We start from the raw sequence: 47,337 nt of genomic DNA on the forward strand, positions 1-47,337 counted from the left end.
TCGACAGCCGCATCGACGTGATGTCGCAGACACTGGCCTCTGGTCAGGAGCGGATAGAGAGTGATCTTGGTCACCGCATGAATGCGCTGGGCGACATCGTATCCAGTGCCGGCGAGCGCATCAGCGACGCCTTTGACGATCGCACCATGGCCTTGAGCGCGACGATCGCGATGAGCGAAGACCGCCTGACCAGCGTCATGGACGAAAAGGCCACCGCGCTGATGTCAGCGGTCACCGATGCCGATCAGCGCCTGGAACAGAGCTTTGCCGAACGCGCAGATGCCATCCGCGCCACCTATTCCGACAACCAGCAGCGTCTCGATCAGGCATTGGAAAGCCGCCATGCGGAACTGGCACGCACCCTCACCTCTGGCCACGACGCGATCGACCGCACCGTGGGTACGGCCGCAAGCCTCATCGAAACAAGCCTCGGCGAGAATGCCGCACGGTTCGAATCCAGCCTGAATTCCGGCCTCGGCCGCGTAGAGAACAGCATAACCTCTGGCGAGGAGCGCCTCTCCGGTCTCATCGCCTCGGCAAACAAACAGATCGACGAGGTGCTGACCGGCGGGCACGAGATCCTGCGCGCCACGCTCGATGAGCGCCGCGCCATGATCGACGGGACGCTGAAGGATGCCGAAATCCAGCTCGGCGATCTGCTGTTTGACCAGGCAACCAGCATCGGCACGACGATTGCAACCTCCACCGGCATGCTGGAAATGTCGCTGGAAGCGCAGCAGGATGCGCTTCGTAGCGTCATAGATGGCGCCGGCACGGATCTTGAAGCCCGCCTGCGCGATACGGCTGGCGGCATTGCAAGCCGTCTCAGCGACGCCGCAAGAGATGTCACCGCTTCAGCCGAAAACTTCTCCAGCCGCGTCGAACAGACCGTCGGCGCCGTGTCCCACACGCTCGATGAAACCGGTCGCCGCATCGACACGACCTTCGGCGGACTGGAAGACCGCATCCGCAACCAGATCGACACGGTCACCGGCCTGGTGGACGGCGCCGGTCGCGATCTGTCGGAACGCCTCAGCAAACGCACCGGCGAGTTGGAGCGAGTCAGTGCAACAAGCCTCGAACGTCTTGCCGGCACTGTGAACCAGGGCACGGCTCAGTTCGAACGCATCAGCACCGAAGCCTCCGAGCGCATTGCCGGATCGCTGGATGCCGGCACGGCCCGCGTCGATGAACGTCTCGGCACCATGGACCGCGCCATCACCATCGGTCTCGACAATGTCAGCCGCACCATCGAGGGCAAGGCAGCAACGCTTGCCACCGCACTGCGTGATGCCGTCGGCACGGCGGCCCGCGAATTCGACACGGAGGCCCTGCGCTCGGCAGAAACTCTGGCCAAGGCCGGCACGCAGTTTTCCGAGGACATGAGCGCGCGCAATGCAGACTTCGCCCGTGCGCTGGAAGAGCGTTCGACCGATATCGCCGGGCGCATCGGTGAAACGCAGAACCGCTTGGCAGGCCAGGCGGCAGCTGTTGCCCAGGCTTTCTCGGAGGCAGGCAATTCCATCATGCATAAGGTTTCGGAAGCCGAGACTTTGGTGCAGAGGCAGGTCGGCTCCATCGCCGCATCGCTGGACGAGGCCGGTCGCGCACTCGACCAGCGCGGCAATGCCATCCGCGCCGCGCTGACCGATACCGCCGGCTCGATCTCCTCGACGCTGCAATCCGTCGATGAAACCCTGGCCGAGCGTGGCAATGCGCTGCGCTCCTCGCTGTCGCAGACTGCCGGTTCGATCAATGAAACGCTGCAGGCAGTCGATGCCACGCTCACGGAGCGCGGTCAGGAACTGCGCGGCTCGCTCAGCCAGACGGCAGACGACATCAATGCCGCCATGTCGGCGGTCGACAAGGCGCTCGAAGCCCGCGGCGATGCCATCCGCGCCAGCCTCGACACACGCTCGCGTGACCTCAACTCGATGCTCGCCACACGCTCGGCAGAGCTGTCGCGCCTCATCGACGAGAAGGCCAAGCCGCTGGTCGAACAGTATGCCGAAACCGGCCGGTCCGCTGCCGAACGGCTGGCCACGGCCGCCGATGAAAGCGCCGAACGTCTGGTTACCGCTGCCCATCTCAATGCCCAGCGTCTGCGCCAGGAAAATGGCGCGCTGGTCGAAGCCATCACGGCGCGCACAAATGACACGCTCTCGGCCATCAACGAGCGCACCCAGCAGGCCGCAGGCACGTTGCGCAATGTCGAACATAGCCTTGCCGCCAATGTCAACGACCTCATTACGCGGCTGGAAAACAGCAATACCGGCATTGCCTCGCTGGTCGAACATGCCGCCCGCGAAATCGGCGTCACCATCGACCAGGCCTCGGAAAAGCTGGCCGCTGCCGACCAGAAGCTCGACCTGACCGCCGCACGCTTCACGGAGCGCACGGTACAGGCCGCAGACATGGTCTCCAGCTCCAGCCGCCTGCTCGAAAACAATGTCGATCGCCTGAGCCATATTTCCGGCCAGACGCTGACGCATGTCGGCTCCATCGTCGGTCGTTTCGACGAATATACCAAGGTGCTCGATCAGGCCTCGGAACTTCTGGGCGCTGCCCAGTCGAACCTTGCCAGCACGCTCAGCGAACGCCAGGATGCGCTGCGCAGCCTGTCGGTCGGCCTGGTCAAGCGCTCGGAAGAGATCGAAGCCAATATGCGCAACCTCTCCACCGTGGTGGAAGGCGCCTTCCAGCGCGTTGAGGAACGTTCGGCTGAAGTGGGCCAGAGCCTGCGCCAGAACCTGCAGGGTTCGTTCACGGATGTCAGCCGCGCCTTGAACGATGCGCAAAAGCGCGCCGAGGAGACGGCGGACGGCATGCGCAGCGCCCTGATGGGTGCCAGCAACGAGGCGAACCAGGCCATTGAGGCAACGCTTTCGGAGGCCGAAAAGCGCTCGCGGGCCATGGCCGAGCGCATGCGTGGCGGCATTGCCGGCTCGCTCTCGGATGTCGAACGGCTTCTGTCGGAAGCCGCCGGAAAGTCGGATATTGCAGCCGAACAATTGCGCGATACGCTGCGCCGCTCGGTCGAGGAGGCCATCGGCCGCTTCGCCGGTGCAACGGACGAAATCCGCCAGTCGGCCAGTGAAATTCGCCGCGAACTGGATGATACCCGCGCCGAGTTGAAGCGCGGTGCCTTCGACCTGCCGGAAGAAGCCAAGGAAAGTGCCTCTGCCATGCGCCGTGCCGTGGCAGAGCAGATCAAGGCCTTGCAGGACATTTCGGCGCTGGTCGGCCGTTCGGCCCAGACGCTGGAAATCTCCCAGCCTGCACCGCAGCGCGCCGCACCCGCACCTGCCCCGCAGCCTGTTGCTCCCGTGCAGATGCAGGCACCCGCTCGCCCCGCCCCCGTACAGGCACCGAGCGGCCTTTCATCACAGCCGCGTCCGCCGGTTGCCGCACCGCAGCCTGCCCCGCGCGGCGATGTCAGTTCCGGCCTGCGCGGCAGCCTTCCCATGGAGCGGACGGTCGCCGCGGCGCCACGTCAGCCGGAACCAGCCCGCAGCGAAACCGGCGGCTGGATCAGCGATCTCCTGCGCGGCGCCTCGCGTGACGAGATGGGCGAAGCACCCGTTGCACGCCAGCCGGCGCAAGCGCCGCGCGCCGCAGAGCCGCAGGCCCGCAGCGGTGACACCCGCAATCCGCGCCATATGGTGGAATCCCTGAATTCCCTCTCGGTCGATATCGCCCGCGCCATCGATCATGATGCCTCGGTTGATCTCTGGCGCCGCTACCAGCGCGGCGAGCGCGATGTCTTTACCCGTCGCCTCTACACGCTGAAGGGCCAGCAGACCTTCGATGACATCCAGCGCAAATATGACCGCGAGCCGGAATTCCGCACCGCCGTCGATCGCTACATCGCCGATTTCGAAAAGCTGCTCTCGGATGTGGCGCGCACCGACCATGACCGCAGCGTGACGCAGAGCTACCTGACCTCAGATACCGGCAAGGTCTATACGATGCTGGCCCACGCCGCCGGCCGCTTCGGCTGATCGGTCAGCAGCAGAGTTTCAATCACCTCACGGCCGCCCCTCAACCGGGCGGCCGTTTTCGTTCGCAGGGACATTCCCACGCATCGCGCACATCACGCATCCAGCCATATGCCAGCCACAAAAAAGCCGGCTCCCGCGAGGAAGCCGGCAATGATCTGCCTGACAGTCTGCGCTTGCGTCAGAGCGAGCGGATAGTCCAGTCGACGATCTCGCCACCTACCTTGGCAAAGGCGCGGTTGATCGCCGTGACAAACTGGGCATTGTCCTCACCGGAAACCGGCACCCGCGCGCTGAACACACGCTGCCCCCTCACAGAGCCATTGCGATCATTGAGGATCTTCACGGAAATCTCGACATTCGCCGCCTTTGCGCCGGATGTATCGATCTCGAAGGCACGGATATCCGCCACGACCTGATAGTCGATCGCCAGACCCTGTCCAGGCTGGCCGACACCACCCAGCTTGCCGGTATTCTCGAAGGCCTCCACCAGCTTGGACTGTACCATGCGCGGCAAGCGGTCGCTCCATTGCGAATCCGACAGATACTGGATCTCCGATGGCGAAACGCGCACTAGCACCTGTTCACTGTTGAGCGATTTCAGCGCGGTGGGTTCCGGCACCAGGATCTGGCGATTGCGCGCCGATGACGGGGCATCTGCAATCGGCGTCAGCGCCAGGTCATAGGTGTCGTTATTGGCCTTAGTGCTGCATCCGGCCAGCAGCAGGACTGCCAGCGGCAATGCGATAAAGGCCTTGGAAACGGCGTGTGGTGCAAGCATGGGCGCCTCGATTTCTTGTCTGTCTGATCCGCACCGCATCAGCGCCGCGTCCTGCCGTCATATTCTTTTACCGTTTCGCCGCCGAAGATCAGCCGCTGCGGGTTCTGGTCGAAATTGGTAATCGTCTCATTGAGATTGTCCACCGTCCGGCGCGTATCGGTCACCAGAGACTGGACCTCGCGAAGACCGGTTCCGGAAAAGCGCGCCAGATTGTCGGCAATCGGCCCGATGCGGGCATTGAGATTGTCGGCGGTGGCACGGATGGATTGGAGCGTCTTCTGCGCCTCGGCAAACAGGCCTTCCGAATCGCTACCGCTAACCATTGTATCGACCTTGGCCAGAATACCATCGACACGGGTGGAGGCCTGGTTCAGCTTCTGAGCAAGCTGGGTAAAGTCCTGGATGGCCGCATTGATCTCATCGCGGCGGTCAGCCACACCATCGACCACCTTTCTGGCCGACGAAATGGCGGCACGCGCATCCGACGACGCCGAGCTGATATCATCGACGGCGGAATTGACCTTGCCGGGATCGACGGCCGCCAGCAGCGTATCGGCGCGCTTCAGCACCGATTGCGCCTCGGCACCCGCCGAATTGAAGCCGGCAGCCGCTTCGCGCACTTCCGTCATAATCGTGTCGATCTGCCCCGTGGACTGGGCGATATCGCCCGTCACCTTCTCGGCATTGCTGATGATATTGTCGATCTTTTGCGGGTTCACGGCACGCACCAGCCCATCCACCGCTTCCAGCGTCGAATCAAGCCGCACGGACACCGTGTTGAACGTGCCCGACAAGGCCGAGAGGCTGCGCAGGAATTCGTCGATCGCGTCGGAATTGGCGCTCAGCGATGCGGTGAAGGTTTCAGCATGCTGGATGGTCCGGGTCAGCGGGCCGCGTGCATCGGTGACAAAGCCCTGGATCTGGCCGATCGCATCATCGGCACGCTGGAGGATCTTATCGGCGGTTGCCAGAAGATTGGTGACGCTGGACTGATCGGCAATCAGCACCGCCGGGCGGCCGGTCTCTTCAGCCTTGCGCAGCAGGTTTTCCTCACCCGTATTGCCACCGGACAATTCGATATAGGCCGCACCCGTCAGGCCCTGCACTTCCAGCACCGCCTTGGTCGAGGCAAAGACCGGTGCCGTCGTCTGCACTTCGGTAAAAGCCAGCGAGTAGCGCGGATCATCCGGATCGATGGTCAGGCGGCGCACCGAACCGACCGGTATGCCGTTGAAGCGCACGGCTGAACCGACCGACAGGCCATTGGCGGAGCCCGGAATACGGATGGCAAGCTCGGCGACCGGGCCGCTGCGACCATATTGCGACATCCAGTAGACGAAGCCGAAGGCTGCTGCCACGACAAGGACCGTGAAGAAGCCCACGATTGCGTAATTGGCTTTGGTTTCCATGGCAGCTTACTTTCCTGGCACTGGGCTGGCGGCGCTATCGTCCGTTACGATCGAACGCGCCCGTTTTCCGTGGAAGTAGGATTGCACCCACGCATCATCGCAGGCGAGCATATCGTTGAGCGTCCCTTCCACCAAGACGCGCTTCTCCCCCAATACCGCGATCCGGTCGCAGACCGAAAACAGGCTATCGAGGTCATGTGTCACCATGTAGACGGTCAGGCCAAGCGCGTCCCTCAGCCGGGCAATCAACATGTCGAATTCGGCAGCACCGATCGGATCAAGGCCGGATGTCGGCTCGTCGAGAAAGACGAGATCCGGATCGAGCGCCAGCGCACGCGCCAATGCGGCGCGCTTGACCATGCCGCCGGAGAGTTCCGAAGGGTATTTGTCGGCCGCATCGGCGGCAAGTCCGACCATCTCGATCTTGAGATAGGCAAGCTCATCCATCAGCGACTGCGGCAGGTCGAGATATTCGCGCATCGGCAACTGAATATTTTCCTTCACCGTCAGCGAGGAAAACAGAGCGCCGTGCTGGAACAGCACGCCCATGCGCATATCCAGAGACGTGCGCTGCTTGGCATCGGCCTTCTCATAATCGACGCCGAGAATGCGGATCTCTCCCGAACGATGCGGCAAAAGCCTGAGCACCGTGCGCATCAGAACCGATTTGCCCGTTCCCGAAGCGCCGACGAAGCCGAGGATCTCACCCCGGTAGATATCGAGATTCAATCGGTCGAGCACGACCTTGGAGCCGAAGGCCACCGTCAGGTCGCGCACGGACAGGATCACGCGGTCGTCTGCCGCCGCCTCCCGATACGCGGTGTCTGTCTCCTCAGCGGTCATACTCATCCTAAAAATCGATTGCAGAATAGAAAATGGCAAACAGGGCATCCATGAGGATGACCACGAAAATGGCTTTCACCACAGAAGACGTCACGTGCTGACCAAGCGATTCGGCGCTGCCGCCCACTTTCATGCCCTCGACTGCCGCCACGATGCCGATGGCCAGCGCCATGAACGGCGCCTTGATCATGCCCGAGGCGACAGAAGAGTAATCCACCGCCTCGTTGAGGCGCGCCAGGAAGGTTTCAAAGGTAATGCCCGAATAGAGCCAGGTCACGATGGCCGCACCATAGAGTGCGGAAAAATTGGCGATAATGGTCAAAAGCGGCAGGGCGATAGTGAGCGCGATCAGGCGCGGAAAGATCAGCACGCCGATCGGACTGAGACCGATAACCGTCAGCGCGTCGATCTCCTCGCGCATCTTCATCGATCCGATTTCGGCGGTGATCGCGCTGCCTGAGCGACCGGCAATCATGATGGCGGTCAATAACACGCCGATCTCGCGCAATTGCAGAATGCCAACCAGATCGACCACGAAAAGTTCGGCGCCGAAATAGCGCAACTGGAAGGCCCCCTGCTGCGCAATGATCGCTCCGATCAGGAAAGACATCAGCACGATGATCGGCACGGCGCGCACGCCCATCCGGTCGATATGGGTGACGACGGATGCCGCAGAAATCCCGCCACCCCGGCCAAACTTCAGCTGCGCGCCGGCCACGGCAGACCCCAGGATATACATCCCGGCCACCGCATCATTGGCCACGTCCATCACCGCCCGGCCGACCGGTTCAAAAATACGCTGGAACAGCGACAGTTTGTCCTTGTCCTTCGGCGGACCGACGGGGACTTGCGATGGCAAAACATCGATGAGGTCCGATAGAGTGCTTTCAGCGCCCACCAGCTCCACATCGCGACCGGCCGCCTGAAGACGTATGATCAACCGGCGAATCAGCCAGGCACCGGCAGTGTCCACCGAGCCTATGCCGGACACGTCGATCGAGATACGACCGGTGCCCTTGCCGTTTTCGATCGCGGCCAGATCGGGCAGCACGGCAGTGATGCCGCGGTTTCGCCAATCTCCCGACAGGATATGGCTTTGCGCCCCGTCTGCCGACCCTGTCGTCTCGATCGTCGCTGGCCGTTCATCGGCCGACTTGGGCTGTGCATGCATTATATTGGTGCTCAAAGCCGTGGTTGATCCCACTCATAGAGACGGCAATATAGCCGCCGAACTGCGAATTGCCATGTGCGAATGAAGGAAAACAATGGCCCGTCACCTCAAAGCCACAACCGATGTCTTCCCGCTCTCCGGCGCCTTCACCATTTCAAGGGGAACGAAGACGCAAGCCCATGTGGTCACCTGCACCATCAGCGACGGCGACAACGTCGGCCGCGGCGAATGCGTTCCCTATACACGCTATGGCGAAACTATCGAGGGCGTTCTTGCCGATGTGCTCCGCATGGCAACTGCAATCGAACACGGCCTGGACCGGATGGCCCTGCAGGATGCCATGCCGCCGGGGGCTGCCCGCAATGCCGTCGATTGCGCGCTCTGGGATCTGGCAGCCAAGCAAAGCGGCATAAGCGTCGCAACACGGATCGGCGCGCAGGCAGATCTTGCGCTCGTCACCGCCTATACGATTTCGCTGGGCACGCCCGAGACAATGGAACGCCAGGCAAGCGAAAATGCCTGGCGCCCGCTTCTCAAGGTCAAAGTCGGCACAGCCGAAGACGCGGCGCGCATCCGCGCCGTGCGTGCCGGCGCCCCGGATACCCGCATCATTCTGGACGCCAATGAAGGCTGGAACAACGACACGATCGAAGGATACCTTTCGGTTGCAGCAGAGGCAGGTATTGTGCTGATCGAGCAGCCGCTGCCCGCCGGCCGCGACGCCATTCTCGCCCGCATTCCCCGCATCGTGCCGATCTGCGCCGATGAAAGCGTGCATTCGACACATGATCTCGAAATCCTTCTCGACCGCTATGATGGCGTCAACATCAAGCTCGACAAGACCGGCGGTCTTACACAGGCGCTTGTGATGAAAGCGGAGGCCGAGAGGCTGGGATTTTCGATCATGGTCGGCTGCATGGTCGGCACCTCGCTTGCCATGGCGCCGGCTCTTATTCTGGCGCAGGGCTGCGCCTATGCCGATCTCGACGGCCCGCTCATTCTCGCCCAGGATCGCCAGCCGGCCCTTCGCTATGAAGGATCGCTCGTCTATCCGCCGGCGCCGGATCTCTGGGGCTGATTTTTGACGGCAAAGACACACAGAACGAGACCAAGGGCCGCCACCAACGCCATCAGATAATAGCCGTCCTGACCAAGCGCCCGGTAGATGATGCCGGAGAGGAAAGTCGAGGCGGCAAGAAAACTGCCCGCATAGAAGAAGAAGGCGCCTTGCACCGCCGATTCGCGGCTTTCATGCACCAGCTCGACGATCTTCTGCTGCATGCCGAAATGCAGAAAGGCGAAGGTGGCCGCATGGCTGCACTGCAGGACAAGCGAGGCGAAAAAGCCGAGCGGCTGGGCAAACAGCACCCAGCGCAAGATGGCAACCAGAGAACCGAGGATAATCAGCCTGCTCGGCGAAACATGGCGCGCAATGATGCCGGAGCCGAAGAAGAACAGAATTTCGGCCACGACACCCGCGGCCCACAGCACGCCGATCTGTCCGCCGGAAAACCCCATCTCCTGCCAGTGAATGCCGGAAAAGGCGTAGAACATGCCATGGGTGGACTGCACAAGGCTCGTGCCGATCAACAGCAGCGTCAGACTGGGGCGGCGCGGCGTGCTTCCATCGCCACCGCTCACGACTGCGGGCTTCGGCGCTGAACGCCCCAGCCGTGGCACGACCATGGCCGCCGCCAGCAGCGTAGAAAAGGCAAGGGCCGCCGCCAGCGGCACGATGCCGCTGCCGAAATGCGAAATCGCCTGGCCAGCGACAAGCGTTGCCACCACAAAGCCGATCGAGCCCCAGACACGGATCGACCCGTAGCGCAGGCCCCAGCGCCGTACCCCCATGACGGTGATCGATTCCAGCACCGGCGTGAAGGGCGCAAAGGCCGCACCCTGCAGGCTGAAGATCAACAGCACCATCCAGAACCCGTCGGCCATCATCAGCGCCAGCGCCGTGGCAATCGACAACCCGGCGGAGAAGAACAAAACATGAGTGCGCTCGGCCAGCCGATCGGCCAGAACACCGGCAATCGGCCCGGAAATCACCCGCAGCACGATGGGGACCGACAGGATAAGGCCGATCTGGACGTCATCGAGCGCCAGCGATTTCAGCCAAACAGGCAGAAAGGGCAAAAGTATGCCGTTAACACTGAGAGCGGCGGCATAGGCCATGGCGCAACGCAGGGCAAACAGCGCTGGCGCTGGCGGAATATGGGGGGCTTGGGCCACGGAGGCTCCCGAATGGCAGGATGCGGATGTTTTGAGAGAAAAGCCTCATACATCAAAGGCCGCCGCCTGCCTATTGGCCGAACCAGCCAATGTCTTTAGAAAATCAGGCGGCCTGCATGCCGGCCACCGCTTGCGGTCCCTTAGGCAGCGTTGTCACCGTGGCGCTCTCGCTCGTCTTCTGCCAGGAAATAAGCTCGAAATGGCCGTCCATATGCTCAACGACCGCCGTGCAGCTTTCCACCCAGTCACCGGTATTGATATAGGCGATTCCCTCGATGTCCTCCATCACCGCATGATGGATATGGCCGCAGATCACGCCATCCACATGGTTGCGGCGGGCCTCTTCGGCAACGACCTTCTGGAACTCGCCGATGAAGTTCACCGCCTGCTTGACCTGCAGCTTGGCCCAGGCAGAAAACGACCAGTAGGGAAGGTTCAGCCGGCGACGCACGGCGGCCAGCACGACATTGATGGCGATCGCCGCGTCATAGGCCCAGTCGCCGAGATAGGCGAGCAGCCGGATATTGCGCACCACCACATCGAATTCATCGCCATGCAGTACGAGGTAGCGGCGCCCGTCGGCAGCCTCGTGGATGATGCGTTCCGCCACTTCGATGCCACCGAAATGCACGCCCGGAAAGGAACGCAGGAATTCGTCATGATTGCCGGGAATGTAGATGATGCGCGTGCCCTTGCGCGCCTTGCGCAAAAGCTTCTGAACCACATCATTGCAGCCCTGCGGCCAGTACCAGTTGCGCTTAAGGCGCCAGCCATCGACAATATCGCCGACCAGAACGATGGTCTCGGCCTCATGATGACGCAGAAAATCGAGAAGAAAATCCGTCTTGGCCGCCTTGGAGCCCAGATGGATATCGGAAATGAACAAAGTCCTGAATTGCTTCGGTTCCATCGTCATCGTCACGAAGATCGCCCTTTCGTCTCACCGCCCTTGATGACAGTGAAAACCAGACTCGTATATCAGGATGATGACAGCTCGGTTTGCTAAGTCATCCGGCGGCGCTTACAACCGATTCGCAAGGGCCTCACCACGCATTGAAAATGGTGGTGCACCCCCTACAATTCGCTACTGTTCCATGAGCCGGATTGTTGTATGAGACGCCAGACAAAAAGACGTTGCGAAGGAGACACTGATGGACAAGCAGGGCACGCCCATTCCCGAGAAGGAAAATGCCAAGGCAGATCTCGACGAGCAGGCACTGTTCTTCCACCGCTATCCGCGCCCCGGCAAGCTGGAAATCGTCGCCACCAAGCCGCTCGGCAACCAGCGCGATCTGGCGCTCGCCTATTCGCCGGGCGTTGCAGCCCCCTGCCTTGCCATCCGTGACAATCCGGAACTCGCCGCCGACTATACGGCGCGCGCCAATCTGGTCGCCGTGATCTCGAACGGCACAGCGGTTCTGGGCCTTGGCAATATCGGCCCGCTCGCCTCCAAGCCGGTGATGGAAGGCAAGGCCGTCCTCTTCAAGAAATTCGCCGCCATCGACGTCTTCGATATCGAAATCGATGCGGAAAGCGTCGATGCGATGGTTTCGACCATCTCGGCACTGGAGCCCACATTCGGCGGCATCAACCTTGAAGACATCAAGGCGCCGGAATGTTTCGAAGTCGAGCGCCAGCTGCGCGCCAAGATGAACATCCCGGTTTTCCACGATGATCAGCACGGCACGGCCATCATTGTTGCCGCCGCCATCCTCAACGGGCTGGAACTGGCCGGCAAAAAGATCGAGGACGTCAAGATCGTCACCTCAGGCGCCGGTGCTGCTGCCCTTGCCTGCCTCAACCTTCTGGTTCTGCTCGGCGCAAAGCTTGAAAACATCTGGGTGCATGACATCGAGGGCCTCGTCTATGAGGGCCGCAATGTTCTGATGGACCCGTGGAAGGAAGTCTATGCCCAGAAGAGCGACAAGCGGGTGCTCGCCGAATCGATTGGCGGCGCCGATGTCTTCCTCGGCCTGTCTGCCGCCGGCGTGCTGAAGCCGGAACTGCTCGAACAGATGGCGGAAAAGCCGCTGATCATGGCGCTTGCCAATCCGACGCCAGAAATCATGCCGGAGCTTGCCCGTGCGGCCCGCCCGGATGCGATGATCTGCACCGGCCGTTCGGATTTCCCCAATCAGGTCAACAACGTCCTCTGCTTCCCCTATATCTTCCGCGGCGCGCTCGATTGCGGCGCAACCACGATCAACGAAGAGATGAAAATGGCGGCGGTCAAGGCGATTGCCGGCCTGGCGCGCGAGGAAATCTCCGACGTTGCCGCCCGCGCCTATGCCGACGAAACGCCGGTCTTCGGACCGAACTATCTGATCCCCTCGCCGTTTGATCCGCGCCTCATTCTGCGCATTGCGCCGGCTGTTGCCAGAGCTGCCGCCGAAACCGGCGTTGCCGCCCGTCCGATTGCAGATTTCGATCAATATCTCGACCAGCTGAACCGCTTCGTCTGGCGTTCCGGCTTCGTCATGAAGCCGATCTTCACCAGCGCCAAAGTCTCGGAAAAGAACCGGGTGATCTTTGCCGAAGGCGAAGACGAGCGCGTGTTGCGCGCCGCCCAGGTCCTGCTTGAGGAAAAGACTGGCGTGCCGATCCTCATCGGTCGTCCCTCGGTCATCGAAGCGCGCCTGAAGCGCTTCGGCATCCGGCTGCGCCCGAACCTCGATTTCGCCGTGGTCAATCCGGAAGACGATCCGCGCTACCGCGATTATGTCGATGACTATTTCGCCATTGTCGGGCGCGCCGGCATCAACCCGGAAGCTGCGCGCACCATCGTGCGCACCAACAATACCGTGATTGGCGCGCTGGCCGTCAAGCGCGGCGATGCGGATGCGCTGATCTGCGGCGTCGAAGGCCGGTTTGACCGTCACCTGAAGGATGTGGGGCAGATCATCGGCAAGCAGAAGGGCGTCTGTGCCTTTTCGAGCCTTAGCCTGCTGATCACCCAGAAGGGACCGGTCTTCTTCACCGATACATTCGTCAACTACAATCCGACGCATGAGGAAATCGCCGAGATCACCGTGCTGGCGGCCCAGGAAATCCGCCGCTTCGGCATAACGCCGAAGGCGGCCCTCATCTGCCATTCCAATTTCGGCTCGCGCAATTCCGAAAGTGCCGCCAAGATGCGCGCGGCCCTGAAGCTGATCCGCGAGCGGGCGCCGGAACTGGAAGTCGATGGCGAAATGCAGGCCGGTTCGGCGCTGTCGGAAACGCTGCGCAAGCGCGCCATGCCGCATAGCGATCTGTCGGGCGAAGCCAATCTCCTGGTCTTCCCCAATCTCGATGCGGCCAATATCTCGCTCGGGCTCGTGCGCTCTATGATGGACGCGCTGCATGTCGGGCCAATCCTGCTCGGGGCTGCCCAGCCGGCGCATATTCTCTCGACCTCGGTCACCTCGCGCGGCGTGGTCAACATGGCAGCCTTGGCCGTCGTCGAAGCCTCGCATGCGGACTTTGCCGCCACAGCCGGCTGATCGGGGGAACCGCTCCCGCCTTATGACATTGTCAACCGAAGGCAGGCATATTAGCCTCCTTCGTGACAAGACGAGACGGGAGCCCTGATGTCGGTCCGGCCATTGTTGAGCGCCATCCTGATTTTTCTGCCCGCAGCCGCCAGTGCTGCGGACAATACTGCGCGCTGCATGGCACTTGGCCGGGAGATAGCCTCGACGACCAAGCTGATCGGCACGACGCAGGAGGCCCGCAGTTTTGCGAGCGCGCTGACCCAACAGAGTGTCGAGATCCGCAAGATGCGCATCGAGATGCACCGCATGGGCTGCGGACGTAGCGGCAGTATCGTAACCTATGGCACGGACCGGCCAGACCCCTGCGCCGATTTTGCCGATGCACTTGCCAGCATGGAAAACAACCGCCAGGCCATTATGGCCCAGCGGCAGGAAGCGACCAAGGTCATCCGCTCACTTGGCCGCGATGAAGCGGCGCTACGCGAGGAAATGCGCGTCCTGCAATGCGGTGAACTGGATTTCGCCACGCTGCCGATCTCCGGCAATGCGAGCCCCGATCTGACCTCGACGCTTGATCCCAAAGCGAAGAACGGCTCGATTGTCGAGTTCAAGACGACCAAGGACACGATCCTGCGCGATACCACGCCGGTGCCGCCGGAACGGCCTTTCGATCCGTCAAAGCCGGTGCGCGTCGTTGGCCCGCAATTCTTTCCCGATGATCGTGATATCGATCTGGCAAACCCGGCCATCGCCGGCAGCCAACCGCGCCAATAGCAACACGAACAGCAAGCGTCAGCCTGCCGGGTCCTGCCAGCGCTCCTCGCAGATCAGATCATCCAGCGGCAGACGCTGACGCCAGCCCTTCAGCGCCAGTTCCGGTTGGGCATAGAGTTCCTCGACATAGCCGAGACACAGCCAGGCGACGATCTCCACCCGCTCCGGTATGCCGAGAAGCGCGCGCACGTCGCTGTCGTGAAAAATACTGACCCAGCCAACGCCGACACCTTCGGCGCGCGCCGCAAGCCAGAGATTCTGCACGGCGCAGACGGTCGAATAGACATCCATGCGTGGATTGTGCGTGCGCCCCAGAACAACAGGCCCTGCCCGGTCGGGATCGCAGGTCACGATGATCGACAGCGGCGCCTTGCGGATGCCTTCGAGCTTCAGGCTGCGATAGAGCGCTTGGCGTTCATCGACAAACAGACCCGCCGCCTCGTCATTGGCGCGGGAAAATGCCTCATAGGCCCGCTCGCGCGTTTCTGGCGATCGCACCAGGATGAAGCTCCACGGCTGCATGAAGCCGACGGAGGGCGCCGCATGGGCCGCTTCCAGTAACCGGCGCACCAGATCCTCGGGCAAGCACCGATCGAGGAACTGATCGCGCACGTCGCGCCGCGTATGGATGGCCGCATAGACGGCGGCGCGTGCCTCCCTATCGAATGGCCCGGTCGGGCAAAGGCCCGCCTCTGCCCCTGATCCATGTGGCGCATCCATCATCCGCGATCCCGGAAGCGGTTGGTGATCGGATAGCGGCGGTCGCGGCCGAAATTCTTGCGGGTAATCTTCACGCCAGGTGCTGACTGGCGGCGCTTGTATTCGGCAAGATAGAGCAGATGCTCGATGCGGTGGACGGTTGCCACGTCATGGCCGCGCGCGATGATCTGCTCGGTGCTCAGCTCGTTTTCCACAAGGCATTCGAGAATGTCATCAAGCACCGGATAGGGCGGCAGCGAATCCTGGTCCGTCTGGTTGGGGCGAAGCTCGGCCGATGGCGCCTTGGAAATGATGTTCTGCGGGATCACCTCGCCGCCCGGACCAAGCGCGCCCAGCGGTACACTACGGTTGCGCCATTCGGCAATCGCATAGACCTGCATCTTGTAGAGGTCCTTGATCGGGTTAAAGCCGCCATTCATATCGCCATACAGTGTCGCGTAACCCACCGACATTTCCGACTTATTGCCCGTCGTCACCACCATGGCGCCAAACTTGTTGGAAATCGCCATCAGGATGGTGCCGCGCGTGCGGCTCTGCAGGTTTTCCTCGGTAATGCCCTCCTCGGTCCCCTCGAACATATCCGACAGCGCCGATAGAAAGCCTTCCACCGGCTCAGAGATCGGCACGATGTCATAGCGGCAGCCAAGCGCCTTGGCGCAGTCTTCGGCATCCTTGAAACTGTCCTCGGACGTATAGCGATAGGGCAGCATCACCGTGCGCACCCGCTCCGCCCCCAAAGCATCGACGGCAAGTGCGGCGCAGACCGCCGAATCGATGCCGCCGGAAAGCCCCAGCACGACGCTCTTGAAGCCGTTTTTGTTGACATAATCGCGAAAGCCCAGCAGGCAGGCACGGTAATCGGCCTCCTCCTGCTCGGGGATCGGCGCAAACGGCCCCCTGTCGCAGACCCAGATTTCGCCCTTTCGCTGCCAGTCGGTCATGGCAAGTGCGGTCTCAAATTGCGGCATCTGGAATGCCAGCGTCCGGTCGGCATTGAAGCCGAAGCTTGCGCCGTCAAACACCAGCTCGTCCTGGCCACCCAGCTGGTTGACGAAAATCAGCGGCAGACCGCTTTCGATCACCTGGCGCAGCACGACCTGATGGCGCACATCCACCTTGCCGCGGAAATAGGGCGAACCATTCGGCACGACGAGCAGTTCGGCACCGCTTTCGGCCAGCGTTTCGCAGACACCGAGATCGTTCCAGATTTCCTCGCAGATCGGCACGCCAAGCCGCACGCCGCGAAAATTCACCGGCCCCGGCATTTCGCCTTCGTCAAACACGCGCTTTTCATCGAACTCGCCATAGTTCGGCAGGTCGATCTTGTCGCGCAGCGCCAGCACAGTACCCTTGTCTATGGTGGCAACTGAATTGTGCCGCCCCTTCGGTCCCTGACGCGGCAGGCCGATGATGACACCCGGTCCACCGTCCTTCGTATCCTCGACAATCGTCTCCAGCGCCTTCCAGCAGGCTTTCAGAAAGGCCGGCTTCAGCACCAGATCTTCCGGCGGATAGCCGGAAAGAAACAGCTCGCTGAACACGATCAGGTCGGCGCCCTGGCGGGCCGCCTCGCGGCGCGCCTCACGGGCAAGCGACAGGTTGCCGGCGACATCGCCAACAACGGGGTTGAACTGAGCGAGCGCTATGCGCAATGTCTGGGCAATGTCCTGGGTCATGCTGTTGATTTACCGTGCAGCACCGCAAGGGGCAACGGAAAAGCCGTGAAATTTTATGCGACTGGTCTTGTCTCAGCCGGCACCCGGATAGAGCGCATATTGCGGCCGGCCATCGGTGATTTCGTAAAAGTCAGCCTTGTCCTGGCAATAGATATGGTGATCAATCGTCAAACCGCTGGGCTGGTCAAAGGCGCCGGCCACCACCGAAATCACAGCCCGGCCATCCGCCTGCCAGAACAGAGGCGCGCCGCAAGCGCTGCAAAAGCCGCGCTGTGCCTTGTCGCTGGCGCGGTACCAGCGCAACGTTCCGCCATCCCTGATCTCGATATCGCTGCGCGCCACATCGCCGGAGGTGAAATAGAGGCCCGTCTGCCGGCGGCATTGCGAGCAGTGGCAGGCAATCACCGGCCCCATCTCGCCGTTCACTTCAAATCGCACCGTGCCGCACAGGCAGCCACCCAGACGTGTCATGACACACTCTCCCGCTGTTTCTGCGATAAGGTCCCTCCAATGCACAGCCGTTGTCAAATGCGAAACTTTGAGGCTTATCGTCACCTCAGCAAACAAATACCCTGATTTTTGGGGGGAAAAACACCAGTAAATTGCATCGTATTTTTATATCGCCTCTTTACCATTTGTTAACATCAACCTGTGATTATATTCGCATTCGGTAATAAAAAACGAAGAAGGAAAACAGAACTCCACCTGTGATCCTTTAAACTCTCTGCCCGTCATTTTCAGCACTCCTACGACGGGTCAAACAGGAAAAGGCCGGTATCCCCCCTACCGGCCTTTTTCTTGTTGTCTTTGAAAGAGTTGATAGATCAGCCGTTGACGACCATCCGCTTTTCATCGCGACCAGTCTTCATGCGCTCCGCCAGCAGGAAGGCCAGTTCCAGTGCCTGGTCGGCATTGAGGCGCGGGTCGCAATGGGTATGGTAACGATCCTGCAGATCGCCGGCGGTGACGGCGCGTGCACCACCGGTGCATTCGGTCACGTCCTTGCCGGTCATTTCCACATGGATACCGCCCGGATGAGAGCCTTCTGCGCGGTGGATCTGGAAGAAGCTCTCGACTTCCGACAGGACCCGGTCAAACGGCCGTGTCTTGTAGTTGTTGAGCGTGATCGTATTGCCATGCATCGGATCGCAGGACCACACGACCTTGCGGCCCTCCCGCTCCACGGCGCGGATCAGGCGCGGCAGGTGATCGGCAACCTTGTCGTAACCGAAGCGGCAGATCAGAGTCAGACGGCCGGCCTCATTGGCAGGGTTGAGGATGTCGATCAGGCGCAAAAGGTCGTCTGCCTGCAGCGAGGGACCGCATTTCAGGCCGATCGGGTTCTTGATACCGCGGCAGAATTCCACATGCGCATGGTCGGCCTGGCGGGTGCGGTCGCCGATCCAGATCATGTGGCCGGACGTGGCATACCAGTCGCCGGAGGTGGAATCGACGCGCGTCAGCGCCTCCTCATAGCCCAGAAGCAGCGCCTCGTGGCTGGTGAAGAAATCGGTTTCGCGCAGCGCCGGATTGTTTTCCGAGGTAATACCCACGGCCTTCATGAAGTCCATGGTTTCGGAAATCCGGTCGGCAAGCTTGCGGTAACGCTCGCCCTGCGGGCTGTCCTTGACGAAGCCGAGCATCCACTGATGCACGTTTTCAAGATTGGCATATCCACCCATGGCAAAGGCGCGCAGAAGGTTCAGCGTCGCCGCCGACTGGCGGTAGGCCATCAGCTGGCGTTCAGGGTTCGGAATTCGGGCTTCCGGGTTGAACTCGATGCCGTTGATAATGTCGCCGCGATAGGACGGCAGCTCCACCTCACCCTGCTTTTCGATATTGGACGAGCGTGGCTTGGCGAACTGGCCGGCAATGCGGCCCACCTTCACGACGGGCTGCTGGGCGCCAAAGGTCAGCACCACGGCCATCTGCAGGAAGGCACGGAAGAAGTCGCGGATCGTGTCGGCACCATGTTCCTGAAAGCTTTCGGCGCAATCGCCGCCCTGCAACAGGAAGCCATTGCCTTCAGCCACCTGGGCGAGGCTTTTCTTCAGGCGGCGGGCCTCACCGGCAAACACCAGCGGCGGAAAAGTCGCCAGCTGCGCTTCGGTTGCCTTCAGCGCATCCATGTCCGGGTAATCCGGAACCTGCTGGATCGGCTTTTGGCGCCAGGTATTCGGGGTCCAGTTCTGTACCATGTCCGTCATTCCGTCGTTCGATGTCCGGCTTGGCCGGCGTGTCTTGAATGGCGCGGCTTATAACCCTTAACGGCTGTTTTGCCTAGCGCAGCATCACCGGAGAATCTGCACCCCATTGCGCAACACATTGTTCAGCACGTTTGTTTGTCGGATCATGACATTTTTAGGCGATAAACCGACCAATCCCGGTCAATGAATGCCGGTTTCGCTGCATGATGCAGCATGGCAATTTTAATTTTTCTTTGAACGGTGCTTGCCATGCTCCTTGACGATATCCTGCGCGACCGATCCGGCAATTTCGGAATTATGACCGCTCTCCTGATGGTGCCGCTGATCGGCACGGCAGGCCTTGCCATCGATGTCGGCTTTGCCATGGAACAGCGTCAGATGCTGATGAATGCCGCCGATGCCGCCGCCGTCGGCGCATTGGCGGAAAAATCACAAGGCGTCGCATCGGCGCTATCCATGTCCTCCGATGGCGAGGTCGCACTTGCCGATGCCGATGCCGAACGCCTGTTTGCAGCCCAGTTGCCGGATGACCTTGCCGTTCGTGTCGGCCAGGTCGATATCGACATCCAGCGCAAGGGAAAGGACCTTGTCTCGCAGCTCAGTTTTTCCGCCACGGTCCCCACCTCCTTCCTGCGCGTGCTGGGCAAGGAAGCCTTCACCGTCAGCGGCACAGCCACGGCCACCTACCAGACGAATGCCTTCATCGATTTCTTCATGCTGCTCGACAACACGCCCTCCATGGGGCTTGCGGCAACCGAAGCCGGCATTGCTCTGATGGAGAAACACACTTCTGACAAATGCGCATTCGCCTGCCATGCGACGGAAAACGCTGACCAGAACACCTATCTGATCGCCAAGCAGTTCGGCGTGAAGATGCGTATCGATGTTGTGCGCGAGGCAACCCAGGCATTGACCCATGATGCGACGGAATATACCCGCGTCGCCAACCAGTACCGCATGGCCGTCTACACCTTCGGTGCGACCGCCGAAAAAGCAGGACTGACCGAAGTTGCGACCATGAACGCAAATATGGCACAGGTGCGCACGGCGACAGATGCGGTTGATCTGATGACCACGAAAAAGAACAACTACAAAAACAACGAATTGACGGATTTCAACGGCGCCCTGACAAGCATCAAGGACAAGATCGGTTCCGGCGGTTCGGGTGTCAGCTCGGCAGATCGCCAGAAGGTGCTGTTTTTCGTCGCCGATGGCGTTGCCGACTATAACAATGGCGACTGCACTGAAAAACCCAACGGCACCCGCTGCCAGGAGCCACTGAATACGGCCTATTGCACCGCGATCAAGGAGAAGGGCGTCAAGATCGCCGTTCTCTATACGACCTATCTTGACCTGCCGGACAATGACTGGTGGCGAAACTGGATCAAGCCATTCAACAGCAAGATCCCGACCAATATGGAAGCCTGCGCCTCGCCCGGCTACTTTTTCGAGGTGGCGCCCAATCAGGGTATTACAGAGGCCATGCAGACCCTGTTCCGCAAGGTCATCAGCGCGCCGCGCCTGACCAGCTGACACTCGTGGTTCGATGGTTCAAACCAAGCGGGCCGGTCAGTGAACTGACCGGCCCGCTTTCCATTCAAGTCCAGGCCGATCAGCCCTCGACGCGCTCGCCGTTGCGCAGCCGGTAATTCGGCTTGTACATGGTGACCAGTTCTTCAGATGCCGTCGGATGCACCGCCATGGTGCGGTCAAAATCATCCTTCGTCACGCCGGCCTTCAGCGAAATGCCGAGCAACTGCGCCATCTCGCCGGCCTCATGGCCCAGGATATGCGCGCCCACAACCTTGCGGTCGGCTGCATTGACGATCAGTTTCATGATCATCTTTTCCGCGCGGCCCGAAAGCGTCGCCTTCATCGGCCGGAACTCGGCGCGATAGATCTCGATCTCGTCAAACTTCTTGGCAGCTTCCTCTTCCGACAGACCAACCGTGCCGATTTCCGGCTGCGAGAACACCGCCGTGGCGATCAGGTCATGATCGGGGGCCGTCGGATTGTTCTTGTACTCGGTCTCGATGAAGCACATGGCCTCGTGGATGGCGACCGGCGTCAGCTGTACCCGGTCCGTCACATCACCCAGCGCAAAGATATGCGCGACATTGGTGCGCGAATAGGCATCGACAATAATGGCGCCGCGCTCGTTCATCGCAACGCCTGCCGCTTCCAGCCCGAGCCCTGCCGTGTTCGGATCGCGACCGAGCGCCAGCATGATCTGGTCGGCAACAATGGTGGCTCCGGCCTTCGTGCGAGCACTTACCCCCCCTGCCGGCGATTGTGTTACCTCCTCGATGATATCGGTGAGGATGATGCGGATACCCTTGTCTTCCATTGCCTTGTGCAGGCCCTGGCGCATGTCGTGGTCGAAGCGTGACAGGATCTCGCGGCCGCGATAGATCAGCGTGGTATCGACGCCGAGCCCGTGGAAGATATTGGCAAATTCCACCGCGATATAGCCACCGCCGGCAATCAGGATGGATTTCGGCAGCGCGTCGAGGTGAAACGCCTCGTTCGAGGTGATGCAGAACTCAGAGCCCGGCAGCGCCTCATGCGGATTGGCAACGCTACCGGTGGCAATAATGATGCGCTCAGCCGTCACCTGCTTTGCCGTCTTCACCAGCCGGATGGTATGGGCATCGATGAGTTCGGCGCGGCTGTCGATCAGTTCGGCACCGGCATTTTCCAGCCCGCGACGATAGAGCCCTTCCAGCCGGGCAATTTCCTTGTCCTTGGCGGCCACCAGCGTTTTCCAGTCGAAACGGCTTTCGCCAACCGTCCAGCCATAGCCGGCGGCATCCTCGAAATGCTCGTGAAATTGCGAGGCATAGACGAACAGCTTCTTCGGTACGCAGCCACGGATGACGCAGGTGCCGCCAAACCGGTATTCCTCGGCGATTGCCACCTTCTTGCCCATGGAGGCCGCAAGTCGCGCCGAGCGCACGCCGCCAGACCCGCCACCAATGACAAACAGGTCGTAATCATAAGCGGTCATGACAAAACTCCTCAGGCGTCGGTGACAAAATTGGGATCAAAGGCATGCCGGGCGGCGCGCCTTCATTGCAGCGCATATAGAACCGGAGCATGTCAAAAGAAAAGCCCGGACGAGCCGGGCTTGACAGATCAGCAACAAAGACAGCGGATCAGGGCTTGGCGGGAACCGGCGCCACGCCAACATCAGCAACCGGCGGCTGAATCGGCGTCGCATCCATCAGGCCACGCAGCTTGGCGGTCGAAGCGGACGTGAGATCACGTGAAATACCGCTCGCCCAGATTTCGGCGGCCCGCACGGACTCGCGCTGCACCAGCGGCAGGGCGGTCAGATATTTCTTGCCGACATCCGAACCGTAGAAGGCAGCGATCTGCTTCAACTCTTCGGCGGTGAAGGAGCGTGCGAAAATCGCCGCCACTTCGTTTTCCAGATCGGCACGGCGCGGAGCCAGCGCCAGCGCCTGTTCGTCGACGGTCTTGGTGATCTGTTCCTGATAGTTCGGCGAGGCGAGCGTGTACTCGTTCTTCAGCCGCTCGGCGAGATTGGGCAGGATCGCGTCATAACGACCGGTGGCATTCAAAACGCCGATCACGTCCTTGGCAGCTTTCAGATGCGCGGGCGCCAGGTCCTGCGCATGGGCAGACGCACCGAACATTGCCGTCGAGAAAAGGATTGCGAGAGCGGCGGACCGGCCAAAATTCGCATGTCTGATCATTATTCGTTGCTCCTGTCTTTAATTCGCCTTGAGCGTCCGCGCACCGGCCGGGCCGGCGATGATCGCGAAGGACGCAATGTTGATGAACAGCCCGTGTTCGACGACGCCGGGTATGGAATTCAATTGAACCGCCAACGCCTCTGCATCAGGAATACGGCCAAAAAATGCGTCGAGAATATAGTGTCCGCCATCGGTGGTGAACACGTCCTCGCTGGAACGGCGCAGCTTCAGTTCGCCCGAAAGGCCAAGCCTTTCGGCAAGCCGGTCAATGGCGATGCGGGTGCTCGAAAGGCCGAAGGGGTTGACTTCGATCGGCAGCGGAAAGCGACCCAGCGTCTCGACAACCTTCGTCTCATCGGCAATCACGATCATCTGCGTCGATGCCGACGCGACGATCTTCTCGCGCAAAAGCGCACCACCGCCGCCCTTGATCAGCGTCAGTGCCGCATCCAGCTCGTCGGCGCCGTCGATCGTCAGATCAAGCTGCGGCAATTCGTCGAGGGATTTCAACGGCACACCGAGTTCCAGGCACAGGCGTGCCGTACGCTCGGAGGTTGGAACCCCCTCCACCTTCAGCCCGTCAGCCACCTTTTCCGCCAGCAGACGAACGAATTCCTCCGCCGTCGAACCGGTGCCGATGCCCAGCCGCATTCCGTCTTCGACATATTGAAGAGCCGCTTGCGCTGCCTTCACCTTCATTTCGCGGGCGTCCATGCGCCACAAGCTCCCGTCTGATTTCGCCGAGTGCTGTTTACACGCCCCGCCCGCCAAACAAAAGTCCCCACAAACACTATCCTGATCTGCGAGGTTTTCGGCGTGCCGTGGCGCTGCATTTGCATTTGTGCCGGCAAGACCTTAATCGGGGTCATCCTTCAGTCCACGCAAAGGGCCTTACCGTGACAAAAGCTCTCGTTGTCTTCGATCTCGACGGAACGATGATCGATACAGCCCCGGATCTTATCGAAAGCCTGAACCACACGATCGCGGCCCGCGATCTGGCACCGGTCACCTTCAACGACCTCACGCATCTGGTCGGCCAGGGCGCCCGCGTCATGATCCGTCGCGCCTTTGCGCTGCGTGAGGCGCAGCTGGACGAGGCCGAAGTCGAACCGTTGCTTGCCCGCTTCCTCGATCACTACAAGGCCCATATGCCGGGCCATGCCCGCGTCTATGAAGGGCTGCTGGACAGTTTCGACCAGCTGGAAGCCGCCGGCATGCAGCTCGCCGTCTGCACCAACAAGCTGGAACAGCTGGCCTATCCGCTTCTTGACAAAATGGGCCTCACCCATCGCTTTGCCGCCATGACGGCCGGCGATACGTTTTCCGTGCGAAAGCCCGATGCGCGCCACCTGCTCGGCACCATCGAAATGGCCGGTGGCGACCCGGCCCGCACGGTAATGATCGGCGACAGCGTCAACGACATCCTGGCCGCCCAGAATGCCAAGGTCGCCTCCATCGCCGTCACCTTCGGCTATTCGGACGTGCCGGTGGAAACGCTGAAACCCTCGCGTGTGATCTCCCATTTCGACGAGTTGACGCCGGAACTGGTGCTGGAAGCAATTGAAATTGCGACAGTTTCAATGGCCGCTCAATAAAATTTCAGTCATGATTTTTCCAGCGAGTGGGGCAAGTATGACGCCTGGATGCCCCACTGCGATATGAAGCCCGTCCAAAGCCGCAACCGGACCAATGTAGGGCATGCCACTTTTGAGCATAGGCCTGCGCCCCACGTTCGCCGAACGAAGCTTGAGCGGGCCAAGTTTCGGGAAATACATCTCGATTGACGTCTTGAGGCGCTCGCCAAAAACATCTGGTACATTTTCCGGCCTGTCATCGATATAGCCCTTGGCTGCCAGAACCGTGCCATCAGCGATCTGGCGAACTTCGATGTTTGGGCAGCAAACGATGCGGCCAATGGCTTGCCTCTCGGCTGCGAAATTGAACAGAATTGTGGGAGACGTGGATAGCCCGAGATCCGGCACGAATGCATGGACCAATTCCGCCGTGCCCTGCCCGCCAGCAATCACAACCGCATCTGCGGCATAACTCGCCGTCGCAGTACGAACACCCGTCACACGACCGTTGGCTGTCACCAGATCTATGACGGTTTGATCAAAGAGAAGGGATGCGCCCTGGCTGGCCGCGGCTTTCGCCAACGCGCTGGTGAAGGCAATAGGGTTGAGTGCGATATCATCGGGAACATAGGCTGCCACATCCGGCAGCCTCGCCAAATGCGGTTCAAGTTGCCCCAATTTCTTCCTGTCAATCAGCTCAACGGCAGTACCTGCCTGTTGCTGCTGCAGAACAACCGCTTCTGTTTCATCCGCACTGTTGCGCCATATCAGTGATCCGAGCCGAATGTCGCCAAACAGTACCGGTTGATCGCGCAGCAGAGCGTGATGATAAGTAAAGGCCTTGCGCCTCAGCTCGTAGGAAACGCTATCGGTGGGGTCCGAATAGAACAAGTTGACCCAACCGAAAGCAAGCGCTGTCACGCCGCTGGCAGGTTTGGGACCAGCCTCCATGAGGATGACGTCAACACCAGGATGCTGCGCCAAATGATACGCAACAGATGCGCCCAGTATTCCCGCACCGACAACAATGATTTTCATGCAAACCGTGATCACCAACTGGATGAGGTCGAACCCGTACAGCGTTTCGGTGACACATAGATGTAGCTTGCACAGGCTATTGGCGGCAGAGCAGACATCACAATTGAAAACGCCCGCAGGCAGGGCGGAACTAACCCCGGAAAGTTGGAGACAACTTTTCAGGGTTTTTCATGTCCAGGCACAGCACATCCTTCAAGCAGTCCGTCTCTGCCGCTTATGGTGAGGGCGCTCGCATGGTCCCGTCAGAGCGGCTTGCGAGCGAGGAAAAGTCCCCGCTCGTGGCTGCTCTCGATTACCCCGCCACCTTGGGCGAACGCCACTTCAATTGCCTGCCGAAACGCCTTGAGCGCATCCTCTCCTGCGTCTTCGCAGGGCGGATAGGAAGTCATCGCCATAAAGACATCCTCCGGCTCTGTCACACGTAGCCGCGACGGGTGCTTATGGATCGAAACCTCGCCGAAGACCTGGCGCATGGTGTCTTCCGCCTCGGCAAAACCAAAGACTGCTGCGGACGGATCCATCGGGGCCGCGCCCAGAACGGCTGTCAGCTCGTAAAGCTCGCGCATGTTTCCGCGGCCATTCGTCGTCACCGCCAGAAAGCCACCGGGCTTCAGCACGCGTGCCATTTCCCGGATTGCCTCCAGAGGCTTCTCGACATGGTAGAGCATGTGCATGGCGATGACGCCATCGAAGGAGGCATCGGCAAACGAAAGCCGGGCGGCATCCGTCACTTCGCCGCCGACATGCCTGAAACTCCTGGCGGCGCAACGCTCCACAGCCTCGCTCACCATGGTCGCCGACCGATCGACCAATGTCAGGTCGAGATTGCCGGGCAAAGGTCCGCAGGAGGTCCAGAACCAGCCGGGACCACAGCCGACGTCCAGAAGAGATGTCGTGTCAACAAGTGGCAACTGTTGCCTGACCCAGGGAAACCAGCCGGTTTCGGCGATGGTGTAGAGCGTGTGCAATCGTGCCCGCGCTGCAATCTTGCTCACATTTCCATACTGTCTGGCATTGTCGGCTTGCGAAAAACTCACGGGCCACATCTCCTGCATGTCGGAAAATCTGACAGACGCCACAACCGTCTGCAACCCTCAGAGCGACAACAAGCGGTGGACAGTTCCAAGGCGGAGCAGCAGCAGTCCCGGCACAATCAAAAACGCCCGCAGGCTGGCTGCGGGCGTTTTCAATCCATCATGTGCCAAACGATCAGGCGCCGCGCGCCCTCGTCGTTTCGACAAAGGCCTTCATCACAGCATCGTCGCGGCTATAGACGTCATCGAAAAACTCGACCTTGCCATCCTTGTTCGGCCAGGCGGTGAAATAGGCAACATAGACCGGAATATTGGCTGTCACCGGAAGGGCGGCATTCTTGCCCTGGGCAATGCGGGCACCGACATCGGCTTCGCTGATCCCAAGCACGGCGGCGGCCATCTTGCGCGGTTCGGCAAGCCGGACGCAACCATGGCTGAGCGCGCGCATATCCTTCTGGAAGAAGCTCTTCGACGGCGTGTCATGCATATAGATGGCATGGCTATTGGGGAAGAGGATCTTCAATTCGCCGAGCGCATTGTCGCTGGATGGCGGCTGGCGAACAGAAATCGACTGGGTCGAGCCGAACCAGTTGACCGAATTGGAGGGCACGGCCTTGCCGCCCACTTCCACCTGATAGCCGAGGCGATCGAGATAGTTCGGGTCCTGGCGCAGCTTCGGCAGCATCTCGTTGATGATGATCGACTGCGGCACACCCCAATAGGGGTTCACTTCCACGGTCTTGATCTCGTCCTGGAAGAAATAGGTCTGGTTGGACTTCGAGCCCACCACGACGCGCATAGAAAACTGTTCCTGGCCGCTCTCGTGATAATAGACGCGGAAGGCCGGCTGATTGATGAAGACGTAACGGGTCCCCAGATCATTCGGCAGCCATTTTGTCTGCTCCATGGCGACAATGACCTTCTCGATCTTATCGGCGGCGGAGTGGCCGGCCATGGCGCGCACGGTTGCAGGCCCGATCACGCCATCCGCCTTCAGGCCGATCTCCTTCTGGAAACCCTTGACCAATTCGACAAGCTCCGGCGCATAATCCGGTGTGTCCTGATAGGCGGCAAGCGTTGCGGCATGCGTGGCCTTCAAGGCCTCGGAGCCGCGCTTTTCGATGGCGGCAATCACATTGGCAAGCTCGGCATTCTGGTTGCCGGGCTTCAGCACCAGATCCTGCGGCAGGCGCACCACCGGTTCGGAAGCGCCCGCTTCGGCGCGCAGATGCGCAAGCTCGGCCTTCAGCGCGGCAAATTGCGGGCTTGCAGGCTGAAGGCTTGCCAGATAGGCGCCGGCATCGACCGCCTGCGCTGCTGAGGGCAGAACTGTGGCAAGGTTCACATCACGCCGCTTCAGGTCATGATAGCCGGAAATGCGATTGGGATCGATCCGGCCACGCTGCATATCCTGCGCAAACAGCACGACCTTGGCGGACAGAGCCAGTTCAAACTGCATCAGATCCTTCTGATACTGGTCGGCGGGCGACACAGGCGCAGCCGGTAAGTCGGGCGCCGTGGACGGGCTACCATCGGTCGCGGCGATGGTGGTGGCGACCGGCTGTGCATCCGTGACGCTTGCCGTCGTCAGCGAGGGCACCTTCAGCTGGTAATCGGCCGGGTCCAGACCGAATTCCTCGGCCTTCTCAAAGCCTGCCAGCACCATGCGCGCCCGCTCACTGACATCATCCTTGTCCACCCAAAGAAGGGCGCCACCCTTGGCATAATAGGCCTCGACGGCTGCCGCCACATCTGCCGGTGCTGAAACCTTCGCTTCTGCCATGAAGCGCGTCGATGTCGTGGATGTGGCCGGCGCCAGACCGGCGGCCTTGACCAGGCGCATGCTCTCGGCCTTGTAGGTATAGTATTTCGGCCCTGTGACCTTCGGCAGCGGCTCCGGATCGCTGCGGTCGATGGCGCGCTGTTCGGCGCCGGAAATCGCAGGCATGCCGACCTGGCCTTCAACCTGTTCTTGAACGCTTTGGCGCTTGCCGCGCAGCATGTCCATCAGCGTCAGCGCCTCAGCGCGGCTGGTGCCCAGAGCGGAAAACGAAATGCCAGACAGCAGCGCAAGTGCGAGGGAAGTCTTCTGATGGAAATTGGACAATGTCGGCCTCGTCACCTTGTGCGCCTTGAATCACGGCTATTTGCTTTTTTATGCTGCGCCTGTCTAGCGGAACGGACGCGGCGTGAAAAGTAAACGAATGGCAGCGTCAGCCGGTGCAAACACCGGCGCGGCAGCTTCCATCGTTTCCAGAACCTTAAGAAACCATTCGTTAAATTTTTACTGACGAGGCATTAGTCCTACCGATCACGGTCTGGTGACGTGTGACGGCCGGGACGCGAAACTTGGGCAGAGTGTCTTTCAGGGCACGCCCCTTAAGCCCCTTGCATATCGGCGGCCACCGCCATTCCATGTTGACAGGCCGCGTTTGCCCCTCGCAACGCTTGCAGTCACATGCCAATCGTATAGTAATTCGCGCGCCCGACCTTGCATGCCCCGCGCCCCTTGGCTAGTTGGGGCCCATGCAGCTTTTGGATCCAATGCACCCTTTTGGACAATGTCACATAGAGGCTTGACGATGACCACGCGCACCGAAACCGATACATTTGGCCCGATCGAGGTCGCCAGCGACCGTTATTGGGGCGCCCAGGCAGAGCGATCGCTCGGCAATTTCAAGATCGGCTGGGAAAAACAGCCCCTCTCCGTCGTGCGTGCACTCGGCATCGTCAAGCAGGCCGCGGCCCGCGCCAACATGGCGCTCGGCGGTCTCGACGCCAAGATTGGCGATGCGATCATCGCAGCCGCCCAGGAAGTGATCGACGGCAAGCTCAACGACCACTTCCCGCTCGTCGTCTGGCAGACCGGTTCTGGCACCCAGTCCAATATGAATGCCAATGAAGTGATCTCAAACCGCGCCATCGAAATGCTGGGCGGCGTGATGGGCTCGAAGAAGCCGGTCCACCCCAACGATCACGTCAACATGAGCCAATCGTCGAATGACACCTATCCGACGGCCATGCACATCGCCTGCGCCGAACAGATCGTGCGCATTCTGATCCCCGGCCTCAAGCACCTGCATGCGGCACTGGATGCGAAATCCAAGGCCTTTGCCCATATCATCAAGATCGGCCGCACCCACACGCAGGATGCCACGCCGCTGACGCTCGGCCAGGAATTCGGCGGCTATGCCGCGCAGGTCGCCTCTGCCATAAAGCGACTGGAAATCTCGCTGCCGGGTCTCTACGAGCTTGCCCAGGGCGGCACGGCTGTCGGTACGGGGCTGAATGCACCGGTTGGCTTTGCCGAAAAAGTCGCCGAAGAGATCGCCGCGATCACCGGCCTGCCCTTCATCACGGCACCCAACAAGTTCGAGGCGCTCGCCTCGCATGATGCTATGGTATTTGCCCATGGCGCCATCAATGCCGCAGCCGCTGCCCTCTTCAAGATCGCCAACGACATCCGCTTCCTCGGCTCCGGCCCGCGTGCCGGCCTTGGCGAATTGTCGCTGCCGGAAAACGAGCCGGGCTCGTCCATCATGCCGGGCAAGGTCAATCCCACCCAGTCGGAAGCCCTCACCCAGGTTTGCGCCCACATCTTTGGCAACAATGCCGCCATCACCTTTGCCGGCAGCCAGGGCCATTTCGAATTGAATGTCTACAATCCGATGATGGCCTACAACTTCCTGCAGTCGGTCCAGCTGCTGGCCGATGCCGCCGTGTCCTTCACCGACAATTGCGTCGTCGGCATCGAGGCCCGCGAGGACAATATCCGCAAGGGCGTTGAAAATTCGCTGATGCTGGTCACCGCCCTCAACGGCAAGCTTGGCTATGATCTCTGCGCCAAGATTGCCAAGACCGCCCACAAGAACGGCACGACCCTGCGCGACGAAGCCGTCGGCGGTGGCTATCTGTCCAATGAAGAATTCGACCAGTATGTCCGTCCGGAAAACATGATCGGCCCGAAGTAAAATCTGATCATTGCAGGGCGCGGAAAGGATCTCCGCGCCCTGCCCTGCGCCGCAAGGGTCATTCCTTCACGCAATCAATGCAACCATTGACTTTTTTTGAATACCGTCACAACCACATTAATTCCGTAAAGCCCTCTGAATCTCTTATTTATTTAGCGATACCTTATCGATATTTGCGCTCTGAGCCGCATGATCGAATGTGACGGATTTTAATTGTTTCCAAATATTTTCCGCATAATCATGTACTTAAGGATGACGCAGCCAGCATCGGAGTAGAGCAATGAGCACGGCCGTTGCGCCACGAGCGCCAGCCTTGGACGTCGCAGGCCAGATCATGCATGCCATGCGGACCATGGGCGTGTCGCCTATTCCGCGCAATTACCAGATTTTCTACGAGGCCTTCATCGGCAGCAACCCGGCCCTGAGCCGCGAGCTTGCACTTTTAGGCAGCAAGGCGCGCCAGGAAGAACTGGACCATCTGGCCATGACCCATCTCGGGCTCGGCCAGGCCTCTGTCGTGGACAAGGCGCATACGCGCATCCTGTCGGAACTCGATGACCTGCTGGCGCTGTTGCGCAAGGAGCAAACTTCGCTCGAGACCTATAACCGGCTGCTCGACGAAACATCATTGCGCATCAATGCAAAGACCACGACCTCGACGGACATTCTGCGCAATGCCATCTCCATTCTCAGCGATGCCACCGGCAAGACGCTGGAGAGTGGCGAGCGCACGGTGGAAGGCGTCGTCCAGCGCTCGCAGGAAATGGACCAGGTCCGCAAGGAGCTCGACGAATACAAGCGCATTGCCAATACGGATTCCCTGACACGTCTCTCCAATCGCCGCGCCTTCGACGAACAGCTGACCGCCATCTACAATGATCCGATGCGCCTGCCGGTGACGGCGCTGGTTCTGGCAGACATCGATCATTTCAAGAAGGTCAACGATACCTATGGGCATCCTGTGGGTGACAAGATCCTTGCCTCGGTGGCCGCCGTTCTGCGCTCCAATGTGCGCAAGGATATCTTCACGGCGCGCACCGGGGGCGAGGAATTTGCACTGATCGTCGAGGGCAATACGCCCGACGAGGTCACCGGCATGTGCGAACGCATTCGCCGCGCACTGGAAATCCGCCCTTTTCGCAATTCGCGTACCGGTGTGGACTATGGTCCGATCACCATTTCGCTTGGCTTTGCCATGGCCTCCCAGGCAAATGATCCCGGCGATCTTTATATCAAGGCCGATACGGCACTCTACAGCGCCAAGAATGGCGGCCGCAACCGCACGGTCCTCTTCGCCGATGGCATGCGCAAGGACTATGCCGGCAAGGGCTGGTTGATCTACAAGAAATAGGGCTCAGCGGAAAAGAGACCGGTTACCACATGCTGGCTGTGGCACGTGTGGGCCATTCGCGGTCATAGCTCTCCTTGTCGAAATCATCCTTGGCTGCCTTCAACATGTCGCCCGGTGTCGGCAGTGTGCCGGGCTCACGGAAGCGCTCCGGGTTCCACAAATCGGCGCGCATCACGGCCCGCGCACATTGGAAATAGACCTCGCCGATGGTCACGACCACGACAGTGCGCGGGTGTTTTCCATCCATCTCGAAACTCTCGAGCAGGCCCGGCGCAACAGAAACAACAGCCCGGCCATTGATACGCAGCACGCTATTGGAACCGGGGATCAGGAACATCAGGGCGACGCGCGGATCTCGCACGATGTTTTCCAGACTGTCGACGCGGTTATTGCCACGCCAGTCCGGCAAAAGCACGGTCGTTGCATCATCCACCCGCACCACGCCACCCAGATCGCCGCGCGGCGAACAGTCAAGCCCTTCCGGGCCAACCGTTGCCAGCGCCATGAAGGGCGAGGCTTCGATCATAAGCCGGTATTCAGGCGTCAGCGCAGGCGTCACCTTGATGCGTGATGCTTCGGAAGATGCACCATAGATCTGCCGCAGCTGATCGATGGTTTCGATATGGTCCATGGCCGCGCCTCCCCGTTTCCGCTTGGCGACGCTATTGCGTAAAGCCTTCATGATCAAGCCGATATCGACCTATCGGGCCACCGCCGGGTTGTCGCGGTTCATGCCCTTCTCGGCAAGCTCGGCTTCATAACCGGCAAACAGCGAGGCGCCATCCTGGCCCAGCTCGCGCAGATAACGCCAGGTAAAGATGCCGCTGTCATGCCCGTCATCAAAGGCAATGCGCACCGCATAATTGCCGGCAGCAACGACATTGCGAATGCCGACCAGCCGCTTGCCGGGCACGGTGACCTTCTGGCCCGGCCCATGGCCCTGAACTTCCGCCGAGGGCGACAGGACGCGCATCATCTCCGCCGGCAACGAAAAGGACGCGCCGTCGTCAAAACTCACGGTCAGGGTCCGGCGATCTTCGGAAACGCGCAATTCGGTCGGCCAGGCCTGGTCGAAGGCTTCAGTCATGATGGCTCTTCCATTTGCAGGGAAACATGGAGCAATCGGCCCTTCCTGCAAGTGGCCGCGCAGGAACAACCCTATCCGACTTGACGCCCGTGACTTCAAGACCCATTTTAGAAGAACCGGAGGACATGAATTGAACAGTCTGGTCGACCCGCTTCACCCGCACGCACCGCTGAACGTACAAAAACAGCCGATGATCGACCCGTTTGGCCGGGCCGTGACCTATCTGCGCGTCTCGGTGACCGACCGCTGTGATTTCCGCTGCACCTATTGCATGGCGGAAAACATGACCTTCCTGCCCAAGAAGGACCTGCTAACGCTGGAGGAGCTCGACCGGCTCTGTTCCGCCTTCATCGAAAAGGGCGTGCGCAAGCTTCGGCTTACCGGCGGCGAACCGCTGGTGCGCAAGAATATCATGTATCTGGTGCGCGCCATCGGCCGGCATATCGAGGCTGGCCATCTCGATGAGCTGACGCTGACGACCAATGGCTCGCAGCTTGCCCGCTATGCCGATGAACTCTTTGACTCTGGCGTGCGGCGCATCAATGTCTCGGTCGATACGCTCGATCCCGACAAGTTCAAGGCGATCACCCGCTGGGGCGAGTTGCCGAAGGTGATGGAAGGCATCGATGCCGCCCAGAAGGCCGGGCTGAAGATCAAGCTGAATGCCGTGGCGCTGAAGGGCTTCAACGATCAGGAAATCCCAGACATGCTGCGCTTTGCCCATGGCCGCGGCATGGATCTGACCGTCATCGAGACCATGCCGATGGGCGAAATCGACGAGGACCGCACGGACCAATATCTGCCGCTGTCTGCGCTGCGCCAGAGCCTCGAACAGCAGTTCACGCTGGAGGACATCCCCTACAAGACCGGTGGCCCGGCCCGCTATGTCACCGTGAAGGAAACCGGCGGGCGCCTCGGCTTCATCACGCCGATGACGCATAATTTCTGCGAAGGCTGCAACCGCGTGCGCCTCACCTGCACCGGCACGCTCTATATGTGCCTGGGCCAGAACGATGCGGCGGACCTGCGCACGGCATTGCGCGCCTCTCCCGATGATGCCTTCCTGTCAGCCGCCATCGACGAGGCGATCAGCCGCAAGCCCAAGGGGCATGATTTCATCATCGATCGCAACAACCGCCCAGCCGTTGCCCGCCATATGAGCGTCACCGGCGGCTGACGGTCAACTTAGACCGGTGTCGACAGGTGCAAGCAGCCGATCTTTCAGCTATAGAGCGGTCGATGACCCGTGCCACGAATTTTCCCGCAGACGCGATTGAAGAACCGGCTGCCCGCCGCTGCGGCACCTGCACGCTCTGTTGCCGCCTGCCGGATATCGATGCGCTGGACAAGCCCGCCAATGCCTGGTGCCGGCACTGCGTGGCGCAAGAGGGCTGCCGCATCTATGAGGCGAGACCCCAGCTCTGTCGTGATTTCCACTGTCACTGGCTATCCTCGCAAAGGCTTGGGCGCCATTGGGAGCCGGCGGTCACGGGCATGATGGTTTATGAACAGGGCGCGCAGGTCACCGTTCTCGTCGATCCGGACCGTGCCGATGCCTGGCGCGCAGAACCCTTTGTCGGCGAGCTTCGCCAATGGGCCGCCGCAGTGGAAGTCCAGGGCGGCTATGTCATTGTCTTTGCCGGAGACACCGTCACCAGGATCAGGCCCTGAGCACACACAAAACCGCCGCAGATGGCTCCGCGACGGCTGAATGGGATCGGTCAGGCTGGCTGGCAAATCTACCCTATCAGGCGGCCCAGCTGGTGCGGCGGCCGCCCGGTTCGCTGGTCTTGAAATGGTCGATCTTATCGGCCAGCGCCTCGACGCGACCGCGCAAACCGTGGATCTCGGCATTGTTTTCCTCGACCATGGCGGCATTGCGCTGGGTGATCAGCTGCACCTCGCCCAGCGACTGCGTCACCTCGCCGATGCCGATCGACTGTTCGCCGGTTGCCGCCGAAATATCGGCAACCAGCTTCTGCACCGTGCTGATATGGCTGATGATCTCCGTCAGGGCCGTGCCGGTCTGCTCCACAAGATGAACGCCGTTTTCCACCTGCTGGGCGCTTGCGGAAATCAGGCCCTTGATTTCCCGCGCTGCATTGGCGCAGCGCTGCGCCAGTTCGCGCACTTCCTGGGCCACCACGGCAAAGCCGCGACCCGCTTCGCCCGCACGGGCCGCTTCCACGCCGGCATTCAGCGCCAGAAGATTCGTCTGGAAGGCAATCTCGTCGATCACCGAAATGATCGTGCTGATCTTGTTGGAAGACCGGCTGATCTCGTCCATCGCCTGGATGGCGCTGGTGACGACTTCGCCCGAACGGGTGGCAAAGGCTTCCGTCTGGTTGACCGACTGGGCCGTGCGCTGGGCGCTGGTGGCCGTCGAGCGCACGATGTCGGAAAGCTGGTGCAACGCCCGCGTCGATTGCTCCAGCGCTGCCGCCTGCTGTTCGGTGCGCCGCGCCAGATCATCGGCGGAAGTGGCCAGATTGCCGGTGCCGCTGTTGATGTCGCTGGCAACGGAGCGCACATCGGCAAGCGTTGCGCGCAGGGTTCGCACAGCCTGATTATAGGTCTGCGCCATCTCGACGAAATCGGCCGACAGGTTCTCGTTCATCTCCTGCTCGAGATCGCCCTCGGCCAGAAGATGCAGAACCTGCGAGAGAGCGGCCAGCGCCTCACGCTGCTCGTTGGAAATGCGGGCGCGCTCGGCCGCACGCCGTTCCGCCTCTATGCTGGAGGCTTCACGGCTGGCATTGGCTTCCTGCTCAAGGCGAATGTTTTCCAGTGCGGAATCGCGGAACACGCTGACCGAGCGCACCATGTCGCCGATCTCGTCGCCGCGTTCGCGGCCCTCGATCTTCACCTCCAGATCACCGCCGGCAAGCCGGGTCATGATCTCGGTCACACGCCGCAGAGGCCCGCGCAGGGTTTCCACCAGCATCAGCGCACCGATAATAGCAAGCAATGTGCCGATGACGGTGGCCGCAATGGAAATCTTGGCAGAGCGCTCACTGTCCTGCTTGCCGCTCTCCTGCGATTGCGTGACAAAATCCTTGAGACCCGTCATGCCCCTGGACAGCGTTTCCTCGGCCGATCCGCGCGCCGTTTTCCACTCGCCGGCAAGCGTCAGCAGCATTTCGGTATTCTTCGTCATGGCATCGAGAAGCGGTTGAATCTGCGGCGCAAACTCCAGCATCGTAGCATTCTTCACGCCAAGTCGGCTCACATTGGCGCTTGTCTGAGTCAGCGCACGAATATCTGCGAGCACTTCTTCACGGGCGGCAACCGTCAGGCTGACGCGCAGCCGTTCCGTATGCAGCTGCAACAGATCGATCAGCTGTAGCGCCTTGCCGCTTTCCACAAGCAGGCTGCGCATCAGCTGCACTTCATCTTCCAGATTGGCGAAACGGTCGGTGGCATTGGTGGTGCTCTTGGCCACTTCCTGCATGAAGACATCGCGCATCGGCATCAGCGCCTGCACGGCGTCGCGGGTCGCCTGCGCCTTTTCCGGCAGCGGCTGATCGCTGGCCAGAAGCGTCTCGATGGTTTTGGCCTGCGTTTTCACGGCATCCAGCATGCGCAGCACCTTGGAGCTGGCCTTGCCTTCAACCTTGGCGAATTCTTTTTGCAGCACGGCCACATAGGTGCCTGTCGCCTTGACGACGGTAGCATCGCTTGGAACATTCTGGATGGCTTCCTGCACATTCTCCATGCGGCGCGCCACGGTCTTCAGCACATAGGCGTCAAACAGAGCACCCTTGGCAAAACGCTCCTTGCCTTCGGCCTCCTTGCGGACGGTGGCAATCTGCGCGTCGACCGAGGAGGCCAGCATGCGGATGTCATCGACGCCAGCTTCCATCGCCTGCTCGGTGCGCGTCATCTTACGCTCGATCTCCCAGAGCGCCGCCACTCTTTCACGAATGGCCGGTGCCGTCTGCGCCACGACAGCAATGCGGGCGCGGTCACCCTCCGTCGCCAGCAACCCGTCCAGCGCTTTTACGCCGTCATCCTGATTTTGAATGCTGTCGTTCAGCGTTTTCAGCGAGACCTGGCTGGGGGAGGCAAGAAAGCCGAGCAGATCGGCCTGCAGGCGTTCGAAATCACCGATATTCTCGATGGTCGCACGTGTTACCGTCATATGGCCGTTCAGCATGCGCGCCGTGTAGAAGCCCGCAAGCCCGACGCCGGCGATCAGAAGGATCAGCGGCACGACGAACAGCAGAACCTTCGTCACAATCCGGCGACTTTGAAGTAGACGATCCAGGAATGACATGGCACCTCCCCGTGCGGCCGCCCGCAGAGCCTTTCATCGGCATGGTGGCGCTGTCGTCCCGCATCATGCGGGATCGGCCCAAAGTGACGCCATAAGCGTTGAACTTTAGTTAAGCAGAATGGCCGCAGACGCACTTTGTCGGCAAAACGCGACAGATGGTCCCGTTTACCGGGTTGAAACGGCTGGCTCAGGCTCGCGCGATGCTTTAAGCATCTGCTAAAACCCGAGAAAAACAGCCTAGGGAATCGGAAATGCCATTGTCGCAGAATGCGCGCGGCGCGCTGATGATGACGCTCGCCATGGCCGTGTTCACGGCCAACGACGCTTTCGTCAAACAGGTGACGCCGGAGATGAACACCGGTCAGATCATGTTCATACGCGGCGCCATCACCTCCATACTGCTCATGGCCATGGCGAGGCACTATGGCGTGCTGTCAAAATTCCGGCTGATGTTCAAGCCGAAGGTTCTTCTGCGCTCGACGTTCGAGATCGGCGCCGCCGTCACCTATATCTCGGCGCTCGCCCATATCGATCTGGCCGTGGCAGCCACTATCCTTCTGTCGCTGCCGCTTGCCGTCACCTTCGGCGCCTGGGCCTTCTTTGGCGAAAAGGTCGGCTGGCGGCGCTGGCTGGCCATTTTCATCGGCTTCATCGGCGTCATCATCGTTCTGCGCCCCAGCCCTGACAGTTTCGTGCCGGCAACGCTTCTGGCGGTTATTGCCGTTTTCTTCACCTGCGGGCGCGATCTCACCACAAAGCGCATCGAAGCCGGCGTGCCAACTCTGCTCATCTCGCTGTTTGCCGGTCTCACCAACACGCTGTTCGGCGCGCTTCTGATTGCGCCTATGGGTGGCTGGAGCCCGGTCAGCATGTCGGCACTGCTGCATCTGGCCACGGCCGCCTGTCTCATCCTCGCCGGCTACCAGACGATTGTCAGCGCCATGCGCTCCGGCGATATCTCCTTCGTCGCGCCCTTCCGCTACACCAGCCTGATCTTTTCGCTCAGCCTCGGCTTCTATTTCTTCGGCGAAACACCGGATGGCTATATGGCGGTCGGCGCCAGCCTCATTGTCGCTTCCGGCCTCTATGCCTTCTATCGCGAAAAACTGCGCGCCCGCAGCCTCATGGCCGAAACTGTCGCGCAGACGCCCCATTGAGCGGCAAAGAAGGATCGCTCATCATGGCACAGTCACGCTATTTCAATCGCCAAACGCCGCCGCATATCTCCACCCTCGTGCTGGTGGCCGGACTTGCAGCGCTCACCATGAACATCTTCCTGCCGTCGCTGTCGGCCATGGCCACGCATTTCAACACCAGCTATGCCGTGATGCAGCTGGCCGTCTCCGGCTATCTGGCCGGCACCGCCGTTTTGCAGCTGATCATCGGCCCGCTGTCTGATCTTCTCGGTCGCCGCCCGGTGATGATCGGCAGCATCATCATGCTGGCGCTCGGCACGCTGATTTGCCTGTTTGCCCCCAATGTCACCGTCTTCATGATCGGCCGCATCATGCAGACCGGCATCGTCGCCGGTTTCGTCCTGTCGCGCGCCATCGTGCGCGACATGGTGCCGGCCAATGAAGCAGCCTCGATGATCGGCTATGTCACCATGGGCATGTCGCTGGTGCCGATGGTGGCGCCGGCGGTTGGCGGCGTTCTCAACGATGCCTTGGGCTGGCAGGCCAATTTCGTCGTCATGCTGGTCTATGCGCTGGTCTGTGTCGTCATTTCCTGGGGCGATCTCGGCGAAACCAACCAGAACCGTTCGAAAAGCATTGGCGAACAGTTTCGCGCCTGGCCGGAACTGATCCGGGCACCGGCCTTCTGGGGCTATGCGCTCACCTGCGGCTTTGCCTCTGGCATTTTCTATGCCTTCCTGGGCGCCGCTCCGTTTATCGGCACGGTCATCTATCACCTGTCGCCGGCCATGCTCGGCATGCAGTTCATGCTTCTGGCGCTCGGCTATACGATCGGCAATTTCATCTCCGGCCGCTATGCCAGCCGTATCGGACTGATGGCGATGATCACCACCGGCAATACGCTCTCGACGCTCGGCGTTCTCTCCTCCATCCTTCTGGTGGCACGCGGTTCTGACAGCGCACTTGCCTTCTTCGGCCCGCTGGTGCTGGTCGGGCTTGGCAATGGCGTCACGCTGCCCAGTGCCAATGCCGGGCTTGTCAGCGTGCGCCCGCATCTGGCAGGCTCCGCATCGGGTCTTGGCGGCGCGCTTTATGTCGGCGGCGGCGCGGGTCTCTCCGTGGTTGCCGGTGCGGTCCTGTCGGAAGAAACGGGTGTTATGCCGGTTCTCCTCATCATGCTCGCCTCCGCATTTCTCGCGCTTGTCTGTACTGAAATGATCCGCCGCACGGCAAAGGATGCCGATCTGTCATGACAGGAATGCCTCTCATCATTCCTCCAGCCGTCATCCTGGCCGGCGGCCTGTCGCGGCGCATGGGGCGCGATAAGGCGCAGATCGTGCTGGGCGGGAGGTCGCTGCTCGATCATGTGATCGCCCGCATCAAGCCGCAGGTCTCCACACTTGCGCTAAACGCACCGCTCGATCACCCGGTATCGCAAGGCCTGCCGCTGGTGCCGGATAGTCTGCCGGGCCGTCCCGGCCCGCTTGCCGGCATCCTTGCCGCCATGCAGCATGCGGCACGTCAGGTGCCGCAGGCCTCGCATGTGCTGACCGTGCCGATCGACAGCCCCTTCCTGCCGCATAACCTGGTGGAAAAGCTGGCGCAAAGCGTCACGACCGATAATGTCATCGCGATTGCCACCTCGCAGGGTGCCATGCACCCGGTCTGCGGCCTCTGGCCAATCTCGCTGGCCAGCGCCCTGCAAGACTTTCTTGATGGGCCAGACGAACCACGGGTGAAAACCTTCCTCAGCCGCCACAACACCGTGCTGGTCGCCTTTGCCGATATCGACACACCAGTGGGACCGCTCGATCCCTTTCTCAACCTCAATACGCCGGAAGATCTTGAAAATGCCCGGCGCTTCGTCGAGGCTGGCGCATGACCCCAAAGATCTTTGGAATTTCCGGCTGGAAGAATTCCGGCAAGACCGGCCTTGCGGTGCGCCTTGTCGAGGAATTGACGGCGCGCGGCTACCGCGTCTCCACCATCAAGCATGCCCATCATGATTTCGATATCGACAAGGTCGGTGCCGACAGCTTTCGCCACCGACAGGCCGGCGCCCATGAAGTGGCGCTTGTCTCGGGCACGCGCTTTGCCATCATGCATGAATTGCGCGGCGCGCCCGAACCGTCCTTCAACGAAATCCTCGGCAGGCTTGCGCCTTGCGACCTCGTATTGATCGAAGGCTACAAGCGCGAGGCCGTGCCGAAGATCGAGGCCCGGCGTCTTGATGCCAAGAACCGCGAGCCGCTCGCGCCGACCGATCCGCATATCGTGGCAATCGCTGCCGATCACCCGGTCGAGGGCACCACCCTTCCCGTCTTTGACCTTAATGACACGCAGGCGATTGCCAATTTCGTCGTCACAGTCACAGGGCTTGGCCGACGGGCCTGAAGACGGCTGGCAGCAGCCATTCAGGGAGAGTGCCAATACACTGATTCTAAAACTTATTTTGTCTATGCAGCCTGTCGAATTAAGCCTCGGTTAAGCCTGTCGTGCTGCACTCTTCCTGTGGCGCCTGGCGTCACTCAAAGGGTCAACTCCGAGGGATAAAGCATGGCACACGCAATGGCACCCGACATGGACATGATGCTGAAGGGCTACGGCCTGACGACTGCGCAGATCCTCTACCGCCTGCCCGATCACCCGACTTTGCTGCAAACCTATATCTGGCAGCACTATGATCTGGCGCCGGACTTCCCCGAAATGCGCGGCTTCCTGAAATTCTGGCAGGAAAAGCTCGATGGACCGCTGCATTCGGTGCGCTATGTGCACCACAAGATGATCGCCGCCAGCGAATGGCGGGCGCTGAAGGGTGAATTCATCCTGCATTGACGGCACAGCCCCGGCCCGTTCACCGCTTCTTCTTGCCAATCCTGGCCTTGCAGCTTAAAGCCGCCTCATCATCTGAAGACGGATCAAAGAGGCAAGCCATGACCAAGATCGACGAAGACGCGCTGGCGGAAGCCTATAACAGGGCGCTCGCGCATGAAAAGGCCGGCGAGATCGATCAGGCGGTTGCAGCCTATCGCGAAGTGCTTGCCATCGATCCGGAAGATCATGGCGGCGCGTGCGTGCGCATTGCCTCGCTCGGTCGTGGCGATACACCGACCAGGGCGCCGGATGCCTATGTAGAAACGCTGTTTGATCAGCATGCCGAAAGCTTTGAGGATATCCTCGTGGCGCAGCTGGGCTATGACGTACCGAAGCTCGTGCTCCAGCACCTGCAGGAGGCCGAGCTTGGACCCTTCAAGCGCATGCTGGATCTCGGTTGCGGCACGGGCCTCACCGGCGGCACATTGCGTGATCTGTGCGAGGATATCACCGGCATCGACATTTCCGAAAACATGGTCGAGATCGCCCATGAGAAGGATCTCTACGAGACGCTCTATGTCGCCGAAATCGAGGATTTCCTCGAAGACAATGACGACGAGCCTTTCGATCTGATCACCGCCACCGATGTTCTGCCCTATCTCGGCGCGCTGGAGCCGCTGTTCTTCGGCGCGGCGGAAAACATGGTGAAGGGTGGTATCTTCGTCTTCTCGTCCGAAACCCTGTCCGACGACGTTCTGGCCGGACGCCCTTATATGGTCGGCCCGCACCAGCGTTTTGCCCATTCGGAAAGCTATATCCGCGAGCGCTTGGCCGCCACCGGATTCGAGATCGTCGAAATGACGGAAATCAACGTGCGCATGCAGGAAGGCCAGCCATCGCCCGGCCACCTGGTGATTGCCCGCTTCAAGGGCTGATCATCGAGACAGCCGCATGAATGACCGTCGCGCCGCCCACCGGCGCGACGAGAAGAATGACAAGATTGATGCAGACGAGCCAGACCATCACCTTTTCCTCGCGCGCCGTCAGGCGGCGCTTCGGTGGTGGTGGCGGCTCCGGCAGCCGGCGGTAATAGAAGTTGAGGTCACGGAACATGAGTTTCCCCTCGTGCAAGGTCGTGAATATGAATTTTAGCGCATCTTAATACCTCCGTTAACCCGCATCGGCCCGTTTTGGCGATTGTGATCATTTGCCGCATGACAGGATCATCTCGCCAAACATGACAGCCTGCCGGAAATGCTCTAGCCATCTGCCCCGCGTCTCTCTAAATTCTGCTTCGGCTAGGAGGGCCAGCATGACCCCGCAACGCTATTTCCTTGCCCAGGCCTATAACAATGCCTGGGCCAATCACCGCCTTTTGCGCGCCTGCCGACAACTGTCGGCCACAGAACTTGTCACCCGGCGCACGGGCTTCTTCCCCAGCATCATCCATACGCTCAACCACAACCTGACGGTCGACTGGTTCTATCTCAGCGCGCTCGAGGGAGAGCCGACAGGCATCAAGGCTTTCGAGCCCGAGATCCCCTTCCTCCTCATCATTGATCTGGAGCGCGAACAACGCGCTGTCGATCGCCGCCTGATCGATCACTGTCGGCAGCTTGACCCGGATATGTTGGCGCTTGAGGTCACCATCCCGAGGGGCGAGAAAAACCAGTTCGAGCGCAATGACCGGCTGCTGCTGCATCTCTTCCAGCACCAGATCCACCATCGCGGCCAGGTGCATGCCATGCTGTCGGGCACGGGCGTCGCGCCACCGCAACTGGATGAATTCTTTCCCGCCGATCCCGGTGAACAGGCGCTCAGGCGCCCGGATTTCATCGAACTCGGCTTTTCCGAAACTCAGATCTGGGGTTGATCCATGTCTTATCTCGTCTTCAAGGGCCTGCATGTCGCATCCGATATCATCTGGATCGGCGGCATGCTGATCAATGCCTTCGTCATCGGCATGGTGCCGGACGCCATCCGAACCGGCGTTATCTCGGCACTGCGCCGCTATGACCGCATCGTTACCACGGCAGCACTCGGCGGCGCCTGGCTGTTCGGTCTCATTCTTCTGTTCGGCTATGTCGGCTTTTCCGGCGGATGGCTGCATTTGAAGCTGCTCATCGTCGTCCTGCTATCGGCGCTGCATGGCATGCAGGGCGCATGGCTTCGCCGCATGGAAGCCGATCCGCGTCTCGACCCACCGGCCTTCGTGTCCAAGGGCATGCCGATCGTGCTGGTGTGCAGTGTCACCGTCGTGCTGCTTGCCATCATCAAGCCATTCTGAAGGACAAGGGGGCAGGCCGTAGAGTGCACCGCCCCTTACCCAGCATCATAACCCAGTCGCAGGAGTATTTTAAAATGGCGAAGGTTGCATTCATCGGTCTTGGCGTCATGGGCTTCCCCATGGCGGGCCACCTCAAGGTAAAGGGCGGCCACGAGGTCACGGTCTATAATCGCACGGCGGCAAAGGCCAAAGCCTGGGCGGACAAGTTCGGCGGCGCCCATGCGGCCACTCCGGTCGAGGCCACGCGCGATGCCGATTTCGTCTTCACCTGCGTCGGCAATGACGACGATCTGCGCTCCGTCACAGTCAGCGAGACCGGCGTTTTCGCCGGCATGAAGCCCGGTGCCATCCTTATCGACAATACGACGGCCTCGGCCGAAGTTGCCCGCGAACTGGATGCCGCCGCCAAGGCAAAGGGCTGCTTCTTCATCGATGCGCCCGTCTCCGGCGGTCAGGCTGGCGCAGAAAACGGCGTGCTGACCGTCATGTGCGGCGGCGACGAAACAGTGTTTGCCAAGGCAAAGCCGGTCATTGATGCCTATGCCCGCATGGTTGGCCTGATGGGCCCCGTCGGCTCTGGCCAGTTGACCAAGATGATCAACCAGATCTGCATCGCCGGCCTCGTCCAGGGCTTGGCCGAGGGGATTCATTTTGGCAAAAAAGCCGGCCTGGACATTGAAAAGGTTGTCGACGTCATCTCCAAGGGTGCCGCAGGCTCCTGGCAGATGGAAAACCGCCACAAGACGATGAACCAGAGCAGCTATGAATTCGGCTTTGCCGTCGACTGGATGCGCAAGGACCTCGACATCGTGCTGACAGAAGCCCGCCGCAATGGTGCCAGCCTGCCGGTCACCGCATTGGTCGATCAGTTCTATGGCGAGGTGCAAAAGCTCGGCGGCAATCGCTGGGACACTTCGTCGCTGCTTGCACGGCTGGAAAAGTAGAACCGTCGGCCACCGCTTGCCTCACCTTTCCGGCGCACAGCACCCGCGTCGGAAAGGCACCGCCCTATCCGCACGCACTTATGCATATGCACGGCACAAGCTTGAAACATTCGAAGACACGAATGTATTGCCGCGCGACATCTGCAAGCTGCAACACCAAAAATTGCGACTACAGCATCTAATAGTACAGTATCTATAGAACAAATTTAACCATCTATTTCCGATTAACAACGTATTCATGAAATCATTAAAGGTTGATCGACTGAACTTCCTTAACCCGAAAAAGATATTCTAATTTAGGAATTTCTACAATGAAAAATCTATCGATACTCGTGAAGTTTTTCATCATAATGGGGATGTTCGCGATCTTTGCCTTGGGAGTGACGATCAACGCCTCCGTCGTGATGAAGGATGTGGACACGGACTATAACGCCCTGCTCGATCATGATTCGACGGCCTCGGTGTCGATTGCACGGGCCAACCGCAACTTCCAGACGCTGCGCGCAACGATCGGCGACATCATCATGGCGACCGACACGACCATATTGAACCGTTCGCGGGACGAGTTTTCCGCCACGCGCACGCGCTTTATCCAGATGATGGACGATGCCATCGCAGCACTCCCGCAGGAGCAGCAGTTGCAGGACATCAAGGCAGCCAGCCTGCGCATCGTCGACGTGACATGCCGGGGCGTGATCGAGGCCGGCCTGGCGACCACGGACCCCGTCCAGAACCAGAAGATTCAGGCGCAGTTCTACGAGAAATGCCAGCCGGACTTCCTGCAACTGGCCGAAACCATGACGCAGAACACGATGCGAATTCTGAAGAATGCCACGGAAAAGGGCGATGCGCTGACCGCCAAGACGCATTCCACCGTTATCACCATGTTCTTAGTCATCAGCGCCGGCATCCTGGCTGTCTGCGCCGTCGGATTCCTGATCATCCGAACCTCCATCATCAAGCCCATCCACGCCCTCGCCTCGACCATGGGCGTGCTGGCTAACGGCGACCTGACAGCAACCGTGGATGGCGTGGACCGGCGCGACGAGGTGGGCGCCATGGCGCGGGCCGTGCAGGTCTTCAAGGAAAACGGCACGAAGGCGCGCGAGAGCGAAGAACAAGCCGCGCAGGAACGCAATCTCACCGACGTCGAACGCCGCCGCAATGCCGAAGCAGACAGCGCCCGCGCAGCGGCCATGGAACAGGCCACGACCGGCCTGGCAAAGGGTCTCAACCATCTGGCCGACGGCGATCTTACCGTCCAGCTGAACCACCCCTTCTCGGCGGAATTCGAGGGCCTGCGCGTTGATTTCAACTCTGCGGTTGCTCGCCTGAAGGATACTCTCTCCCATGTCGCGACCTCCGCCGTGTCGATCGACACCGGCTCGCGCGAACTGAGCCAGAGCGCCAATGACCTGTCCAAGCGCACCGAACAGCAGGCCGCCTCGCTCGAGCAGACGGCTGCGGCGCTGGATGAGATCACTGCCAATGTTACGAATTCATCAAAGCGCACCGAAGAAGCGCGTACAGTCGCCATCGAAGCCAATCGCGCCGCGCAGCAGTCCGGCCAGGTCGTTGCCAATGCCGTCGATGCCATGCACCGCATCGAACAATCGTCCAGCCAGATCTCTTCGATCATCGGTGTGATCGACGAGATTGCCTTCCAGACCAACCTGCTTGCATTGAATGCCGGCGTGGAAGCCGCCCGCGCTGGCGAAGCCGGCAAGGGCTTTGCTGTCGTTGCACAGGAAGTACGCGAACTGGCGCAGCGTTCCGCCCAGGCCGCCAAGGAGATCAAGGGGCTGATCCGCGCCTCGGCCGACCAGGTGGAGAACGGCGTGCAGCTGGTCACCGCCACCGGTGAGGCGCTCCAGGTCATCGAAGGTCATGTCGTATCCATCAACACCCAGCTGGACGCCATCGCAACCTCGGCGCGCGAGCAGGCGCTCGGCCTCTCCGAAGTCAATACTGCCGTCAACCAGATGGATCAGGTGACCCAGCAGAACGCAGCCATGGTTGAACAGGCGACAGCCGCAAGCAGCAGCCTGTCCAGTGAAGGCGACCGTCTGCGCCAACTGATCGCCCGCTTTCAGCTGCAGGCTGGTACAGCACCAGGATCGACTGTCGCCATGGCATCCGCAGCGCGGCACGTAGCATCTGCCTCGCCGGCCCGCAAACTCGTCAACAGGGTCTCCCGCGCCGTCAAGGGTGGCGGTGCAGCGGTGGAAAGTTGGGAAGAATTCTGATCGGCCATATCAGAAACAAAACAAAGAAAGGCCGGTCACGCACCCGCGTGACCGGCCCAGACTGCTGACAAACCTCTGGTCACATCCAGGGGTTTGTGATTCACTGTGACATGTTGAAGAAACCTGCTCCCGAACAGACGGCCCTCGAGATGGTGACGCTCGACAGCCTGGTGCCGAAGGGTCATCTGCTTCGCAAGATCGACGCGGTGATCGACTTTTCCTTCATCCATGATCGTGTTGCCGGCCTTTACTGCGCCGACAATGGCAGGCCTCCGCTCGATCCGACGCTGATGTTCAGGGCGCTGTTCATCGGCTACCTGTTTGGCATCCGCTCGGAGCGCCAACTGATGCGCGAGATCGAGGTGAACGTGGCCTATCGCTGGTTTCTCCGGATGAAGCTGACGGATCCGGTCTTCGATGCCTCTACGCTTTCCCAGAACCGCCGCCGCCGCTTCAACGATACGTCCGTGGCGCAGGACATCTTCTACGCGTCCTCATTGACTGCGACTCTTGGGCTTCCCAAACGGCAATGAATCAGAATCTCTGGTGCGAACTGCAAACCGGAGATTTACC

General features: G+C 60.5%; 39 protein-coding genes and 2 pseudogenes. 21 read left to right on the forward strand and 20 right to left on the reverse strand.

The window, feature by feature from the left end; genetic code table 11:
- Positions 1-4,001, forward strand: a pseudogene (locus E8M77_RS24240) (hypothetical protein); the annotation flags it as partial.
- A gap of 178 nt (positions 4,002-4,179) precedes the next feature.
- Here E8M77_RS24240 and E8M77_RS14040 read toward each other — a convergent pair.
- The 4 genes from E8M77_RS14040 to E8M77_RS14055 are packed head-to-tail and all read right to left on the reverse strand — an operon-like array spanning position 4,180 to position 8,202.
- A complete protein-coding gene (locus tag E8M77_RS14040) occupies positions 4,180-4,779 on the reverse strand; it encodes an ABC-type transport auxiliary lipoprotein family protein (protein ID WP_137131266.1) in 600 nt (199 codons plus the stop codon).
- 38 nt (positions 4,780-4,817) lie between these two features.
- On the reverse strand, positions 4,818-6,188 hold the full coding sequence (locus E8M77_RS14045; protein ID WP_137131267.1) for an MlaD family protein: 1,371 nt from the start codon (positions 6,186-6,188) through the stop codon (positions 4,818-4,820).
- A 6-nt stretch (positions 6,189-6,194) separates the two neighbouring features.
- Positions 6,195-7,031 carry an ABC transporter ATP-binding protein gene (locus E8M77_RS14050; RefSeq protein WP_137131268.1) on the reverse strand — a complete coding sequence of 279 codons (837 nt, stop codon included), beginning with the start codon at positions 7,029-7,031 and terminating at the stop codon, positions 6,195-6,197.
- Between the two features lie 7 nt (positions 7,032-7,038).
- The gene (locus tag E8M77_RS14055; RefSeq protein ID WP_137131306.1) at positions 7,039-8,202 is read right to left on the reverse strand and encodes an ABC transporter permease; all 1,164 of its coding nucleotides are present in this window, start codon (positions 8,200-8,202) and stop codon (positions 7,039-7,041) included.
- A gap of 94 nt (positions 8,203-8,296) precedes the next feature.
- Here E8M77_RS14055 and dgcA point away from each other — a divergent pair, with 94 nt between their 5' ends.
- The gene (dgcA, locus tag E8M77_RS14060; protein WP_137131269.1) at positions 8,297-9,280 is read left to right on the forward strand and encodes an N-acetyl-D-Glu racemase DgcA; all 984 of its coding nucleotides are present in this window, start codon (positions 8,297-8,299) and stop codon (positions 9,278-9,280) included.
- Here dgcA and E8M77_RS14065 read toward each other — a convergent pair.
- Positions 9,250-10,437: an MFS transporter gene (locus tag E8M77_RS14065; protein ID WP_137131270.1), complete on the reverse strand. Its 1,188-nt coding sequence runs from the start codon at positions 10,435-10,437 to the stop codon at positions 9,250-9,252. The genes dgcA and E8M77_RS14065 overlap by 31 nt on opposite strands.
- A 103-nt stretch (positions 10,438-10,540) precedes the next feature.
- The gene (locus E8M77_RS14070) at positions 10,541-11,353 is read right to left on the reverse strand and encodes a UDP-2,3-diacylglucosamine diphosphatase (RefSeq protein WP_246659265.1); all 813 of its coding nucleotides are present in this window, start codon (positions 11,351-11,353) and stop codon (positions 10,541-10,543) included.
- A 235-nt stretch (positions 11,354-11,588) separates the two neighbouring features.
- On the opposite strand from E8M77_RS14070, the gene E8M77_RS14075 reads away from it, so the two are divergent.
- Both E8M77_RS14075 and E8M77_RS14080 read left to right on the forward strand, forming a co-directional pair.
- On the forward strand, positions 11,589-13,919 hold the full coding sequence (locus E8M77_RS14075) for an NADP-dependent malic enzyme (protein ID WP_137131272.1): 2,331 nt from the start codon (positions 11,589-11,591) through the stop codon (positions 13,917-13,919).
- A gap of 87 nt (positions 13,920-14,006) precedes the next feature.
- A complete protein-coding gene (locus E8M77_RS14080) occupies positions 14,007-14,684 on the forward strand; it encodes a hypothetical protein (RefSeq protein WP_137131273.1) in 678 nt (225 codons plus the stop codon).
- A gap of 18 nt (positions 14,685-14,702) precedes the next feature.
- Here E8M77_RS14080 and bluB read toward each other — a convergent pair whose 3' ends face one another.
- The 4 genes from bluB to E8M77_RS14100 form a co-directional block, all read right to left on the reverse strand.
- The gene (bluB, locus tag E8M77_RS14085) at positions 14,703-15,404 is read right to left on the reverse strand and encodes a 5,6-dimethylbenzimidazole synthase (RefSeq protein WP_137131274.1); all 702 of its coding nucleotides are present in this window, start codon (positions 15,402-15,404) and stop codon (positions 14,703-14,705) included.
- Positions 15,404-17,080 (reverse strand): NAD+ synthase, encoded by a 1,677-nt coding sequence (locus E8M77_RS14090; RefSeq protein ID WP_137131275.1) that lies wholly within the window; start codon positions 17,078-17,080, stop codon positions 15,404-15,406. Before E8M77_RS14090 ends, bluB begins: the two co-directional genes overlap by 1 nt.
- Positions 17,081-17,152: 72 nt before the next feature.
- Positions 17,153-17,551 (reverse strand): GFA family protein, encoded by a 399-nt coding sequence (locus E8M77_RS14095; RefSeq protein ID WP_137131276.1) that lies wholly within the window; start codon positions 17,549-17,551, stop codon positions 17,153-17,155.
- A 353-nt stretch (positions 17,552-17,904) separates the two neighbouring features.
- The gene (locus tag E8M77_RS14100; protein WP_137131307.1) at positions 17,905-19,278 is read right to left on the reverse strand and encodes a 3-deoxy-7-phosphoheptulonate synthase class II; all 1,374 of its coding nucleotides are present in this window, start codon (positions 19,276-19,278) and stop codon (positions 17,905-17,907) included.
- Between the two features lie 258 nt (positions 19,279-19,536).
- On the opposite strand from E8M77_RS14100, the gene E8M77_RS14105 reads away from it, so the two are divergent.
- The gene (locus E8M77_RS14105; protein WP_137131277.1) at positions 19,537-20,820 is read left to right on the forward strand and encodes a TadE/TadG family type IV pilus assembly protein; all 1,284 of its coding nucleotides are present in this window, start codon (positions 19,537-19,539) and stop codon (positions 20,818-20,820) included.
- 79 nt (positions 20,821-20,899) lie between these two features.
- On the opposite strand, the gene gor is transcribed toward E8M77_RS14105, so the two are convergent.
- The 3 genes from gor to rpiA all read right to left on the reverse strand — a co-directional run bounded on the left by gor (position 20,900) and on the right by rpiA (position 23,720).
- A complete protein-coding gene (gene gor, locus E8M77_RS14110) occupies positions 20,900-22,294 on the reverse strand; it encodes a glutathione-disulfide reductase (RefSeq protein ID WP_137131278.1) in 1,395 nt (464 codons plus the stop codon).
- A 148-nt stretch (positions 22,295-22,442) separates the two neighbouring features.
- On the reverse strand, positions 22,443-23,006 hold the full coding sequence (locus E8M77_RS14115) for a DUF2059 domain-containing protein (protein WP_137131279.1): 564 nt from the start codon (positions 23,004-23,006) through the stop codon (positions 22,443-22,445).
- Positions 23,007-23,024: 18 nt separating this feature from the next.
- Complete coding sequence (gene rpiA / locus E8M77_RS14120; protein ID WP_137131280.1) at positions 23,025-23,720, reverse strand: ribose-5-phosphate isomerase RpiA; 696 nt, start codon at positions 23,718-23,720, stop codon at positions 23,025-23,027.
- Between the two features lie 182 nt (positions 23,721-23,902).
- Here rpiA and E8M77_RS14125 point away from each other — a divergent pair, with 182 nt between their 5' ends.
- Positions 23,903-24,601, forward strand: a complete 699-nt coding sequence (locus E8M77_RS14125) for an HAD family hydrolase (protein WP_137131281.1) — start codon at positions 23,903-23,905, stop codon at positions 24,599-24,601.
- Here the strand turns inward: E8M77_RS14125 and E8M77_RS14130 are convergent.
- The 3 genes from E8M77_RS14130 to E8M77_RS14140 form a co-directional block, all read right to left on the reverse strand.
- On the reverse strand, positions 24,584-25,618 hold the full coding sequence (locus tag E8M77_RS14130; RefSeq protein ID WP_137131282.1) for an FAD-dependent oxidoreductase: 1,035 nt from the start codon (positions 25,616-25,618) through the stop codon (positions 24,584-24,586). The genes E8M77_RS14125 and E8M77_RS14130 overlap by 18 nt on opposite strands.
- Before the next feature lie 242 nt (positions 25,619-25,860).
- Positions 25,861-26,655: a class I SAM-dependent methyltransferase gene (locus tag E8M77_RS14135; protein WP_170975882.1), complete on the reverse strand. Its 795-nt coding sequence runs from the start codon at positions 26,653-26,655 to the stop codon at positions 25,861-25,863.
- Positions 26,656-26,827: 172 nt separating this feature from the next.
- The gene (locus E8M77_RS14140) at positions 26,828-28,759 is read right to left on the reverse strand and encodes a L,D-transpeptidase family protein (protein WP_246659264.1); all 1,932 of its coding nucleotides are present in this window, start codon (positions 28,757-28,759) and stop codon (positions 26,828-26,830) included.
- A gap of 475 nt (positions 28,760-29,234) precedes the next feature.
- On the opposite strand from E8M77_RS14140, the gene fumC reads away from it, so the two are divergent.
- Both fumC and E8M77_RS14150 read left to right on the forward strand, forming a co-directional pair.
- Positions 29,235-30,623: a class II fumarate hydratase gene (fumC, locus tag E8M77_RS14145; protein ID WP_137131283.1), complete on the forward strand. Its 1,389-nt coding sequence runs from the start codon at positions 29,235-29,237 to the stop codon at positions 30,621-30,623.
- 280 nt (positions 30,624-30,903) lie between these two features.
- Entirely contained in the window at positions 30,904-31,974 is a 1,071-nt protein-coding gene (locus E8M77_RS14150) for a GGDEF domain-containing protein (RefSeq protein ID WP_137131284.1), read from the forward strand.
- Between the two features lie 22 nt (positions 31,975-31,996).
- Here the strand turns inward: E8M77_RS14150 and E8M77_RS14155 are convergent, their stop codons facing one another.
- Both E8M77_RS14155 and E8M77_RS14160 read right to left on the reverse strand, forming a co-directional pair.
- The gene (locus E8M77_RS14155; protein ID WP_137131285.1) at positions 31,997-32,605 is read right to left on the reverse strand and encodes a pyridoxamine 5'-phosphate oxidase family protein; all 609 of its coding nucleotides are present in this window, start codon (positions 32,603-32,605) and stop codon (positions 31,997-31,999) included.
- 69 nt (positions 32,606-32,674) lie between these two features.
- Positions 32,675-33,061: a DUF971 domain-containing protein gene (locus E8M77_RS14160; protein ID WP_137131286.1), complete on the reverse strand. Its 387-nt coding sequence runs from the start codon at positions 33,059-33,061 to the stop codon at positions 32,675-32,677.
- Between the two features lie 190 nt (positions 33,062-33,251).
- Here E8M77_RS14160 and moaA point away from each other — a divergent pair, with 190 nt between their 5' ends.
- Positions 33,252-34,238, forward strand: a complete 987-nt coding sequence (moaA, locus tag E8M77_RS14165; protein WP_246659267.1) for a GTP 3',8-cyclase MoaA — start codon at positions 33,252-33,254, stop codon at positions 34,236-34,238.
- A 62-nt stretch (positions 34,239-34,300) separates the two neighbouring features.
- On the forward strand, positions 34,301-34,732 hold the full coding sequence (locus E8M77_RS14170) for a hypothetical protein (RefSeq protein WP_137131287.1): 432 nt from the start codon (positions 34,301-34,303) through the stop codon (positions 34,730-34,732).
- 76 nt (positions 34,733-34,808) lie between these two features.
- On the opposite strand, the gene E8M77_RS14175 is transcribed toward E8M77_RS14170, so the two are convergent.
- On the reverse strand, positions 34,809-37,337 hold the full coding sequence (locus E8M77_RS14175; RefSeq protein ID WP_137131288.1) for a methyl-accepting chemotaxis protein: 2,529 nt from the start codon (positions 37,335-37,337) through the stop codon (positions 34,809-34,811).
- Positions 37,338-37,588: 251 nt separating this feature from the next.
- Between E8M77_RS14175 and E8M77_RS14180 the strand changes: the two genes are divergently transcribed.
- From E8M77_RS14180 to E8M77_RS14205, 6 genes are all read left to right on the forward strand, one after another.
- Entirely contained in the window at positions 37,589-38,494 is a 906-nt protein-coding gene (locus tag E8M77_RS14180; protein ID WP_137131289.1) for a DMT family transporter, read from the forward strand.
- A gap of 23 nt (positions 38,495-38,517) precedes the next feature.
- Positions 38,518-39,726, forward strand: a complete 1,209-nt coding sequence (locus E8M77_RS14185; RefSeq protein WP_137131290.1) for a multidrug effflux MFS transporter — start codon at positions 38,518-38,520, stop codon at positions 39,724-39,726.
- On the forward strand, positions 39,723-40,355 hold the full coding sequence (gene mobA / locus E8M77_RS14190) for a molybdenum cofactor guanylyltransferase MobA (RefSeq protein WP_137131291.1): 633 nt from the start codon (positions 39,723-39,725) through the stop codon (positions 40,353-40,355). The genes E8M77_RS14185 and mobA overlap by 4 nt, the downstream gene beginning before the upstream one ends.
- Positions 40,352-40,867: a molybdopterin-guanine dinucleotide biosynthesis protein B gene (mobB, locus tag E8M77_RS14195; protein ID WP_137131292.1), complete on the forward strand. Its 516-nt coding sequence runs from the start codon at positions 40,352-40,354 to the stop codon at positions 40,865-40,867. Before mobA ends, mobB begins: the two co-directional genes overlap by 4 nt.
- 174 nt (positions 40,868-41,041) lie before the next feature.
- Positions 41,042-41,308 carry an aspartate-semialdehyde dehydrogenase gene (locus tag E8M77_RS14200; protein ID WP_137131311.1) on the forward strand — a complete coding sequence of 89 codons (267 nt, stop codon included), beginning with the start codon at positions 41,042-41,044 and terminating at the stop codon, positions 41,306-41,308.
- 98 nt (positions 41,309-41,406) lie between these two features.
- A complete protein-coding gene (locus E8M77_RS14205) occupies positions 41,407-42,222 on the forward strand; it encodes a methyltransferase domain-containing protein (RefSeq protein WP_137131293.1) in 816 nt (271 codons plus the stop codon).
- On the opposite strand, the gene E8M77_RS14210 is transcribed toward E8M77_RS14205, so the two are convergent.
- Positions 42,212-42,400, reverse strand: coding sequence for a hypothetical protein (locus E8M77_RS14210; RefSeq protein ID WP_137131294.1), 189 nt, complete (start codon positions 42,398-42,400; stop codon positions 42,212-42,214). The genes E8M77_RS14205 and E8M77_RS14210 overlap by 11 nt on opposite strands.
- Positions 42,401-42,599: 199 nt before the next feature.
- Here E8M77_RS14210 and E8M77_RS14215 point away from each other — a divergent pair, with 199 nt between their 5' ends.
- From E8M77_RS14215 to E8M77_RS14235, 5 genes and pseudogenes are all read left to right on the forward strand, one after another.
- Positions 42,600-43,160 carry a DinB family protein gene (locus tag E8M77_RS14215; protein ID WP_137131295.1) on the forward strand — a complete coding sequence of 187 codons (561 nt, stop codon included), beginning with the start codon at positions 42,600-42,602 and terminating at the stop codon, positions 43,158-43,160.
- Positions 43,161-43,163: 3 nt separating this feature from the next.
- On the forward strand, positions 43,164-43,574 hold the full coding sequence (locus E8M77_RS14220; protein WP_137131296.1) for a CopD family protein: 411 nt from the start codon (positions 43,164-43,166) through the stop codon (positions 43,572-43,574).
- A gap of 23 nt (positions 43,575-43,597) precedes the next feature.
- Entirely contained in the window at positions 43,598-44,518 is a 921-nt protein-coding gene (locus E8M77_RS14225; protein WP_281408195.1) for an NAD(P)-dependent oxidoreductase, read from the forward strand.
- Positions 44,519-44,829: 311 nt separating this feature from the next.
- Positions 44,830-46,764: a methyl-accepting chemotaxis protein gene (locus tag E8M77_RS14230; RefSeq protein WP_137131298.1), complete on the forward strand. Its 1,935-nt coding sequence runs from the start codon at positions 44,830-44,832 to the stop codon at positions 46,762-46,764.
- A gap of 110 nt (positions 46,765-46,874) precedes the next feature.
- A pseudogene (locus E8M77_RS14235) lies at positions 46,875-47,249 on the forward strand (transposase); the annotation flags it as partial.
- Positions 47,250-47,337 lie beyond the last annotated feature (88 nt).

This window comes from Rhizobium sp. FY34 (genome assembly GCF_005222845.1).
Lineage (GTDB): Bacteria > Pseudomonadota > Alphaproteobacteria > Rhizobiales > Rhizobiaceae > Neorhizobium.

Coding starts and splice junctions, on each gene's coding strand:
- E8M77_RS14050 (WP_137131268.1), bottom strand. CDS start 7,031: ATGACCGCTGAGGAGACAGACACCGCGTATCGGGAGGCGGCGGCAGAC.
- E8M77_RS14155 (WP_137131285.1), bottom strand. CDS start 32,605: ATGGACCATATCGAAACCATCGATCAGCTGCGGCAGATCTATGGTGCA.
- E8M77_RS14205 (WP_137131293.1), top strand. CDS start 41,407: ATGACCAAGATCGACGAAGACGCGCTGGCGGAAGCCTATAACAGGGCG.
- mobB (WP_137131292.1), top strand. CDS start 40,352: ATGACCCCAAAGATCTTTGGAATTTCCGGCTGGAAGAATTCCGGCAAG.
- E8M77_RS14150 (WP_137131284.1), top strand. CDS start 30,904: ATGAGCACGGCCGTTGCGCCACGAGCGCCAGCCTTGGACGTCGCAGGC.
- E8M77_RS14100 (WP_137131307.1), bottom strand. CDS start 19,278: ATGGTACAGAACTGGACCCCGAATACCTGGCGCCAAAAGCCGATCCAG.
- E8M77_RS14045 (WP_137131267.1), bottom strand. CDS start 6,188: ATGGAAACCAAAGCCAATTACGCAATCGTGGGCTTCTTCACGGTCCTT.
- E8M77_RS14185 (WP_137131290.1), top strand. CDS start 38,518: ATGGCACAGTCACGCTATTTCAATCGCCAAACGCCGCCGCATATCTCC.
- E8M77_RS14220 (WP_137131296.1), top strand. CDS start 43,164: ATGTCTTATCTCGTCTTCAAGGGCCTGCATGTCGCATCCGATATCATC.
- E8M77_RS14040 (WP_137131266.1), bottom strand. CDS start 4,779: ATGCTTGCACCACACGCCGTTTCCAAGGCCTTTATCGCATTGCCGCTG.
- E8M77_RS14180 (WP_137131289.1), top strand. CDS start 37,589: ATGCCATTGTCGCAGAATGCGCGCGGCGCGCTGATGATGACGCTCGCC.
- E8M77_RS14070 (WP_246659265.1), bottom strand. CDS start 11,353: ATGACGATGGAACCGAAGCAATTCAGGACTTTGTTCATTTCCGATATC.
- dgcA (WP_137131269.1), top strand. CDS start 8,297: ATGGCCCGTCACCTCAAAGCCACAACCGATGTCTTCCCGCTCTCCGGC.
- E8M77_RS14200 (WP_137131311.1), top strand. CDS start 41,042: ATGGCACCCGACATGGACATGATGCTGAAGGGCTACGGCCTGACGACT.
- E8M77_RS14160 (WP_137131286.1), bottom strand. CDS start 33,061: ATGACTGAAGCCTTCGACCAGGCCTGGCCGACCGAATTGCGCGTTTCC.
- E8M77_RS14055 (WP_137131306.1), bottom strand. CDS start 8,202: ATGCATGCACAGCCCAAGTCGGCCGATGAACGGCCAGCGACGATCGAG.
- E8M77_RS14210 (WP_137131294.1), bottom strand. CDS start 42,400: ATGTTCCGTGACCTCAACTTCTATTACCGCCGGCTGCCGGAGCCGCCA.
- E8M77_RS14170 (WP_137131287.1), top strand. CDS start 34,301: ATGACCCGTGCCACGAATTTTCCCGCAGACGCGATTGAAGAACCGGCT.
- E8M77_RS14090 (WP_137131275.1), bottom strand. CDS start 17,080: ATGACCCAGGACATTGCCCAGACATTGCGCATAGCGCTCGCTCAGTTC.
- fumC (WP_137131283.1), top strand. CDS start 29,235: ATGACCACGCGCACCGAAACCGATACATTTGGCCCGATCGAGGTCGCC.
- E8M77_RS14080 (WP_137131273.1), top strand. CDS start 14,007: ATGTCGGTCCGGCCATTGTTGAGCGCCATCCTGATTTTTCTGCCCGCA.
- moaA (WP_246659267.1), top strand. CDS start 33,252: ATGATCGACCCGTTTGGCCGGGCCGTGACCTATCTGCGCGTCTCGGTG.
- E8M77_RS14075 (WP_137131272.1), top strand. CDS start 11,589: ATGGACAAGCAGGGCACGCCCATTCCCGAGAAGGAAAATGCCAAGGCA.
- E8M77_RS14215 (WP_137131295.1), top strand. CDS start 42,600: ATGACCCCGCAACGCTATTTCCTTGCCCAGGCCTATAACAATGCCTGG.
- mobA (WP_137131291.1), top strand. CDS start 39,723: ATGACAGGAATGCCTCTCATCATTCCTCCAGCCGTCATCCTGGCCGGC.
- bluB (WP_137131274.1), bottom strand. CDS start 15,404: ATGGATGCGCCACATGGATCAGGGGCAGAGGCGGGCCTTTGCCCGACC.
- rpiA (WP_137131280.1), bottom strand. CDS start 23,720: ATGGACGCCCGCGAAATGAAGGTGAAGGCAGCGCAAGCGGCTCTTCAA.
- E8M77_RS14175 (WP_137131288.1), bottom strand. CDS start 37,337: ATGTCATTCCTGGATCGTCTACTTCAAAGTCGCCGGATTGTGACGAAG.
- E8M77_RS14230 (WP_137131298.1), top strand. CDS start 44,830: ATGAAAAATCTATCGATACTCGTGAAGTTTTTCATCATAATGGGGATG.
- E8M77_RS14130 (WP_137131282.1), bottom strand. CDS start 25,618: ATGAAAATCATTGTTGTCGGTGCGGGAATACTGGGCGCATCTGTTGCG.
- E8M77_RS14115 (WP_137131279.1), bottom strand. CDS start 23,006: ATGATCAGACATGCGAATTTTGGCCGGTCCGCCGCTCTCGCAATCCTT.
- E8M77_RS14095 (WP_137131276.1), bottom strand. CDS start 17,551: ATGACACGTCTGGGTGGCTGCCTGTGCGGCACGGTGCGATTTGAAGTG.
- E8M77_RS14105 (WP_137131277.1), top strand. CDS start 19,537: ATGCTCCTTGACGATATCCTGCGCGACCGATCCGGCAATTTCGGAATT.
- gor (WP_137131278.1), bottom strand. CDS start 22,294: ATGACCGCTTATGATTACGACCTGTTTGTCATTGGTGGCGGGTCTGGC.